Origin of the sequence: Streptomyces sp. NPDC006207 (assembly GCF_040613835.1) — a bacterium.
GTDB lineage: Bacteria > Actinomycetota > Actinomycetes > Streptomycetales > Streptomycetaceae > Actinacidiphila.
In genome coordinates this window covers 1-55,257 of sequence record NZ_JBEXSX010000043.1, presented here as the reverse complement: position 1 = coordinate 55,257, position 55,257 = coordinate 1, and the positions used below count along the sequence as shown (strand labels likewise).

The window sequence follows — 55,257 nt, the reverse complement described above, 5'->3', positions numbered from 1 at the left end:
CCGGCGCGGTTGTACCAGCTCCGGTCGAACAGCACGATCTCCCCGCCGGCCGGCAGATGGTCGACGTAGCGCTGGAAGTACCACTGGGTGCGCTCGCGTTCGGTCGGCGCGGGGAGCGCCGCGATGCGCGCGATGCGGGGGTTGAGGTGTTCCGTCACCCGCTTGATCGTGCTGCCCTTGCCGGCCGCGTCGCGTCCCTCGAAGACGATGACGAGCCTGTGCCCGCCGGCCCGGACCCACTCCTGCAGCTTGACCAACTCGACCTGCAGCCGCAGCAGTTCCCGCTCGTACATGCCGCGCGGCAGGCGGTCCTGGCGCTTGTTGTCACCCATGCCCCGGTGCCCTCGCTTCCGTAGGACGCCCACGGTACGGGTCCCCGGGCGGGCCCCGGGGGAGGCTCAGCCGAGCGGGCCGGTGCCGCCCGGGGCGCCGACGGCGTGACCGGGGGCGGTCGCCGGGAACGGGAGCCAGGGGCCGCGGGCGTGACCGCGGCCGTGGGCGTGCGGGTGCGGAACCGTGGCGAAGGGGGGCAGCAGTTCGGCGTCGTCCGCGCGCTGCGGGGCGGTCCGGGGGGTGGCCGCCGTCGGGGGCTCGGCCGCTTCGGCGGCCGGGGAGGCGGGTGCGTACGGGGTGTCCGTCGTGGGTGCCGCGGTCGGGGACGGGGTGGACGCCGGCGGCGTGGGGTCCGGCGTCTGCGTCGGGGGCGGCGTGGTCGGCGGCGGGGTGGTCGGCGGCGGGGTGGGCGTCGCCGGCGGGGTGGCGGTGTGGCTGGGCTTGGGGGTCGGCGTGCTCGCGGGGGGCTTCGGCTGGGCCGGCCCGGTGTGGGCGGGCTTCGGCGTGGTCTTCACCGGCTTGGGCTTCTTGGCCTTGGTCTTCACCTTCGCCTTGGCCGGGGCCGCCCCCTTCGACGGAGTCGCGCCGGTGCCCTTCGTCTCCTTCGCCTCCGGTGCCGCGTCACGCCGGCCGCTGTCGGCGTCGACCAGGCCGTGCTCCGGCTGCTCGGACGCGCTCGGCAGGATCGAGGTGACGTGGACCTTGGACGAGCCGGACGCGCGGTCCGCCCCGGTGCCGTCCGAGCCCGACTGCTGGAGCGCCCACGCGGTGCCGCCGAAGGCCGCGGCGGAGGCGACAGCCGCGGCGGACAGCTTGAGCCGCAGGGAACGCCCGCGGCGGTGCTTGGCCTGGTTGCGCATGTGAGACGAGGACCCTTTCAGCTAGCCCCCGCCCGGAATGCCGGCTGCCGCGCTGCGCGGCCGGGGCCGGATACGTCAGGACTCTGCGGGAGCATTCCCGCGGGCGCAAGGGCCTGACCTGCACAGTCGCCGGAAGCGGAGTATGTGATTCCGAAAAGCCGCAGGTCAAAGCCATGATGAACAGCGCAAATCGGTGCATGTGACATCGCCCACGTCGCTCACGGGACGGAAGTCCCGCAGTGGTGCACAGGGGTCTTTACGCTTTCCATTGGACATTGTGGACGGATCCCCCGGTGCAGCGCGGCGGGCCGTCGACGCGAAGATCCACCGGCTTGCATACTCGGGAGCGCGGTTCGGCAACCGAAGCCACCAAAACCACCTTGCGGAGGCATGGACGTGGAGTACACGAAACTCGGCGGCACGGGTCTGGACGTCTCCCGGATCTGCCTGGGCTGCATGAGCTACGGCACCCCCGAGCGCGGCAACCACCCGTGGACGCTGGACGAGGACGCCGCCCGCCCCCTGATACGCGGCGCCGTCGAGGCCGGCATCACCTTCTTCGACACCGCCAACGTCTACTCCGACGGCACCAGCGAGGAGATCGTCGGCCGGGCCCTCGCCGAGTACGCGTCCCGCGAGGAGATCGTGCTGGCCACCAAGGTGAACGGCCGCATGCGCCCCGGCGCGAACGGGGCGGGTCTGTCGCGCAAGGCCGTGCTCACCGAGATCGACGCGAGCCTGCGCCGCCTCGGCACGGACTACGTGGACCTCTACATCATCCACCGCTGGGACCCGCACACCCCGATCGAGGAGACCATGGAGGCCCTGCACGACGTGGTGAAGTCGGGCAAGGCGCGGTACATCGGTGCGTCCTCCATGTACGCCTGGCAGTTCTCCAAGGCCCAGTACACGGCGGAGCGCCACGGCTGGACGAAGTTCGTCAGCATGCAGAACCACTACAACCTCCTCCACCGCGAGGAGGAGCGTGAGATGCTGCCGCTCTGCGCGGACCAGGGCGTCGGCGTGACCCCCTGGAGCCCGCTCGCCCGGGGGCGGCTGACCCGCGACTGGGACACCGTCAGCGCCCGGCAGGAGACCGACGAGTTCGGCGGCACCCTCTACCTTGACGAGGACCGGGTGATCGTCGAGGCCGTCGCGGCCATCGCCGCACGGCGCGGACTGTCGCGGGCCCAGATCGCCCTGGCGTGGCTGCTGGGTAAGCCCGGGATCACGGCGCCGATCGTGGGCGTGGGCAAGGAGGCGCACCTGCGGGACGCCGTCGCCGCCCTGGACGTGCGCCTCACCCAGGAGGAGCTGAAGGAGTTGGAGAGCCCCTACCGGCCGCACGGCGTCGTGGGCTTCTCCTGAGCCGCCACCGTGCCGGGGCCGGGGCCGCGCCGGCCCCGGCCCCGGCCCCGGCCCCGGCCGCCGTCAAGGCGTGATGTTCTGGTTGAGGTGGAACAGGTTCCCGGGGTCGTACGTCCGCTTGACCTCGACGAGCCGGTCGTAGTTGCCCTTGTAGTTGGCCCGGATCCGCCCCTGGTCGTCCCCGGCCATGAAGTTGACGTACCCGCCCTCCTCCGAGAGCGGCGCCAGGGCGCGGTAGTAGTCGCGCACCCAGGCCACGTTGGCCTCGTTGGCCGCGGGATCCGGCCACATGCCGGCGATCACGGTGGCGAAGGACGCGTCGCGGTAGGCGAAGGCTGTCGCGTCCGCGGGGACGCGGTGGCAGGCGCCGTCGATCGGGTAGATGTGCACGGTCGAGTTCACGGCGGGCAGGCCGGCCGCGTGCTCGAGGTGCGCGGCGATGGCCTCGTCGGTCAGCTCGGTGACGAAGTTGGCCTTCCAGTAGTGCTGGAGGCCGGGCGGCACGAGGCCGTCGAAGGCGGTGTTGAGCGCCGGGTACGGCATCGGGCCGATGTGCTCGGCGACGACCGGCGCCATGTCGTGGAAGGGCCGCAGCGCCCGCTCGCCCTCGTCGAGCGGGCCGGCCCAGCAGCTCACGGTGGCGACGTGGACCCTGCCGTGCCGCTCCGGCGGGATGAAGGGCAGGGGCGGGGCGATCTGGAACGCCGGGAAGCTGCCCAGCTGTTCGGGGGCGTCGGCGATGACCTCGCGGTAGGCGTGCAGCACGCTGCCGGCGTCCTGGAGGTCGTAGAAGACGGGGCCGCCGTAGATGTCCTTGACCGGGCTGAGCCGGAACTGGAACGAGGTGACCACGCCGAAGTTGCCGCCGCCGCCGCGCAGCGCCCAGAAGAGGTCGTCGTACTCCTTCTCGCTGGCGACGAGGAAGCGCCCGTCCGCGGTGACGACGTCCGCCGAGATCAGGTTGTCGCAGCTGAGTCCGAGGCCCCGGCTGAGATAGCCGATGCCGCCGCCGAGGGTGAGGCCGCCGACGCCGGTGGTGGAGATGATGCCGCCGGTGGTGGCCAGCCCGAAGGCGTACGTCGCGGCGTTGACGTCGCCCCAGGTGGCGCCGCCCTCCGCGCGGGCGGCGCGTGATCCGGGGTCGACGCGTACGGAGCGCATCGCGGAGAGGTCCGCCACGACTCCGTCGTCGCAGGTGCCAAAGCCCGGTACGGAGTGGCCGCCGCCGCGCACGGCCAGGTCGAGCCCGTTCTCCCGGGCGTAGTCCACCGCGGCGATGACGTCGCCGGCGTTGGCGCAGCGCACGATGACGGCCGGCCGCCGGTCGATCATGGCGTTGTGAACCTGCCGTGACCCGTCGTAGGCCTCCTCGTCCGCGGTGATCACCGCCCCGCGCACGCGCTCCCGCAGCTGGTCGATTGAGGGCTTGCCCATGGCCGACGCTCCTCGTGCGCTGACGACGCAAGCCCGCCCGGGGGCGGGGCCCGCCTGGGGCCGGCGGTGCGGCTCGGCGCGACGCGCACCTTCCCCCGCGGGCCCGCCCGCCACCGGCACCGGCCTGATTCCACGCTACGCCGACGGGGCGGGGCCTCAACCCGGGGCCGTGGCCGGGCCGTGCGGGGGATGTTGGTCTAGACCTTGACAGGTATAGGCCAATCCGGTTCATTGCTGAGTGCGACACGCAACTCCCCCCACACAAGGAGCAGTTACGGTGATGCGACGTACCCTCGCCGCCCTGACCACCCTCACGGCCGCCGCCGGACTGGCGGTGGCGCTCCCCGCCGGCACGGCCTCCGCCGCGACCTGCGCCACGCCGTGGAGCGCCGGCGCCGTCTACACCGGCGGCATGACCGCCTCCTACAGCGGCCACAACTGGCAGGCCAAGTGGTGGACGCAGGGCGAGACCCCGGGCACCACCGGCGAATGGGGCGTCTGGGCCGACCAGGGCACCTGCGGCGGCGGCACGACCGACCCGGGCAACCCCGGCAACCCCTCCGGGTTCGTGGTCAGCGAGGCCCAGTTCAACCAGATGTTCCCGGGCCGGAACTCCTTCTACAGCTACAGCGGCCTGGTCGCCGCCCTCTCCGCGTACCCCGGCTTCGCCAAGACCGGGAGCGACACCGTGAAGAAGCAGGAGGCCGCCGCCTTCCTCGCCAACATCGCCCACGAGACCGGCGGACTGGTCTACATCGTCGAGCAGAACACCGCCAACTACCCCCACTACTGCGACACGAGCCAGCCCTACGGCTGCCCCGCCGGTCAGTCCGCCTACTACGGCCGCGGCCCGATCCAGCTCAGCTGGAACTTCAACTACAAGGCGGCCGGCGACGCCCTCGGCATCGACCTGCTCCACAACCCCTGGCTCGTCGAGCAGGACGCCGCCGTGGCCTGGAAGACCGGCCTCTGGTACTGGAACACCCAGAGCGGCCCCGGCACCATGACCCCGCACAACGCCATGGTGAACCAGGCAGGCTTCGGCCAGACGATCCGCTCCATCAACGGGTCCCTGGAGTGCGACGGCCGCAACCCGGCGCAGGTGCAGAGCCGCGTCAACAACTACCAGCGCTTCACCCAGATCCTGGGCGTCGCCCCGGGCGGCAACCTCACCTGCTGAACGCCTCGCCTGCGCGCAGCGGAACGTGCACCGTTGAACGGTGCATGACGCCGCCTCCCCCCGAGCGGCGGCCCGGGGGGAGGCCGCCGCTCGGGGTGCGGAACCCGTCGTGGAGCATGCCGATCCCCGTGACATCGCTGCTCAAGGCGGTCGTGGGGGCGGACGGCGGCCTGTCCCGCCGTGCGCGCCAACCTCAGATTTCCGCCTGATTCCCGGACGGCGGCAACCCGTCGTTCACGGGTTCGTCGCCGTGGGACGGCTTGCTGGGGGCGAAGTTATCTAGACAACTTTGCCCACCCGAACGCCGCCGCGGCGGCGCCGGGGCGGAGAGGACCCAACACCGTGCCATCCCTCTCACAGGTCGCCGCATCCGGAAGCAGCGTCGCGCTCGACTCCACGACGCCTCCGCAACGCGGCGACAAACTCACCTTCACCTGGTCGACGGACGCGCCCGACCCCAAGAACTGGATCGGCGTCTACGACGGGGACCGCCAGCCGGGCAGCGGCAGCGGCTCGCTGGTGTGGACGTACGTCACCGGAACCTCGGGGAGGACGACCCTCGACACCTCCGGGCTGAGCGGCGGCCCGTACACCGTCTACCTGCTGGCCAAGGACGGCTACGGCATCCTCGCCAAGACCGAGCCGTTCACCTTCGCCGGCCCGCCCACCGGCGACCTCGTCGAGCTGCGGACCCCCAAGCCCTTCGAGGGCGACAAGGTCTCCTTCCACTGGACGACGGACGCGCCCGACCCCAAGAACTGGATCGGCGTCTACGACGGCGACCGGGTCCCCGGCAACGGCGCCTCCCTCGCCTGGGAGTACACCCCCGCGGCGTCCGGTGACATCAGCATCGACACCTCCGGGCTGAGCGGCGGGCCGTACACGGCCTACCTGCTGGCCAAGGACGGCTACGGCATCCTGGCCCGCACCGCGCCCTTCAGCTTCGTGCCGCGTCCGGTCATCCCGCGTCCGCATGCGGTCGTGGACGCCGTCACCACCGCCGAGCAGACGGCGGGCACTTCCTTCTCCGTCGCGCTCGGCGGCCTGTGGATCCGGCCCGAGGGCAATGCCGAGGGCAGCGCGACCTTCAGGCGCGCCGGCGGCGACCCGTGGCTGACCGTCGCAGCGGACGGCACCGTCAGCGGCAAGGCCCCGGCCCTCGCGCCGCGCACCCCCGGCCGGCTGGTGGTCGCCGTCACCGACAGCGCCGTCGGCGGCGACACCGTCACCGTCCAGGTGCCGGTGCGCGCGAGCAGGGACCGGCTGACGCTGAAGGTCGCCACGCTCAACCTGTGGGACGCGGGCAGCCACATCGACGGCGCGCTGGAGAAGCAGCTGCGGCTGGTGCTGACCCAGGGCCTCGACGCCGTCGCGCTCCAGGAGTGCGGTGACGACGGCGCCCAGCGGCTCGCCGCCGCGCTCGGCTGGCACGTGCACCAGGCCGGCGGCCTCGGCATCGTGAGCCGCCATCCGCTCACCGGCACCGTCGCCCCCACCGCCTCGCTGCCGGCCGCCGCCGCGACGCTGCGGCTGCCCGGCGACCGCACCGTACGGCTGTGGACGGCACAGCTGGACGAGGCCGGCTACGGGCCGTACGCGGTGGTCGCGGGCCGCACGGCCGCGCAGGTCGAGGCGGCGGAGAAGGGCACCGCACGCTACCGGCAGACGCAGGCGCTGGTGGCCGCGATGCGCCGCGACATCGCCTCCCGCGGTCCCGTCGTGCTCGCCGCCGGCCTCGCCTCGCCGTCGCACCGCGACTGGACGAGCCGGACCTCGTCCGCGCACGGGGGAGCCGGCCGGCTCCGCTGGCCGGTCACCGAGGCCCTGGAGGACGCCGGCCTCACCGACGCCTTCCGCGCCGATCACTCCAGCCCCGTGAAGGACCCCGGCACCACCTGGTCACCCGTCAGGCCGCGGCGCGAGGACGGCGGCGCGGAGCCCCAGGACCGCATCGACCAGGTCCAGTACGCGGGCCCGCTCAAGGTCGTCGAGGCGCACACCCTGGTCACCGGCTGGCCCCGGCCCGTCCCGGACACCGCAGGCAACGGCTGGCCCTCCGACCACGCCGCCGCCGTCGTCACCTTCTCCCTGTCCGCCCGCGGCTGACCCCGAACGACCTAAGGAACCTTCCCCATGACCGAGTTCAGCCGCCGCGCATTCATCGGCACCGCCGCGGGAGCCGCCGCAGCCGTCGGGCTCCCCGGCACGGCCGAGGCCGCCGGGCACGGCCCGCGGCACGGCAGCATCGACGACGTCAAGCACGTGGTGATCCTGATGCAGGAGAACCGCAGCTTCGACCACTACTTCGGCACCCTCAGCGGCGTACGGGGCTTCGGCGACCGCCAGGCGGCCGTGCTGTCCAACGGCGACCCGGTGTTCCGCCAGCCCGCCCGCGGACGCGAGGAGGGCCACCTCCTGCCGTTCCGCATGGACACCACCAAGTACAACGCCCAGAACGCCGGCGGCCTCCCGCACGACTGGGACAGCGGCCACTCGGCCGTCAACAACGGCGCCATGGACAAGTGGGTGTCCGCCAAGGGCGAGCGCACCATGGGCTACTTCACCCGCGAGGACATCCCTTACCAGTACGCGCTCGCCGACGCCTTCACCCTCTGCGACGGTTACTTCTGCTCGCTCAACGGCCCCACCGACCCCAACCGCCTCTACCTGTGGACCGGCACCGCAGGCCCCGGCGTCGACGGCACCACCGGCCCGTGGACCGACAACACCCCGGTCACCGACAACCCGGTGGCGGACTGGACGACGTACGCCGAGCGGCTGGAGGACGCGGGCGTCACCTGGCGCGTCTACCACAACCCGGACGGTTCGGACGACCGCAACGGCGACTACGACGACAACGCCCTGTCGTACTTCAAGCAGTTCCACGAGTTCCCCAAGGACGACCCGCGCTACGTCAACGCCATGACGAAGTTCGACCTGACGGCGTTCGACAAGCACTGCAAGGACGGCACGCTGCCCACCGTCTCCTGGCTGGTGGCGCCGTACCTGTTCTGCGAGCACCCCGCGGCCAGCCCCGACTACGGCGCCCACTGGGTCAACACCGCGCTGCAGTCGCTGTTCTCCAACCCCGACGTGTGGAAGCACACCGTCTTCCTGCTCATGTACGACGAGAACGACGGCTACTTCGACCACGTCATCCCGCCGTTCCCCGAGCCGGGCACCAAGGACGAGTTCGCGAACGGCAAGGCCATCGGTCTGGGCAGCCGGGTGCCGCTGTGGGTCGTGTCGCCGTGGTCGCGCGGCGGCTGGGCCAACTCCCAGGTGTTCGACCACACCTCGGTGCTGCGCTTCCTCGAACGCGTCACCGGGGTGAAGGAGCCCAACATCTCGGACTGGCGGCGCACCGTCTGCGGCGACCTCACCAGCTGCTTCGACTTCACCAAACCCGACTACAGCATCCCCGCGCTGCCGGACACCCTCGCGCTGATGGCCAAGGCGGACGCCAACAACGCGCTGCCCGCGGTGAAGGTGCCCGACCGTTCGGCCATGCCGCAGCAGGAGGAGGGGCGGCGGCCGCACCGCCCGCTGCCGTACCGGCCGTGGGCCGACGTGACCGTCGACCGCGACAAGGGCAAGGTCACCTGCAGGCTGACCAACGACGGCACCGTCGGCTACCACTTCACCGTGCTGCCCAACACGGCGCTGCCCTTCACCGGCACGCCGTTCACGGTCCCGCCGCGCTCGTCGCGCACGTACGTGTGGGACGCGGCGGACACCGACGGCCGCTATGACTTCTCCGTGCACGGCGCCGACGGCTTCGTCCGCCGCTTCTCCGGGACGGTCGTCCCCGACGGCCAGGACGACGTCGCCGTGCCGGGGGTCGCGGCCACCCTGCGGCACGACGGGCGCCCGGAGCACGCGGCCGTCGAGTTCTACCTGCGCAACGACGGCGGCACCGAGGTGGCCTTCACGCTCACGCCGAACGACTTCGCCGGCAAGGAGCAGACCGTGTGGGTCAAGGCGGGCGACCGCACCCGGGTGACCTGGCGGACCGACGGCGGCCGTTACGACGTGACCGTCACCGCGGGCACCGGCACCCGCTTCGTCCAGCGGTACGCGGGAACCGTCCACTCCGTGTGAGGCACGCCGGAGGGGACGGGAGGCGGGGGTCGGGGGACGGGGGACGGGCCGGCGCCCGTCCCCTCCGGGTAGGGTCGGGGGAACCGCCCGCAGGGGCGGCCCGCACGGCACGAGCAGCGCAGGAGACCACGGTGCGGCAGGAGCAGGGCACCCCGGACGACGAGCTGCGCTACCGCAAGGTCGCGGCCGGACTCCGCGAGGCGATCATCGCGGGCGATTACGCCGCCGGCACCAAACTGCCCCCCGAGGGCACCCTCGCCGAGCGCTACGGCGTCTCCCGGGGCACGGTCCGGCACGCGCTGGCCGTGCTGCGCTCGGACGGCCTGGTCACCTCGCGCCGCGGCACCCGGCGCACGGTGCTCGGCGGCCCGCGGGCACAGAGCTTCTCGGAGCTGCTGAGCTTCACCAACTGGGCCCGCTCCATCGGGGAGACCCCGGGCGGCCGCGTGGACAGCGTGGTGCGGCGGCCCGCAGAGCTCTCCGAGGCCGATCAGCTCGGCCTGGAGGACGGCGCCGAGGTCTACCTGGTGCTGCGGGTGCGGACCCTGTCCGGGGAGCCGGTGATGGTCGAACGCTCCCTCTACCCGGCCCGGATCGGCGCGCTGGTGGCCGAACTGCCGCCCGACACGGTCTCGCACACCGAGGCCCTCGTCGCGCACGGCGTCCTGTTCACCGACGCCGACCACACCATCGACCTGGCCTGGGCCGACGCCGACGACACCCGCCTCCTGGACTGCCCGCCCGGGCAGGTCCTGCTGCGCGAGCGGCGCCGCACCACCGATCCGGAGGGCGCGCCGGTGGAGTGGTCCGAGGACCGCTACCTGCCCGGCACCATCGCCTTCACGGTGCATAACTCCGTGGCGGCCTCCACGCTCGGCCGCCGCCACAGCCCCCGTCCCGGGAAGGACTGAGTGTCCCGGGGCCTGGACCAGGTCACCGCCGCCCTCGCCCACCGCCTCGGCGCCATCGCCGGCGACCTCCGCGGTGACCTCTCCGACGAGCACGAGCGCTGGGTCCTGTACCGGCGGGCCCTGGACGACCCGGCCTGTCTGCCCGACCTGTACGACGCCGTGCCGTCGAACCCGACCCGAGCGTGGCCCTCGGCATCGTCCTGCACGTCCTCGGTCGCCTCCCGCCCTCCGGCCACTCGGCCTGGACCGACCGGCTCGGCACCGAGCGCGGCCGTGCGTACGCGGCCCGGCGCGCCCGCGAACTCGGCGTCCTGCAGAGCGCGTCGGTGACCGCCCTGCTCGGCGACGCATCCGTTCCGGATTCCTGGTCGGACTGGCTCCAACTGCGCCTCGCCGCGTCCTCGGACGAACCCGCGGTGCTGAACCGGCTGGCGGCCGCAGGCCGCACGCAGCGCATCCGCCGGCTGGCGACCGAGCGGGAGCGCTCGATCCGCCCGGTCTGATGCCCGGTGCCGAGCGCCTGGAGCAGGAGCATTCGCGTGCGGCAGCTGTTGCGGGGGCGAGATCGGGCTCGCTCTCGCCGTACCGGACGGCAAAGGTGAGCCCGATCCCGGGGAACCACCCGCAGACGCGGGTCACGGGGGGCGCGCCCACCACAGGCAGTGGGCGCGGCAACCGGCCATCTGCACCCGCGGACGGCAACGAGGCCCATGCCACCGGAGAGGCGGGCCGCTCCGGCGCCCGAACCCCGGCCATCCACCAGCCGCGCAGCGCCGGCCGGCCCCAGGCCGCCACCTTCCCCTCCGCAGCCCGCATCTGTGCCCCCGAAGGGCGTGAGACGGCGGGACGGCCGGACGACCGCCTCCGGCACCCCGGGGATTGCCGTCTACCCGCGCATCAGCGCGGCCAGCAGCGGGAGGAAGTGCGCGAAGGTCGGGGTGAGGGCGTCGGGGTCCTTCGCCTCCTCGTCCCAGCGGCGGACGGCGACCGCGTCGGCCGCGCCCGGCAGCCCGGCGAACTCGGCCGCCTGGCGGGGGGTCATCACACCGCCCTGGACCTCCAGGGTGTAGTTCGACGCCTCCGACAGCCGGTCGTGGTACCCCGGTTCGACCGCGCACAGGTAGCGCTTGGCGGCCACGTGCAGCCGCACCGGTTCGGTGACCTCGGGCCCGAACCAGCGGCCCAGCAGGTCGGCGCCGGTGTGGCTGTGCCGGTTGTCGTGGCCGGTCATCAGGTCCCGGCCGGTGACGACCCCGCCCTCCACGTGCCCGATGTCGTGCAGCAGCGCGGCGGCCACCAGGTGCGGCGGGGCACCGGCGGCCTCGGCCAGGGCTCCCGCCTGCAGCATGTGCTGGGCCATGGTGACGGGTTCGCCCAGGTACTCCGCGGACACCGCGCCCGCGAACAGTTCGGCGAGCGGCTCCAGGGTGTCCGCGCGGCGCAGCACGGCCAGGGTGCTCGCCAGCCCGTCCAGGTCGGCGTAGCAGCCCTGGAGGTGGCGCGCCCCGTCCTGGGCGAAGGCGGTGCGGGCGTGCAGCAGCCGGGTGTTGTCGAAGACCAGGCAGTCGCCGGGCGCGAGCCGCAGGTCCAGCTGCAGTTCGGGGCGGAGCAGCAGCTCGGCGAAGGTGCGGTAGGCCGTGTAGAACGCCTCCAGCTCGTCCGCGGCCATCCGCAGCGTGCCGATCGAGCGGTTGTTGAACCGCACCTCCCGCACGCGGCCCAGCGGGTCGGTGCCGATCAGCGGGCGGTCGGCCCGCAGTTCGGTCCCCGCGTCACGGAAGACGAACGGCACGGGCGTGCGGGTGAGCACGTCGTACGCCTCCGGGTCCTCGCGGCGCAGCAGCGCGGCCGCCGCGAAGCCGTCGACGAGACCGGAGTCGCCGCCGTCCGCGTCGTTGACCAGGCAGTGCAGCAACTGGAGCGTCGGAACGGGATCCCGGTACGGGTTGTCGGTGTGCGGCGTGATGGCGGCCGAGGTGAAGGCGAGGTTGTTCGGGTCCGGCTCGACGCGCACGTCGAAGAGCTTCCCGTAGTTGGTCTCGCGGACGAACCCGAAGGTCTCGGCCACCTCCAGCACCTGGCCCTCGCGCCCGGGCAGACCGCGCAGCAGCATGAAGCCGAGCCGCAGCACGGACTCCAGCATCCGGGCCCGCACACCCGGCTCGCCCACGTACTCCTCCCAGTCCGCCTCGGGCAGCCGCCCGGCGACCTCGCGCGCGGTCCACAGTTCCTTCCCGGCCTCGGTGCGCAGGTCACCGTGCCCGGTCCGGCCGGGCCGGGCGGCCTCCAGCCACGTCAGCGGGTACGACGAGCGGTGCCCGTCGGGCTCCCAGACCACGTCGACGGCGGGCGGGCCGTCCCCGGCGGCGTCGGCCGCCCGGCCCACCCGCAGCCCGGCGGGCAGGGAACCGATCTGGAACAGCTTCTGCCCGGACCGCGGGTCGCGGCACTCGGCGCAGGGGCAGTTGTCGCGGAGCCACATCGCCGGCAGGTCGCCGACGGGAAAACTGGACAGGGCGGACACGGTCACTCCTCGGGGCAAAGTTGTATAGCCAACTTCTCCGACCGTCACAGGCGGAGACGTCCCGGAGGTGACCGCGGCATGGCGCCGCGGCGAACGCCCGCCCCCTAAGGCCCCGCCCGGCCCAGCAGCTCCCCGACGAGTTCGCCGACCTGCGCGGTCTCGATGAGGAAGCCGTCGTGCCCGTACGGGGAGACCACGACCCGGACGGGCACCGCGCCGGGGATGCCGGCCGCCAGCTCCTCCTGCTGCGCGAGCGGGTAGAGGCGGTCGGAGGAGACCCCGGCGACCACGGTCCGCGCGGTCACCCGGCGCAGGGCGGCCCTCACCCCGCCGCGTCCGCGGCCGACGTCGTGCCCGTTCATGGCCTGGGTCAGGGCGACGTAGCTCCCCGCGTCGAAGCGCCGGACCAGCTTGGCCGCGTGATGGTCCAGGTAGGACTCCACCTGGTAGCGGCCGCCGCGCCACGGGTCCTCCGCCTCCTGCGGCGCGCGCCCGAAACGGGCGCCGAGCTCGGCTTCGCTGCGGTACGTCACATGGGCCAGCCGCCGGGCCAGGCCGAGCCCCGCGTGCGGGCCGTGCCCCGGCGCGGCGTCGTGGTAGTCGCCGTCCCGCCAGTGCGGATCGTCCCGGATGGCGTGCAGCTGCACGTTGGCCCAGGCGATCTGCTCCGCGCTCGCCGCGGCGGTGCAGGCGAGCAGCAGCAGCGCCTCCGTGCGTTCCGGCCGCGACACGGCCCATTCCAGGGCGCGCATCCCGCCCATGGACCCGCCCGCCACCAGCGCCCAGCGGCCGATGCCCAGCGCGTCCGCCACTTCGGCCTCGGCAGCGACCTGGTCGCGCTGCGTCAGCTGCGGGAACGCACCGCCCCAGCGCCGTCCGCCGGGCCGGCACGAGGACGGCCCCGTACTGCCCTGGCAGCCTCCCAGGACGTTCGGCGCCACCACGAACCACCGGTCGGTGTCGAGTGCGCGGCCCGGTCCGATCATCCCGTCCCACCAGCCCGGCGTGGGGTGACCCGGCCCGGCGGGCCCTGCGGCGTGGCTGTCGCCGGTGAGGGCGTGCAGGACCAGCACCGCGTTGGAGCGGTCCGGGGAGAGCCTGCCCCACGTCTCGTACGCGATCCGCACCCCCGGGAGCTCGCCGCCCGATTCCAGCGGCAGCGGCTTCTCCAGCGCGTGCCACCGGCGGCGGCCCGGCGGGTCCCCCTCCCGCCAGGCCCCGGAGGCCGGCGGGAGGGGGAGCGCGGCGGCAGGCGTGGTGTTCAGGACGCGCCCTTCGCGGCGCGGAACCCGGCCTCCAGGTCCGCCTTGAGGTCGGCGAGGTTCTCCAGGCCGGCCGAGAGGCGCACCAGTCCGGGCGAGGTGCCGGTGGCCACGAGCTGCTCCTCGTCCAACTGGCTGTGCGTGGTCGAGGCCGGGTGGATGATCAGGCTGCGGACGTCGCCGATGTTGGCCAGGTGGCTGAAGAGTTCGACCGCGTCCACGAACCGCTTGCCCGCCTCGACGCCGTCGCGCAGCTCGAAGGCGAGCACCGCGCCCGCTCCGCGCGGCAGGTAGCGCCGTGCCGCGGCGTGCCAGCGGTTGGACGGCAGCCCGGGGTAGTGCACGGCGGCCACCTCGTCACGCTGTTCCAGCCATTCGGCGAGGGCCTGGGCGTTGGCCGAGTGGCGCTCGATGCGCAGGCTGAGCGTCTCCACGCCCTGGAGGAGCAGGAAGGCGGAGTGCGGGGCGATGGCCGGGCCGATGTCCCGGAGCAACTGGACGCGCAGCTTGACCGCGTACGCCCCCGGGCCCAGGGCCGGCCAGTAGCGCAGCCCGTGGTAACTCGGGTCCGGGGCGCTGAAGTCCGGGAAGCGCTCGGCGTGGGCGCCGAAGTCGAAGCTGCCGCCGTCGACCACGACCCCGCCGATGGTGGTGCCGTGGCCTCCGAGGAACTTCGTCGCGGAGTGGACGACGACGTCCGCGCCGTGCTCGATCGGCCGCAGCAGGTAGGGCGTCGGCACCGTGTTGTCCACGATGAGCGGCACCCCCGCCTCGTGCGCGACGTCCGCGACCGCCCGCACGTCCAGGACGTTGCCGCGCGGATTGCCGAGCGTCTCCGCGAACAGCGCCTTGGTGCCGGGGCGGATCGCGGCGCGCCAGGCGTCGAGGTCGTCCGGGTCGTCGACGAAGGACACCTCGATGCCGAACCGGGGCAGGGTGTGGCGGAACAGGTTGTACGTGCCGCCGTACAGCGAGGTGCTGGACACGATGTGGTCCCCGGCGGACGCGACGTTCAGGACGGCCAGCGTCTCCGCGGCCTGCCCGGAGGCCAGCGCGACCGCGGCGACACCGCCTTCCAGGGCGGCGACCCGCTGCTCCAGGACGTCCTGCGTGGGGTTGTGGATCCGGGTGTAGATGTTGCCGGGCTCGGCGAGGGAGAACAGGTCGGCCGCGTGCTGCGTGTCGCGGAAGACGAACGACGTCGTCTGGTAGATCGGCACCGCCCGGGCTCCGGTCGTCGGGTCCGGCGCGGCGCCGGCGTGGATCTGCTTGGTCTCGAACGACCAGGCGGAGGTGCCGGGCCCGGTGCCGGGGCACTCCTCCGGGGTGTGGCCGGCGGTGACGGAGTCGATGGGCTGGCTCATGGTTCTCCCTCGGTGCGCATGTGGGTGCGGGTGCGGGGGCGGGCTCGGGCACGCCCAAGAGCAGCCGGGGACGGCAGGCGAACGCGCCCCGGGCAGGGGAAGGCAAGGAAGCGGAAGGGATGATCGGCGGCCGGTGACGGCGGCAGGAGGCCGGAAGCGCGGCGTCAGCGCTCGGCGCGACAGCCCATGCTGGTGACACGCACGTAGTCCACGTGGCGGCGGGTCACGAGCAGGGTCATGACGCAAGGTAACCACACGGAGGCGGAACGCACCAGCGGAACACCCGAGGTGACTTACCGTCAGCACGCCGTGCGGCGGGGCCCCGCCCGGCACCATGGCGATGGACTTCGGGGACGGGGCTGACGCCGAGTCGGACCGGCCCTACGATGAGCGCGTGAACTCGACCAGCCCGGCCATCACGGCCGCACGCACCGTCGGCACGCCGCGCGTTCCCGCGTCGCGCCGCTGTTGTCGCTGAGCGCTCAGGGTCGCCACCCCGCTCCGGTTCACCCCCCTTGTCACCGCGCCGCCGTGCGCGGTCCTCCGCACGTCCTCGGTCGTTCCCCGCCACTGGAAGCAGGACCGTCATGACCCGTGCCCCGCGCTCCACCGTTCCCGTCGACGAGGCCTCCTACGACCGCCTGCGGCTGCGCCAATGGCTCGCCGGACGGGCCCGGGGCGACGGGATGTCACGCCGTGAGGTGCTCACCCTGCTCGCCGCGGGCACCGCCGCCCTCGCCCTGCCCGGACCGGTGAGGGCCGCGGCCGCGACCTCCCCGGGAATCGTCAAGCCTCTGCCGGACGAGTGGTTCACCCTCCGCGGGACCAATGCCGAGACGAAGTGGGAGGCGCTGCGCGGGACCGGCTACCTGACCCCCGCCGAACGCTTCTTCGTGCGCAACCACACATCCACCCCCGTCGTCGACGCCGCGACCTGGCGGCTGAAGGTCTGGGGGAGCGGGCTGCGGGGCGGCCCGGGCCCGGACGACGCCGTGGAGTACGGCCTGGACGACCTGCGTGCGCTGCCGCCGGTGGAGCGCACCGCCTTCGTCGAGTGCGCGGGCAACGGCCGGAGCTTCTACACCTCCCAGCAGGGACAGACGGTCTCCGGCACCGCGTGGACCCTGGGTGCCGTCGGTGTCGCCCGGTGGCGCGGCGCGCGCCTGTCGGACGTGCTGCGGCGGGCGGGCGTCACCCGGCACGCGGTGGACGTCATGCCGCGCGGTCTCGACGGCGAGTACGTCACGGGCGGCGTCAGCCTGGGCCGCGTCCGCAGGCCCCTGCCCGTGGCGAAGGCGCTGGACGACGTGATCCTGGCCTACGCCATGAACGGTGCTCCGCTGCCGCACGACCACGGCCGTCCCGTGCGGGTGCTCGTGCCCTCGTGGGTGGGGATCTCCTCGGTCAAGTGGGTGGGTGACATCGAGGTCTCGGCCGAGCCGCTGTACTCGCCGTGGAACACCGACTTCTACCGGCTGTTCGGCCCCGGGTTCCCCGAGGCCGGCAGCGCGCCGCTCACTCGGCAGACCCTCAAGAGCGCCTTCGAACTCGAATCGGGGGCCGCATTCTCCGCGGGGGTCCGCAGCATCCTGCACGGCCGCTCGTGGTCCGGGGCCGGGGGAGTGCGGCAGGTGGAGGTCAGCACCGACGGCGGTGCCACCTGGCGGCGGGCCGCACTGCGCGACGTCCCGCGCCGGGACGGGTGGGTGCGCTGGACCGTCCCGTGGCGGCCGCGCACCCCGGGCCCGGCCGTGCTGCTGGCGCGCGCCACCGACACCGCGGGACGGACCCAGCCGGACGAGGCGGTGTTCAACACCCAGGGCTACTTCTTCGACGCCGTGGTGCGGCATCCGGTGGTCGTCGCCTGACGCGACGTCCTGGGTGGGGACAGGCCGCGCCGCTCCCTGTACGATGCGGACCATCGAGGTTACCGGCCGGTAGGTATGCCGGTCGCGGAGCCAAGGCGGAAGCCCGCCCGGCTCCGCGTTCCCGCAGCCGCCCCGGCCGTCCGCCCCTTCGCCCCAAGGAGCAATCATGCCCACGCTCGACCGCCAGGACGACGTCTTCATCCTCGACCTCGGGGACACCGAGAACCGCTTCCACCCCGACTGGCTCGCGGCCGTCGACGCCCTGCTCGACGAGGTGGAGAAGGCCGAGGGGCCGCGGGCCCTGGTCACCGCGGCCACCGGCAAGTTCTGGTCCAACGGGCTCGACCTGGAGTGGCTGTTCGCCCACGCGGACCAGGCCGGCGCGTACGTCACGGGCGTGCAGGCCCTGCTCGCCCGTTTCCTGACCCTGCCGGTGGCCACCGTCGCCGCCCTGCAGGGCCACACCTTCGCCGCGGGCGCGATGCTCTCGCTGGCCCACGACTTCCGTGTGATGCGCGCCGACCGCGGCTACTGGTGCCTGCCCGAGGCGGACATCAACATCCCCTTCACCCCCGGCATGTCGGCCCTCATCCAGGCCCGCCTGCACCCGCAGACGGCCCACGAGGCGATGACCACCGCGCGCCGCTACGGCGGCCTCGACGCGCTGGCCGAGCGCATCGTGGACCGTACGGCGGGCGAGGACGAGGTCCGCGAGGCCGCCGTGGCCCTCGCCCGCCCTCTGGCCGGCAAGGCGGGCGCCACGCTCGGCACGATCAAGACCCGCATGTACGGCCCCGCGCTGGAGGCCCTCCGCCAGGAGGACGTCCCCCTCGGCTGAACCCGTACGCCGACGGGGCCCGGGGTCAGCGGGGGTCGTTGAGCCAGTCGCCCGGGAGGTCGTCGCGCACCCGGTCGAGCGCCTCCTCGGTGCGGGCCCGCGCCCACAGGCAGGTGCGGTCGTCCTCGCGGAGTATGACGTCGGGTCCGGCGTACCAGCGCGCACCCAGGTCCTCACCGGGCGGGTACGCGGGGAACGGCAGCGGGGTGAACCGCCCGTCCAGGGTGTCGAAGTGGGCCTCGTCGAGGTCGTCGCGGAAGTCGCAGAGCTCGAACGGCTCGTGCAGCGACTCCGACAGGACGATCTCGACGCAGGCCCACGAGAAGCGGTCCAGCCACGCCGACCACCGCTCGGCCTCCTTGTCCGCGAGGTCCGGCTTCATGACGACCGGCGGATCGGGCTTGTGCAGGTCGGCGAGGAGGATGCCCCACGACGCGGCGCCCTGGTTCTCGTACCGGAAGACCAGCGCCTCCTCGCGGGAGTCCACGTGGAGCTGCTCGGGCGCGAGCAGCGTGTCGTGGTTGCTGGTGAGGTCCGGGCGCCGCCCGAAGAGCCGGTAGGCGTCACGGAGCACGGCGGGCAGGGCGAAGCCCAGGCGCTCCTCGGCGGCGGTCAGTTCGGGCGCACCGTACCCGTCGCCCTCCTGCAGGGGCGCGAGCCAGTGCCCGGCGAAGCCGCGCACGAACCGCAGGGCCCTGGCCGGGTCCGTCATGCCCGCGGCCAGCTCCCGCCGCACGTCGAAGTCGTCTGTCATGCCGGGCACGCTATCGCGCCGCCGGACCACGCCCGCCCGCCGCGGACCGCGCGCGGCCGGTCAGCCTGCGTGGGGGAAGGAGTGGTGCTCGTGCACGACCACCCACCGGCCGTCCTGCTTGCGCAGCCCGAGCGTGAGGCGGAGCCGGATCCCGGGGTCCTGGGCGAAGTCCTCCGGGGTTCCGCAACGGAGCAGGGCGTACGCGAACGCCACGTCGTCGCCGGCGGTGACCTCCAGGGAGACGATCTCGAACGAGGCGCCGCGGGCCTGCCAGTCGAAGAACGGCGGCCACACCTGCCGGTACGCGGGCAGGCCGCGGACCCCGTCGTGGGGGGGCGGCACGTCGAACATCACGATGTCCTCGCCGTGGTCGGCGACCACGGCGTCCAGGTCGCCCCGGTGCACCGCCTCCGCCCAGCGCTCGATGAGCGCCCGGATCCGCGCCTCGTCGTCCCGCATGGTGCCGTCCTCCCGTGCCGCCGCCGCGGCGATCACCGTCCGTCGCCGTCCTGTCGGCCAAGGGTGATGGGGCGGAGGGGGCGGGTGGGCGGGAATCCGCGAGTTGGTGCGGCCGCGTGCCCGCCCGATTAGCGTGCGGATATGGCACTACGCTTCCCCGCTCCGGTCACCATCGACGGCCGGTACGCGCGGCTGGTCCCGCTCTCGCCGCTGCACGTCCCGGCGCTGTTCACCGCGGCGCGCGCCGACGAGGGGATGTGGCGCTGGCTGTCGACGACGCCCCCCGGTTCGCCCGGCGAGATGGCCTCGCTGGTGGAGCAGCGGCTGGCGCAGGCCGCGGCGGGGGAGTCCGTGGTGTTCGCGGTCGTCCCGCACGCCACGGAGCGCCCGTCGGGCTGGGCCGCGTACGTCGACGTCTCGGTCGTCGACGAGCGCGTGGACATCGGCTGGAGCTGGCTGGACCCGGCCCTGTGGGGCGGCCCGGTCCACCTGGAGACCCACTTCATGCTGGTGTACTACGCCTTCGAGGACCTGGGCTTCGGCCGCGTCCAGTGGCGCCTGGACGACCTCGACCTGCCGACCCAGGACGCGGTCTCCCGCATCGGCGGTATCCGCGAGGGCGTGCTGCGCCGGCACTGCCGCCGGGTCGACGGGTCGTGGCGCGACACCGTGTACTACTCCCTGGTCGCCACCGAGTGGCCGGCCGTGCGGGAGCGGTGGATGTCGGGCTGGATCCTCGAATGACGACGGGCCTCAGTGCCCCTTGCGCGTGCGGCGCCAGGAGAACGGCCCCGGGAGGTCGACGGATTCGGTGCGCTCACCGCGGGTGTTGACGGTGTGGTGGACGCCCTTGCTGCCCGTGGTGATGGACAGCGAGCGCTTGTTGATGTTCAGGCGGACGCCGGGCAGGATCCGGAACGACTTGCGGAAGCGAAGAGGCACGTGGTGCTCCTTTCCGAGGGTTCGGTCTGGAGTACGTGTGCCCTGCTGACGACCTTTCATCGGGGTCCGTTCCCGCGGGTGTCGCGGATGCCCGGTGTCAGGTCGCGCCGCCGCCCTCCGGCAGGCGTGCGGCGATGCCGTCGATGAGGAAGGCCAGGCTGAGCTCGAACTGCCCGTCCGCGTCCGGCCCGGAAGGGGCCTCCATCCACCGCGCGAGCAGCGGGTGCCGCCCGCCCGCCGCGGCCAGTTCGCGGGCGGCGGTGACGGCCGCGGCGAGCTGCTGCGGGGTGTGGATGCCGTGGCGGCGGCGCATGGCGAGCTCCTCGGCCTCCTGCTGCGCGCTGCCGAGGACGTGCCGGTCGAGGAGCGCCGCGTAGGTCATGGCCTCGCCGAGGGTGGCGCCCTGGTGCACGAGCACCTGGAGGACGAATTCGGTGCGGCGCATCATGTGCGGCCCCAGCGGCGGGCGCGTGGGGGCGAGCTGGGCGAACCACAGATGCCGCTTGACCGCGTCCCAGCTCCCGGCGGCCACCGCGTGCAGATCGGCCCGCCAGTCGGCGCCCGGCACCGGGGGCAGCGGGATCTCCGCCGTGACGGCGTCGAGCATGAGGTCGACCAGCCCGTCCTTGCTCATCACGTGACGGTAGAGGGCCATCGGCGTGTACGGGCCGAGCCGCTTGGCCACCGCGGCCATCGTGAGCGCCTGCGGGCCGCCCTCGTCGGCGACGGCGATCGCGGCGCGCACGATGTCGTCCCGCTCCAGCGGGCTCTGGCGGCGGCGCGGCGCGGGCTGCGTCCAGATCAAGGGGGCCGGGGCGCCTTCCGGGGTCTCCTGCGTCTCCTTCACGGGGGAAGTTTATAACGTCAGCTAAAGTATATGACGTATACGCAAGAGCGAGGGAGCAGTCATGAGCCAGCCCACCGCACCGGCCGGGATCCGCCTCGGCGTCGTCAGGGGCATCAGCTACGGGATGTTCGGAGCGCCGGACAGCTTCGTGCCGGAGACGCGGGAGCTCGGCGCGAGGCTGGTGCGCGTCTTCCTCTACTGGGGGCAGGTCGAGCCGGAACCCGGACGGTACGACTGGTCCGTCGTCGACGCCGTCCTCGGGCAGCGCGACCCGGCGGCCGAGCTCTGGGTCACCGTCTGTTCCAGCTCCCCGTGGGCGACCCGGCAGCCCACCGGCTTCCTCCCGTCCTCGCCCGCGCTCGACCCCGCCGGGTACGAGCGCTTCGTCGGCGACCTGGTCACCAGGTGCCGGGGCCGCGTGGACCACTGGCAGTGCGGCAACGAGCCCAGCAACACCGGACTCCTGTGGGCCGGCAGCGCGGCGGAGTACGTCGCACAGCTCACCGCCTTCCACCGCGCCGTACGCGCCGCGGACCCGGCAGCGTCGGTCGTCCTCGGCGGCTGCGGCCACGACGTGCTGTCCGGCCCCGCGGACGGCGAGGCCCGGCGGTTCTTCGACCACGTCGTCGAGCACGGCCGCGACGCCTTCGACCTCTTCGACGTCCACCTCTACGGGGACCCGCACGCGATCCCGGACCAGATCGCCCAGGTGCGCGCGATGATGCGGCGGCACGGATACGAACGCCCGGTGGTGGCGGGGGAGTACAACGGCCCCACCCTCTTCGAGTTCCCCCGGGCCCAGGCGGAACTCGAGCGGGCGATGACGGCCGCCTTCACGGGGGCGGCGGAGCCTGGCGAGGCGCCGGACCGCGCGACCATGCGCCTGCTCTACGAACGCTCCCCCGAACTCCCGCCGGAACTGCGTATGTTCATGGAGGACTGCCCTCCGGAGCTCGCCGCGCGCCGCGACCGCATCAACCGCCGCCAGATCGTCACCCGCACCGTCCTGGCCCTCGCCTGCGGTGTCACCCGCACGGCCTGCTGGAACCTGGCCCCGGAGATCCCCGGCTACCGCGACCGCCTCAACCTCATGGGCTTCCTCTTCGGCAGGCTCGCCCTGCTGGACTACGAGGGCACCGCCCTGACCCGGCGCCGCCCCGCCGCCGACGCCTTCGCCCTCCTGGCCGCGTACCTCGACGGCGTCACGGCCGTCCGCCGCCTCGCCACGGAGGACCGGTCCGGCCTGTACGCCTTCGAGGTGTCCCGGGAGGGCCGCGGCGCGCTCCAGGTCCTCTGGCGCTCCGGCGATCCCTACACCGGCGAGGACGCCCCGGGGACCCTCGTCGACCTCCCCTGGCCCCACGCCGCCGCCCACGCGGTCGACGCCTTCGGTGCCGCCGTCCCGCTGCACCGCGCCGACGGCACCGTCGGCGTCCCGCTCTCGGTCACCCCGGTCTTCCTCTCGACGGAGTCCCGGGAGGCGTGACCGGGCGGCCCCGGCGGCTCAGGCCCCGGCCGCGTAGGCCCAGAAGGCGCGCATTGTCGCCGGGGCGGCCGGGCCGGTCAGTTCGACCTGCGTGAGCAGCACCGTCACGGTGTCCGTGGACGGCGTGATGTGCGCCGCCGTGCCGGTGCCGCCGATCCAGCCGTAGCGTCCCGGTACGTTCCACGGGGCGACGGCCGCGACGTCCACCGAACCGCCGAAGCCCCAGCCCTGCCCCTCCAGGAAGACCGCGCTCGCGTCGCGTTCGGCGGGCGGCAGGTGGTCGGTGGTCATCAGCCGTACGGACTGCGCCGACAGCAGCCGGCGGCCGCCCGCGGTGCCTTCGGCGAGGAGCATCCGGCCGAAGGCGTACCAGTCGCCGGCGGTCGACACCAGGCCGCTCGCGCCGGACGGGAACGCCGGAGGGGTGCTCCACTGCCCGTCCGGGGCGTCCACCAACTCCAGCCCTCCCTGCGGATCCGGGCGGTAGAAGGCGGTGAAGCGGCCGAGGCCGGCACGCGGCACGGCGAAACCGGTGTCGGTCATGCCGAGCGGCTCGAAGATCCGCTCGGACAGGAACTCGTCCAGCGGGCGGCCCGACACCCGGGCGACCAGGACGCCCTGGATGTCGGAGCAGGTGTTGTAGAGCCAGGCCTCGCCCGGCTGGTGCAGCAGGGGGATCCCGGCCAGCGTCGCCATCCAGGCGTCCGGTGCCATGACCTGCTGCGGCCGCGGCGGGCCCTGCTTGAGCTCGCCGAACAGCGGGGCGAGCGCGGGCAGGGAGAAGTCCGCGGGGAAGCCGTAGCCCGCGCGCGAGGCCAGCAGGTCGAGGACGGTGATGGGCGCCGCGGCCGGCACCACGTCGTCGAGCGGACCGGCCGGGGTGCGGATGACCATCGGTTCGGCCAGTTCGGGCAGCCATGCCGCGACGGGGTCCGACAGGGCGATCCGTCCGTCGTCGACGAGCATCATGACCGCCGCCGCGACGACCGGTTTGGTGATCGAGGCGATGCGGAAGAGCGAGTCCCTGGTCATGGGGGTGGGGTCCCCGACGGCGAGGGTCCCCGCGGCCGCCACCTCGACCCGGTCGCCGCGCGCCACCAGGCCCACGGCCCCCGGCACCGATCCGTCGTCCACGAACGCCTGCAGGATGTCGTGCAACCGCTGCTCCATCGCTCCACCTTCCCTCGTACGCCGTCACGGAGAGGACTCCCGCCACGGCGCGGACTCATCGGTCCGCCGCCGTGCGGCCCGTTCGGCGGTGTGTTGCAGGGGCGGCACCCGGGCGTCCGCGTAGCGTACGGAAAGCCGGCCCGTATCGGGGTGTACACGGAGGAAAGGCACCGGATCCATGCAGCAGGAGCGCGGTGGCCGCTGTGACGTGATCGTGGTCGGGGCGGGCGCCGCCGGGCTGGCGTGCGCGGCGGACCTCGCCGTGGCGGGCCTGACGGTGCGGGTCCTTGAGGCCTCGGACGGAGTCGGCGGCCGGATGCGCACCGACCGGCACCGCGGCTTCCTCCTCGACCGCGGCTTCCAGGTCTTCAACACCTCCTACCCCCAGGTGAAGCGGCGCCTGGAGCTGGAGCCGCTGCGGCTGCGGCCGTTCACCCCCGGCGTCCTGGTGCACACCTCCGGCGGGCGACTGCGCTTCGCCGACCCGACCCGCCCGCCGTACGCGACCGCCGACCTGCTGCCGGGACGGCTCGCGTCGGGACGGGACCTGGCGGCGCTGGCGGTCCTGAGCGCCCGTGACATGGCGCTGCCCGCGGGAAGGCTGCGCGCGGGCGCGGACACCACGACGCTCACCGCGCTGGCCGCGGCGGGCATCTCGGCCGAGCTGGTGGAGACCCTGTTCCGGCCGTTCCTGTCGGGGGTCTTCCTGGAGGACGAACTGGAGACCTCCAGCCGCTTCTTCCACTTCGTGTGGCGCAGCATGCTGCGGGGCACCCTCGCCCTGCCCGCCGAGGGGATCGGTGCCGTGCCCGTCCAGCTCGCCGGGCGACTTCCCGGGGACACCGTCCGCACCGAGGCCCCGGTGCGCGAACTGACCGGCGACGGGGTGCTGCTGGAGGACGGCACGGACGTCACCGCGCCCGTCGTGGTGGTGGCCACCGGACCGGGGGCGGCCGCACGGCTGCTGCCCGGTCTCACCGTCCCGCCGACGCGGACCGTGACGACGTACTACCACGCCGCCGACCGGTCGCCGCTCGCCGAACCGACGCTGATGGTGGACGAACGCCGTCGCTTCCTCAACACCGTGGTCCTCACCGAAGTGCAGCCCGGACTGTCCCCGGACGGCCGCGCCCTGGTGGCGACCTCCGTGCTCGGCGCGCCGGGCCCCGCCGACGAGCCCGCCCTGACCGCGGCGCTGTCGGACGCGTACGGCACGGACGCCTCCGCCTGGGAGCCGCTGCACCGCTGCACCGTGCGCGAGGCGCTGCCCGCGATGCCGGCACCGCACCCGATGACCCGCACCACCCGCTTCGCGCCGGGGCGCCACGTGTGCGGCGACCACCGGGCTACCGGGTCGCTCCAGGGCGCGCTGGCCTCGGGCACGCGGGCCGCCCGCGAGGTGCTGTCGGACCGGCGCCGCGCGGCGACACGGCTGCGCTGAGGCGCCGGGACGGCCGGGGCGCGGGGCGCTCAGTCGATCGCGGCGTCCACGAGCGCGACGGCGATGGCGCGGGCGTGGGCGCCCGGCCCGGTGGCGTTCAGCGCGGTACTGCGGGCGACGGCGCCGTCGTAGAGCAGGGCGAGCCGTTCGCCGAGCGCCTCGGGGTCGTGGGCCCCCGCCACCCGTGCCAGGGCCGTCAGCCTGCGGGCGAACTCCCTCTTGTAGGCGGCCACCAGCAGGTGCACCGGGTGGTCGGGGTCGGGCACCTCGACGGCGGCGTTCAGGAAGGGGCAGCCGCGCAGCGGTCCGTCCGTCCGCCCCGGCGGCCAGTCGAAGATCGCCAGGAGTTGCTCCCGCGGGTCCGGGCAGGGCTCGCCGGGGATCACCTCGGCGGGGAGCAGGCCGTCCTCGAGTTCGCGCAGATAGGCCTGGACGAGGTCGTCCTTGCTCGCGAAGTGCGTGTACAGGGTGCGCTTCGACACGTTGGCGACGGTGGTCAGCTGGTCCATCCCGGTCGCGTTGACCCCCTGGGCGGTGAACAGCTCCGTCGCCGCCTTGAGGATCCGCTCCCGGGCGCCTCGGCCACTGCGCCGGCGTACGGGGGAGGGTGCGTCGCTCATGCCGTTAAGGATACCGATCGTTTTACTTCACCGGAAACGGCTGTTACGGTGGAGCGCGTAAGGAGACCGATCGGTTTACTTAGGGGCTCGGCGGACCCTCGCGCCGCTTCGTCCCGCGGACGCGGGCCGTGTCCCCGCGCACGCCTCCGCTTCCTGCCGCAGTGCCGCGGCGCCCCCTGTTGTCCCCGTCGACCGGGCCGCCCGGCCCGCGTACGGCGCGACCGTGCCTCTTCCCCGGAGACAGACCCATGACCCGTACCCCCTCGGACCCCGCCGGCGGCACCGCCGTCGTGCGGGCGCCCGCCCCCGGTGGCCCGGCGGCCGCGCGCCGCGCCCCGTGACGCGCCAACGGAGTTGACACCGCCCGCGACCACTCCCCAGTGACCACCCGCCACTGACCCCCCAGTGACGACCCCCGCGGAACACCGCACATCACCCCCCACGACAGCACCACCCCGTCAAGGAGAACTGATGCGTTACACGACCTTCGGACACCGGACCGGACTGCGCGTCTCGGAGTACGCCCTCGGCACCGGCAACTTCGGCACCCGCTGGGGCGCCGGCGCCGACCCGGACGAGTCCCGCCGGATGTTCGACAGGTTCGCCGAGGCCGGCGGCACCTTCCTCGACACCGCCGACAACTACCAGTTCGGCGAGTCGGAGGAACTGCTCGGCCGCTTCATCGCCGCCGACCGCGACCACTTCGTCGTCGCCAGCAAGTTCAGCGTCGCCTCGACACCGCAGGTGGACATCTCCAGGACCGGCAACAGCCGCAAGAACATGATCCACTCGGTGGACGCGAGCCTGAAGCGCCTCGGCACCGACTACATCGACCTGTACTGGGTCCACTTCCCGGACGACCTGACGCCGATCGAGGAGATCCTGCGCGGCCTGGACGACCTGGTGAGCTCCGGCAAGATCCTGCACGCCGCGCTGTCGAACTTCCCCGCCTGGCGCGTCTCCCGCGCCGTCACCCTCGCCGAGCTGAAGAACTGGGCCCCCGTCGCCGGCATCCAGGTCGAGTACAGCCTCGTGGAGCGCACCGCGGACCGCGAGGTGCTGCCGATGGCCGAGAGCCTCGGGCTGGGCGCCGCCCTGTGGTCCCCGCTCGGCGGCGGCCTGCTCACCGGCAAGTACCGCGGCGGCGACGAGGGCCGGCTCAGCGACCTGAAGACGCTGATCCACACCGAGTCGTCCGCCCAGAAGACCGCGGTCGTCGACACCGTCCTGGACATCGCCAAGGAGACCGCGGCCACTCCGGCGCAGGTGTCCGTGGCCTGGCTGCGCGAGCGGGGCGCCCGCGCCGCGACGTCCTTCGTGCCGATCATCGGCCCGCGCAACACCGCCCAGCTCGAGGACTACCTCGGCGCACTCGACGTGCAGCTCACCCCGGAGCAGTACACGCGGCTGAACGAGGTCAGCGCCGTACCGCTCGGCGCCCCCCACGAGGCCACCGCCGGCGTGCTGGAGCGGGTCCGCGGCGGCGACTCCTCCCTGGTGGTCGAGCCGCCCCGGCCGGTCGCCTGACCCCCAGTGACGGCGCGGCCCCGGTCACGACCGACCGGGGCCGCGCCCGCCCGGGGCTCCGGTGGACCGGATTCCCCCGGTCCGCGATGCTGGGGTTCCGCACCACGACTGCGGGGCGGCGAGGAGAGGAAGGACGGCGCGGCATGCCCATCATCTCGCGGGGATTCCACGGCCGGCGCCCCACATCGGGCAACGAACTCCCGCCGGGACAGTACGAGACCTTCGACTTCCCCGTCATGTCCGCAGGACCCACCCCGCGGATCACCCGGGACGACTGGGAGTTCACCGTCACCACCGAGGACGGCACCCGCCACCGGTGGGACTGGGCGGAACTCATGGCACTGCCGGCCGAGACGCCGACCGTCGACCTGCACTGCGTGACCAAGTGGTCGAAGTTCGGCACCCACTGGCGGGGCGTCTCCCTGGACGTGCTGCTCGCCGACGTCGAGACCGCCGCCGAGTACGCGCTGGTTCACTCCTACGGCGGCTACACCACCAACCTGCCCCTGGAGGACCTCCTCGACGGGCAGGCGTGGATCGCCCACGAGTACGACGGTGACGAGCTCGCCCCGGAGCACGGCGGCCCCGCCCGGCTGCTGGTCCCGCACCTGTACCTGTGGAAGTCGGCGAAGTGGGTCCGCGGCATCCGGCTGCTCCTGGACGACGAGCCGGGCTTCTGGGAGAGCGTCGGCTACCACGACTACGGAGACCCATGGCGCGAACAGCGGTACCAAGGCGACTAGGCGACCGTCTGCGCTGGCAGGCCGCCGAACTGGTGGAGCGGCGCGCCGAGTCCGAGGCGGCGTGGACCCTCGTGTTCGACGTGCCCGGCTGGCCCGGCCACCTGCCCGGACAGCACCTCGACGTCCGGCTCACCGCGGAGGACGGCTACAGCACCCAGCGCAGCTACTCCCTGGCGTCCGCGCCCGACGGCGACCGGATCGAACTGACCGTCCAGCGCGTCGAGGACGGCGAGGTCTCGCCCTACCTGACCGACGACCTCGCCGTCGGCGACGCCGTCGAGATCCGCGGCCCCGTCGGCGGCTGGTTCGTCTGGCGCCCCGAGCAGACCGAACCGGTCCTGCTGGTCGCGGGCGGCTCCGGGCTCGTCCCGCTCATGGCGATGGTCCGCGCCCGCGCCGCGGCGGGCAGCCGCGCGCCGTTCCGGCTGCTGTACTCCGTGCGCACGCCCGGGGACCGGTTCTACGCGGCCGAACTGGACCGGGGCGAGCCCGGTCTCGACACGACGTACGTCCACACCCGCTCGGCGCCGGACGGCGGGACCCGCCCCGCGGGCCGGCTCCAGGCGCGCGACCTGGCCGAATGGGGCTGGCCCGCGGACTTCGAGCCCACCTGCTACGTGTGCGGCCCCACCGGCTTCGTCGAGACGGCCGCGGGCCTGCTGGTGGCCCTGGGCCACTCCCCGGACCGGATCCGCACCGAGCGTTTCGGTCCCAGCGGGGGATGACCTCGCGCCACCGCACCGGAAGGAGACCACCCCGCCCATGACCGAGCGCTACGCCGCCCGCGTGATCGAGGTGCCCGACGAGGGCATCCGCCTCCACCCGACGGAGGGCTCGGCACCGCCCGAGCAGCCGACCGAGGTCAACCTGCTCGGCATGGCCGTCGCCATGGCCCTCGGTGCGGCCGGCTACGAGCACCACCCCACCCTGCGCGACCCCCGGTTGCAGACCCTGGACGCGCTGCTCGCGGGCGAGGCCGTGATGCCCTGGCGTCCCCCCGCCGCCGAGACCGGGACCGCTGCGTACGTCGAGTGCGAGCGGTCCGGCTCCGGTGTCTTCACGTGCGCGGTCCGGTACCGGCCCGCCGACGGGGCCTGAGCGCTGCCCGTGCCCCTGGGGGTGGTACCGCGGTTCCCAGGTTCACCGGGGCCTCCCCGACCTGCGATGGAGGGCGCCGCGCCCGCTGTTCCAACGGATCGACGGGTGGTGGTCCGGAGACGGACGCCACGGAGACCGCGGATGAGGAGAGCAGTGCCGATGCTTGCCACCGTCACCGCCCCCGAGGACCGATGGTTCGTGGGATTGCGGTTCAGCACGGCCCGGGGTGCCGTGCGCAGCCACTACTACGTGGTCGGCGAGGCCGCCGACGCGGAGGACGCCGTGCGGACCGCCATGCTGCGCGCCGCGGACGCGTACGAGTGCGCGGCGCGGGGGAACGCCGTGATCGACGGCGTCGAGGTGCGCCGTCTGCGCTGGAACCCCCTGGGCTGGGCCTACCTCACCGCCTCGGACCGGGACGCCGGCGCAGCCCTGTACCTCGGGCACGGCGCCACGGCGGACTCCTGACCCTCGGCCGGGCGGGGGACGGAGGCGGGACGGCGTGGAGCACCTGATCACCCGGGACGACTCCGGGCGCATCCCTCTCGACCGACCCGAGCCGCTGCGCAGAGTGGGCCTGGGACACCTGTTCCTGGGCCACCACGAGGAGTCCGTCGCCCTCCTGGAGTGCTCACTGGCGCTCGCCGGCGGGCGGTTCGCCGTCGCCGTGCCCTCCGTGCGGGCCCTGCGCCGGGCCGAGGCACACGCCCCCGGGGCCGCCCCCGAGGAGGTGTGCGACGAGATCGTCTACAAGGTGCTGCGCGGTGCGACCCCGCAGGACGGCGCCGCCCTGCTGCTGGCCAGGACCCGGACCATCGCCCCCGACCCTGTCTCCAGCTGGACCTTCCCCGCCGAGGCGCCCTCCGTCCGCGAGGCCCGCCGCGCCGCGCACGGCCGGCTGGCGCAGTGGGGGCTGGAGAACCACGCCCCGGTCACCGACCTGGCCGTCAGTGAACTCGCCACCAACGTCATCCGGCACGCGAAGGGCCCCATCCGGCTGCGGCTCATCCTCGACCGGGGGCTCACCGTCGAGGTGCACGACGACGCCGACACCGCGCCGTACCTGCGCCACGCCCGCCTGCAGGACGAGGGCGGACGCGGTCTGTTCATCGTCGCCTCCCTCACGCGGCACTGGGACACGCGGTACGAGGAGTCGGGCACGACGATCTGGGCCGAGCAGGAGCTGCCGAACCCCTGAGGCGGGCCCCCACTGGGGCCCGTTCGCCCGCGCCGCCCGTTGGGATGATCGCACCGCGCGGCACGTCCGATGTGCTGGGCGGGTGCGGTGCGAGCGTCTAACGTCACTGTGTGTCGCGACAGGTGACACCCCGCGACCGGCGGATACCGTCCGCCTCGGCGTCCACCGGGCCCCTGGGAGCACTGCGCACCATGAGCGAGCGATCCACCGTCCAATCGGTGACCTACGACCTGCTGCGGTCACTGCGGCTGACGACGGTCTTCGGCAACCCGGGATCCACCGAGGAGACGTTCCTCCAGGACTTCCCGGACGACTTCACCTACGTCCTGGCCCTCCAGGAGGCCTCCGTCATCGCCATGGCGGACGCCTACGCCCAGACCACCCGCCGCCCGGCGCTGGTGAACGTGCACTCGTCGGCCGGGCTCGGCAACAGCGTCGGCAACCTGGTCGCCGCGTACCACGGGTACACCCCGCTGATCGTCACCGCGGGCCAGCAGCACCGCGAACTGGTCATCGGCGAGCCCTACCTGGGCAACCGCGAGGCGACGACCCTGCCCAAGCCGTGGGTGAAGTGGTCGTACGAGCCGGCGCGCGCGCAGGACGTGCCCGAGGCCTTCATGCGCGCCTACGCCGCGGCCCTGCAGCCGCCCGCGGGGCCGGTGTTCCTGTCCATCCCGCTCGACGACTGGAACCGGCCGCTGGCCGGCCCCGCCGTCCTGCGCGACGTCAGCACGGCGTACGCGCCGGACCCGGAGCGCCTGCGGCGCTTCGCCGCGCGCATCACCGCGAGCCGGCGTCCCGCCCTGGTCTTCGGGCCCGAGGTGGACCGCGCCGGCGGATGGCAGGCCGCCGTGGCGCTGGCCGAGCGGCTGAAGGCGGCGGTCTACAGCCCGCCGCTCGCGGACCGCGCGTCGTTCCCCGAGGACCACCCCCTCTACCGGGGCCCGCTCGGCATGTCGGTGCGGGCCATCGGCGAACGGCTCACCGGCCACGACCTGGTGGTCGTCATCGGGGCCGAGGTCTTCCGGTACTACCCGTACGTGCCCGGCGAGATCCTGCCGCCGGGGACCGAACTGCTGCACATCACGAGCGACCCGGCGGTCGCTGCGGCCGCCCGCGTCGGCGACAGCCTCCTGGGCGACGCCCGGATGGCGATCGAACTCCTCACCGAGGAGGTCGCCGACGGCGGCGACCGCGAGCGGCCCGAGCCCATGCCGCGCCCACGGCAGCTGCCGCAGACCCCGAGCAGCCCGCCGACGCCCGCCGAGGTCTACGCCGCCCTCGGCGAGGTCCGCCCGGAGCACGCCGTCTTCGTCAACGAGTCCACCTCGACCATGGCCGAGCACGCCGAGTGGCTGCCCACCGTGGAGCCCGGGTCCTTCTTCGCCACCGCGAGCGGCGGCATCGGCTGGGCCCTGCCGGCCGCCGTCGGCATCGCCCTCGGCGACCGGGACCGCGGGGTCAGACGTCCGGTCGTGGGCCTGATCGGGGACGGTTCCTTCCAGTACTCGGTGCAGGGGCTGTGGACCGCGGTGCAGCAGGGGCTGCCCGTCGTGTACGTCGCGATGCGCAACGGGGAGTACTCGATCCTGAAGTCCTTCGCCGACCTGGAGCGGACCCCGGGCGTGCCCGGACTCGACCTCCCGGGACTGGACATCGTGTCCGTGGCGCGGGGCTTCGGCTGCCGTGCCGTCGAGGTGGCGAGCACGGCGGAGCTGGAGAAGGAGTTCACGGCCGCCCTGGAGTCCGGAGTCACCTCCGTCATCGTGGTGACCACCCGGCCCCAGAAGATCACCCTCTGAGGCGCGAGGAACGGAACGCCGTCATGGATCTGGGATGCCGGGACCACGTCCACCTGCTGACCGGCGGCAGCCGGGGACTCGGCCGGGCCGTGGCGGAGGTGCTGACCGCCGAGGGCGCCAGGGTGGTCACCGGACGCAGCGCCGCCTCCGTCGCGGACGCGGCCCGGGACCTGGGCGGTGACGCCCGCGTCATCGGCGTGGTCGCGGACAACGCCGACCCGGGCTCCGCCGACGAGTTCGTGGGCGCGGCGCTGCGGCACGTCGGCCGGCTGGACGGCGCCCTAGCCAGCGCCGGCGGGCCGCCCGCCGGCGCCGTGATGGACGTCGCGGACCAGGTGTGGCGGGATGCCTTCGAGTCCACGTTCCTGGGCGCGGTGCGCATCGCCCGGGCCGCCGCGAACGCGTTCACCGGCGAAGGCTCCCTCGCCTTCGTCCTGTCCTCGTCGGTCCGCGAACCGATCCCCGGGCTGGCCGTCTCCAACGGGCCCGGGCTGGCCATGGTGGCCAAGACGCTCGCCGACGAACTCGGCGGATCCGGCACCAGGGTGAACGGCCTGCTGCCGGCGCACATCGACACCGATCGGGCCAGGGGACCGGCCGTCCCGACCGGCGTGATGCTGCCCGTCGACGGCGGTGACCTGCGGGCGCTCTGACGGCGCGGCGAACCGCGCGATCAGCCAAAGGCACCCGGAGCGGCCGGGTGTGCGGGACGGAAGGGGAACGGTGCTCGGCCAGGCTATCGGGGCCGTGCTGCCCGCGGCCCTCGCGGTGGCACTCAGCCCGTTCCCCGTGATCGGCGTCGTCATGATCCTGGGAGGAGGCGAAGGCCGGCGCAACGGCCCGCTCTTCGCGGCCGGATGGATCGCCGGACTCGTCGCCGTGGCCGCCGTCGTCGCCATGGCGTTCGGCGGCGCCCACGACCCCCACAGCCCCTCCTCGGCGGTCGCCGACTGGGGACGGGTGTGCGCCGGCAGCGCGCTCCTCGTCCTCGGCGCGCGCAAGTGGTGGCGGCGCCCGAGGAACGGTGACGAGGCGCAGGCGCCGGGCTGGACGAGGTCGCTGGACGAGGCGAGCGCCGCACGCGCGCTGCTGCTCGGCCTCCTGCTGTCGGCGGCGAACCCGAAGAACCTCGTCCTGACGGCCTCGGCCGCCGCGTCGATCGCGGAGACCGGCGCGCAGGGCACGGACCTCGCCCTCGCCGTGGTCGCCTTCGTCCTCGTCGGTTCCTGCGTCGTGCTCGGCGCGGTGCTCCTGCACCTGGCCGGCGGGGAGCGCGCGTCCCGCGTCCTGGACGGCCTGCGGCGGTTCATGGTCGCCAACAGCACGGCGATCCTGGTGGTCGTGCTGCTGCTCCTGGGCGCGAGCGTCCTCGGCGACGGCCTCGCCGGTCTCGACCGCTGACCCTCCTGGCCCGTCGGGACGGTCGGTAGGGCGACGCGCGTTCGATCGGGGCCTCCAGCCGCAGTTCACGGCCGCTCCAGCGGGCACGCACTCATGAGCCGGGCGGCGCCCGCCGTGCCCGGAGGTGTAACCTTCAAACACGCAATGAAGGGTTACCCGGGAATGGGGGCGCCGAGCATGACGGCCGACACCACGGACGACGACTTCCTGCTGGAGCTGCTCAACACGACGCCGGTCGTCGACGGGACCCAGGCGGACGAGCTGGCCGGCCCGGACGCCGGCCGCCGCTGGCTGCGCGCCCACGGCGGAGCCGGCACGGCGCAGGAGCTGCGCCACCTCCTGGCGGCGCGCGAGGTGCTGCAGCGCGTCGCGCGCGGGGACGGTGAGCCCGGCGACCTCCAGAAGCTGCTCACCGGGGTCGTCCGGGTGCCGCGGGTGACCGCGCACGGCATCGACTGGGAGCTGGAGGCCCCGGCGGACCGCAGGCCGGCCGTGCGGGCCGTCACGGTCTGGGGCGCGCTCCAGGAGGGCAGGCCCGGACGCCTGCGGCCCTGCGCCAACGAGGAGTGCCGGCTGTTCCTGCTCGACCGCAGCAAGGCCAACACCGCCCGCTGGTGCTCCATGGCCGCCTGCGGCAACCGGATGAAGGCCCGGCGCCACCACCGTCGCGCCCGCGCCACCGCCGCCGACTGAACGTACGACGGCGGCCCGGAGCCGCTGAGGCCCCGGGCCGTGTCGGGCCGCCGCGCCGCCCGAGCCCGTCACCAGGGCGGCGCGACGGGGTCGGTCAGCCCTTCGTGCGGGCCGGCAGCCGCCAGTTCGGCCGCGGGAAGTGGCAGGTGTAGCCCTCCGGGTAGCGCTCCAGGTAGTCCTGGTGCTCGGGTTCGGCCTCCCAGAAGGGCCCGACGGGCTCGACCTCGGTGACGACCTTGCCGGGCCACAGGCCCGAGGCCTCGACGTCGGCGATGGTGTCCTCCGCGACACGCTTCTGCTCGTCGTCCACGTAGTAGATCGCCGAGCGGTAGCTCATGCCGATGTCGTTGCCCTGGCGGTTCTTCGTGGTCGGGTCGTGGACCTGGAAGAAGAACTCCAGCAGTGCCCGGTAGTCCGTCCTCTCGGGGTCGAAGAGGATCTCGATCGCCTCGGCGTGCGTGCCGTGGTTGCGGTAGGTCGCGTTGGGCACGTCGCCGCCCGAGTAGCCGACGCGGGTCGCGACGACGCCGGGCTGCTTGCGGATCAGGTCCTGCATGCCCCAGAAGCACCCGCCCGCGAGCACGGCCCTCTGTGTCTGTCCTGCCATGTCAATCCTCCGAATCGGTCCTGTCACCATTGTCGAACAACCCGAGGTAGGCCCCGTAACCTTCCCGCTCCAGGTCATCGGCGTGGATGAAGCGCAGTGAGGCGGAATTGATGCAGTACCGCAGGCCGCCCGCCTGCCGGGGGCCGTCGGGGAAGACGTGCCCCAGGTGGCTGTCGCCCGTCGCCGAGCGGACCTCGGTGGCCAGCCGGCCGTAAGCGGGGTCGGGCCGCTCCACGACGGTGGTGCGGTCCAGCGGCCGGGTGAAGCTCGGCCACCCGCTGCCGCTGTCGTACTTGTCGACCGAGGCGAACAGCGGCTCCCCCGAGACCACGTCCACGTAGATCCCGGGCTCCTTGTTGTCCAGGTAGGCGCCCGTGAAGGCGCGCTCGGTGCCGTTCTCCTGCGTCACGCGGTACTGCTCCGGTGACAGTCGCGAGACGGCCTCCGGGTTCCTGCGGTAGCCGGTCACGGTCCCTCCTTGCTCGCGGCTCTCTTTTCCGTACGCCCATTGGTGACGGGGAACGCGCGGGTCTTACCTGCCGGGAACGACCGGTTTTCCGCGGGGCCCCGGGGGCGCCGCCGTGGAGGTGGGGGCGGGCGGCCGCGCCTAGGATCACTGCATGGGTTCCGCAGAACACGACGGCCGGGCCGGTGACGGGGCCCGGGGAGGCCGGTCCCTCGACGCGGAGTCCGCGCAGTGGGTGCGGGCGCTCTCGGCGGACGGTGAGGCGTACGAGGAGGCGACCGGCCGGCTGCACGCGCTGCTGTTGCGGATCGCCTACGCCGAGCTGAACCGGCGTGGGTCGCGGCACGGCATCACCGGGCCGGAGCTGGACGACATCGCCCACCAGGCCGCGGCCGACGCGCTGCTGTCGATCACCCGGAAGATCGGCGATTTCCGCGGTGACAGCCGCTTCACGACCTGGGCGTACAAGTTCGTCATGAACGAGGTGTCCAGCAAGCTCGGCCGTCACTTCTGGCGGACGGCCGGCGTGCAGCTCGACCCCGAGGCGTGGGAGCGGCTCCCCGACCGGCTCGGCATCGACCCCGTCCGGCAGAGCGAGGCCCGTGAACTCGTGGACGCCCTGCGTGAGGCCGTCGACGAGGAGCTCACCGAGCGCCAGCGCACGGTGTTCACCGCGCTCGCGGTCAACGGCGTGGACGCCGACACGCTCGCCGCGGAACTCGGGACGAACCGCAACGCGCTCTACAAGACGATGTTCGACGCGCGGCGTAAGCTCCGTGCCCGGCTCGCAGCCAATGGACATCTGCCCCTGACGACAGCGAGGCGCTCATGAACGACTGGCAGGGCCTTGACGACCTCCTGCGGACCGACCCCCTGGACCCCGGCTGCGACGCGGCGCTGGACCTGATGGACGTCTACCTGGAGCTGTTCCTGGCGGACGCGGCACCGGAGCGGCAGTACCCCGGTGTCGCGGTGCACCTGCGCGGCTGCCCGGCCTGCGAGGAGGACTTCCGCGGACTGCTGGCCGCGGTGACGGGCGGCTGATCCCGGTCAGGCGGTGAGCGGCGGGTTGAGCCGGTAGGGCAGGACGGCGTCCGCCCGGACCGGGACCCGCCCGGTGGCGACGTGCCGCGGGGTGAAGCGGACCCGGCGGCCGGTGCCCCCGTCGTCGCCGGCGGCACCGGGCGCGGTCCAGTCGACGACCGCGGTGCCGGACAGCTGCAACGTCGTCCCGGCGGCGAAGTCGACGAAGAGCAGGGCCGCGGCGGGGTCGCCGGCCAGGTTGCCGAGGCTGTTGAACATGTTGTTGCCGGGGTAGTCCGGCCACCACAGGCTGCCGTCGGGCGCCGTCCGGACGAATCCGGGCGGGCCGCCCCGGTGGGAGACGTCGGCGCCGTGTTCGGGGTGGGCGGTGCCCAGGAAGAAAGTGTCGGCGCGACCCACCAGGGCCGCCTGCGCCGCGTCGAGCCGGTTGGCCGGCCGCGCCCCGGTCGTGGGCGTGTCCTCGCCGTCGGGGGCGTCCGCCGGCGCCGGGCCGAGCAGGCGCTGCTGGATGTACTGGGGGCAGTTCCCGTACGCCTGGTCGACGGCGAGCTCAAAGCCGGCGTCGTCGGCCGCGGCGAGGGTGCCGTTGAGACGCAGCCGGCGGCGGATCGCGAAGTCGATCACGATCAGGGCCGCGGCCCCGCCGACGGGGAGCACGGCGAGGGGGTCGCCCGTACGCGGACGGGCGGCGACCCGTATGAGGTCGCCCCGGGTGGAGAGGAAGCCCGGGGTCCCCGTCAGCGGGGAGACCCACAGGCGTCCGTCCTCGTCGTGCGCGCCGAGCACGGCCAGGTCCCGCTCGGCGAGGAAGTGGGCCACGCCGCCGCCGAGGTGCGGCGGGTCGAGCATGCCCCGCAGGCGCGCGGCCTCGTGTGCGACGCCGGCACGTCGCTGGACGGCGAGTTCGCCCTCGTGGAAGCCGGTGTGGCGGGTCATGGCCCTCGCAATCGTCGTACGGCGGTGGGGTGGGGGATGCGGGAACTCAGCGGGGCAGCCCGGCCTTGTCGAGGAAGCCCAGGATCAGCTCCGCGACGGGCTCGACGTGCGTCTCCAGGAGGAAGTGGCCGCCGTCGAGGAGGTGCACCTCCGCCCGCTGCGCGTCCTTGGCGAAGGCCCGGGCGCCGTCGGGCCCGAAGATGGGGTCGTTCTCGCCCCAGACCGCGAGCACGGGCACGGGGTGGGTGCGCAGGTACTCGTGCAGGCGCGGGTAGAGCGGGAGGTTCGACGCGTAGTCACGGAAGAGCGTGAGCTGCACGAGGTCGTTCCCGGGCCGGGAGACCAGCTGGAAGTCGTGGTGCCAGGTGTCGGGACTGACGGTGGTCCCGTCCGCCACTCCCGTGACGTACTGCCACTTGATGCCCTCGAGGCTCAGTGCCACACGGACGCCCGCCTCGGTCTCGGGGGTCTGCTCGCGCTGGTAGGCGTGGACGTCCTTCCAGAACTCCTCGATGAACCCCGCCTCGTAGCCGTTGCCGTTCTGGGTGACGATCGCGGTGACGGCCCCGGGGTCGCCCAGCGCGAGGCGCCAGCCGATCGGCGCTCCGTAGTCCTGGACGTAGAGCGCGTAGCGCGTGACGCCCAGCCGGTCGAGCAGGCCCTTGGTGAGTCCGGCGAGGGCGTCGAAGGAGTACGCGAACGCGTCGGCGGCGGGGGCGTCGGAGAATCCGAAGCCGAGGTGGTCGGGCGCGATGACGCGGTAGCGGCCGGCGAGCCGCGGGATCAGCTCGCGGAACATGAACGAGCTGGTCGGGAAGCCGTGGAGGAGCACGAGGACGGGGGCGTCGGCCGGGCCCGCCTCCCGGTAGAAGAGCCGGTGCCCCTGGACCTCGGCGTAGCGGTGGTGCACGGTGACCATGTCTAACCCCTTAGATTCACTTCGATGGTTACATCGAAACAGGATCGAGGTAACCTGTCAAGCGAGTGATGAGGGTTAGGTGGGAGCGGGGCGGGAAGTGACGGCGGCCTCCTGGTGTTGTGCAGGGGCACAGGGGACTTCGGGCCTCCGCCGGACGTACGGCCGGCGGAGCCCGCGACAGGGACGGAAGACGCAGATGACTGGTACGGCCACGGCGCAGCGCGCGAAGGGCAACGAGGAAACCCGGATCGTCACCCCCCGGCTCGTCCTGAGGCCATGGCGCGGCGACGACGCCGAAGCGGCGCTGGCCGTCTACGGGGCGGACGACGTGACGCGCTGGCTCGCTCCGGCGATGACCCGGCAGCCCGACGTCGCGTCCATGCGGGAACTGCTGCGCTCCTGGGAGGAGGGCGGCGCCGCCCTCGAACGGCCGGCCGGGCGCTGGGCGATCGAACTGCGCGAGAGCGGAGAACTCGTCGGCGGAGCCGCCGTCCTGCCGCTCCCGCCCTACGGCGTCGACCTCGAGATCGGCTGGCAGCTCGCCCACCCCTACTGGGGCAGGGGCCTGGCTACCGAGGCCGGGCGCGCCCTGGCCGGGTACGCCTTCGCGTCGGGCGTCGACGAACTCTTCGCCGTGGTCCGCCCGCGGAACGACCGCGGCGCCGCCACGGCCCGCAGCGTCGGCATGGAATGGGTCGGGGAGACCGAGAAGTACTACGACCTGCGGCTGCAGGTGTACCGGCTGCGCAAGGGGGAGTTCGAGGCCTCCGCCGCGCCGGGGCCCGTGGCCTGACGCGGGGCGACCGCCTCGGGGCGCAAAAAGACGGGTGCCGGACCGTACGGAGCACGGTCCGGCACCCTTGTGTCATGCACGGCGCGTCACCGCACCGCCGTCAGCGACCGGGGGTCAGTGACGGGCCGCGGCGCGACGCTTGCGGTTCGCGAAGAGCAGACCGCCGCCGGCGAGCAGCGCGACGGCCGCACCGCCCGCGATCAGCGGGGTGGAGCTGGAGGCGCCGGTCTCGGCGAGGTCGCCGGCCGGGGACTCGTCGGTGGACGGGGTGGAGGGCGCAGCGGAGGGGGCCGTGCTGGCCGACTCGCTGGGCGTCTCGCTGGGCTTGGGAGACTCGGTGGTCTTCGTCTCCGTCGGCGTGGGCGTGGGCGTGCTCTGGTCCTGGCACGCCGGAACGGTCAAGTCGTCCTCCTTCGAGAACTGCTTGCCGTCCCCGGCCACCACGCTGAGGTGCAGGTGCACGTCGGCGGTGTGGGCCGGCACTTCGTGGGTCCAGTCGAAGGACGAACCGAACTCCGTGGTCTTCAGAAGTTCCTTGCCGTCCGCGGTGACCGTCACGGTGTTCGTGACGCGCCCGTTGTACGCCTTCAGGTGGAGTTCCACCGTGTGGCAGTCCGCCCTCCAGTTGGGCGTGTGGGCGGACGCCGGGGTGGCGCACAGGCCGAGACCGATGACACCGGTCGCGGCGGCTGCTATCAGGGTGCCGGGGCGGTACCAGGCACGGCGGGGGGATGCGGTCACAAGTTCTCCAGGCTGTGGTGAATTCCGATGCCAATGGCAGCCGCAATGTACTCCCCCCTCCCCACATCGCTCACTGCCGCCCCACAGTTAACGCGCGAACACGGGTGAAAGGGCCGGATTCGCCTGATGTGCGCGGCCGTTGTCGGACCTCTGCGGCAGACTGCCGCCATGTCCGCGAACGAAGACGCCGCCACCGCCCTGCCCGAACCCGCCGCCCTGTTGCCGGCGACCGACTGGGCAGCCCTCGCCCACGCCTACGGACCCGCGGACGGCACCCCGGACGACCTGCTCGGGCTCCTGCACGACGACCCGGAGGTGCAGGCGGAGTCGCTCGGCCGGCTGGAGATGTCCGTCCTGCACCAGGGTTCGTTATACTCCGCCACCGCGCCCGCCGCGCTGTTCGTCGCGGGCATCCTGGGCGACCCCCGCACGCTCGCCGTTCACGAGAGCTACTTCTCCTGGGACGACCGGGTCCGGCCGCTGCGTGCCGCGCTCCTGGAATGGCTGGGCGAACTCGCCGACTCCGCGGCGGACGAGGAGGACGAGGAGGACGAGGAGGCAGAGGAGGACGGCGAGGAGGACTGGGCCGAGGAGATCGCGGCGATCGAGGCGTGCCGTGCCGTCCGGCCGCAACTGTTCGGCGCGGTCGTGCCCTGGCTGGACGACGCGGACGCCACCGTCAGGGAGGCGGCCCTCGGCGCGGTGACGCATCTGCTGCGGGCGCCCGAACTCGCCGACCGCGTACCGGCCGCGGCCGAACGCCTGGAGCGGATCGCCCGGGCCGACGGAGACCGCCGCGAGCGGGCGGGCGCCCTCCTGTCGCTGCGAGCCTGGGGGCATGACACCGGCGGCTTCCTGGCGGATCCCGACCCGGCGGTGCGCGCCTGCGCCGCGCTGGGCACCTCCGGCTCCGAGGCCGTGCCGGCGCTGCTCGACGCGCTCGCGGACCCCACGGCCGCCGACGAGTGGTTCGACGAGCCGCTGCCCCAGTTCGACGGCTGGTTCCGCTTCACCCTGCTGCGCGGACTGCTCGACCGCGCCCGGCACTTCGACGAGGTCCTCCCGGCCGCCCTCGCGCTGGTGCCGAAGTACCACCAGCACACCGTCGACAGTGAGTGGGGCCCGCTCCTCGCGTGCGCCTTCCCGACCCCGTACGCCCCCGGCCGGCCGCTGACGGAGGCCCAACGTGCCTTCCTGGAGGCCCTGGTCGGCCAGGACGCCTGCTGGGGCACCATGGCCAACCGCGTCTCCTGGCTGCGGGCCGCGGGACTCCCCACGGAACGCGAGCCGCTGCGGGACCTCCTCGTCGCCGCGCTGCCCGCCACGAGCTGAGAGCGCGCCCCGGTCCGCCGGGCGGCGGTTCCGCGCCGCCCGCGGCCGCCGCCGGAAGTCATGCGGCACATCGCTGCGGGGCCTCGCCCTGGTCAGCCGCCGTCGCGGAGGTAGCTCGCGCGTCCCTCGTCGTCGAGCTCGAACGGCCCCTCGGGGACGACGCAGAATTCGTTCCCCTCGGGGTCGGCCATGACCAGGAACCCGCCCTCGGTGTACTCCTCGAGCATCCGCCCGCCCAGCGCCTCGATCCGCGCCCGCTCCGCCCCCGGATCTGGCGAGGCCACGTCGAAGTGGACCCGGTTCTTCCCGGACTTGGGCTCCTCGGTCCGCTGGAAGCCCAGGCCCGGCCCCTCGCCCCGCGCGAGCCACACGTACGGGCCGATCCGCGCCACGACCGCCCGCCCCAGCAACTCGCCCCAGAACGCGGCCAGCCGCTCCGGATCCGCACAGTCGACGACGACGTCCTTGACGCTCAGGTGGGTTCCGCTCATGGCCCGATGCTCCCAGACCGCGCTGTCCGACCCGGGCCGGCCCAGGAACAGGGGCGCACCGACGGACCCAGTGACGCCCGGTTCGAGGAGGAGCCCCTGCCGCCGCCGCGCTGACGTTCGCCCGGCCGGGTGCCGCTTCAGCCGCCGTCGCGGGGCAGTGCCGCCACGAACTCCGCCAGGTCCGCCGCCTGTGGCGGGGCCTCGCGGGGGAGGAAGCGCCGGTAATGGTCGGCGACGAGGCGGCGCAGTGCCGTCTCGGCGGGTGCGGCGCCGGTGAGTTTGAGGGTGACCCGATGGGGTTCGCCCGCCATGCCCAGAGGGCGTGCCTGCGCGTCGAATCCGCAGGTGTACTCGTCCGGCATCTCCCAGTAGGCCTCCGCGTGGGCGACGTCCCTGAGGACGTACATGTGGAAGTCGTCGTCGAAGAGGATCACGGGGCCGGTCGGTGCGGTCACCCGGGCAGTATGGCGGAGGCCGTCGGCCTCCGCCGTGCCGTGCGACGGGGGAGGGGTCACTCCGCCGCGGCAGGTTGCCAGGGGACTCCCGGGACGACGAGGGGGCTGCCCGTGACCGGGTCGGGGACGATGACCGACGTGAGGCCGAAGACCTCGTGGACGAGGTCCGCCGTGACGATGTCGCGGGGCGGCCCCTGGGCGACGATCCGGCCGGCCTTCATGGCGATGAGGTGGTCGGCGTAGCGGGCGGCCTGGTTGAGGTCGTGGAGCACGGCGACGACCGTGCGTCCGCGCCCGTGGTTGAGGCGGCGGACCAGGTCCAGCACCTCCACCTGGTGGGCGATGTCGAGGTACGTGGTCGGCTCGTCCAGCAGGAGCAGGTCGGTCTCCTGGGCGAGGGCCATGGCGATCCACACCCGCTGGCGCTGCCCGCCCGACAGCTCGTCGACCGGCCGGTCCGCGAGGTCGGCGGTGCCGGTGTGCTCCAGCGCCTCCGCTACGGCGCGTTCGTCGGCCTCGGACCACTGCTGCCACCACTTCTGGTGCGGCTGGCGTCCGCGCGCCACGAGGTCGGCGACGGTGATGCCGTCCGGCGGCGTGGGGCTCTGCGGCAGGACGCCGATCGCCCGGGCGATCTGCCGGCCGGGGATGCGGGCGAGTTCGGTGCCGTCCAGCAGGACCGTGCCGGAGCGCGGCTTGAGCAGCCGGCCCAGCGCGCGCAGCAGCGTGGACTTGCCGCAGGCGTTGGGGCCGACGATGACGGTGACCCGCCCGTCCGGGACCTCCAGGTCCAGGCCGTCGACGACGGTGCGGTCCTCGTACGCCAGGGTCAGCTCCCGGGCGGTGAGTCGGCTGGTACGGCTCATGAGGTGGTGCCTCCGGAACGGCTGCGGGTGCGGGCGATCAGCCACATCAGGTAGGGGGCGCCCACCGCTGCGGTGAGGACGCCGACGGGGAGTTCGACGGGGGAGAACAGGCGCCGGGCCAGCAGGTCGGCGACGACGACCACGAGCGCGCCGGTCAGCGCCGAGGACAGCAGCGGGATCTGCGCCGTACGGGTCAGCCGCCGGGCGATCTGCGGGGCGAGGAGGGCGACGAAGTCGACCGGTCCCGTGGCCCCCGTCGCCACCGAGGCCAGGACGATGCCGAGCGCGGTCAGGCCGAGCCGTACCCGGTCCAGCCGGATGCCGAGGGCCAAGGCGGTGTCGTCGTCGAAGGAGGTGCCGCGCTGGGCCCTGGCCGCCCAGAGCGCCGCGGGGATCGCCAGGAGCAGCACCGTCGCCAGGGGAGCGGCCTGGTCGTAGCCGCGGCTGTTGAGCGAGCCCGTCAGCCAGACCTTGGCCTGCTGCGCGACGAGGAAGTCGCCCTTGGTGAGGAAGAGTTGCGTGAGCGAGCCCAGGGCGACCGAGACGCCGATCCCGACGAGGACGAAGCGCGACGCGTGGAGCCCGCGGCGCCAGGCGAAGACGTAGACGAGCAGCGCGGCCGCCAGCCCGCCCGCGATCGACACGTACGGGAGCGCGGTGTGCGAGGCGAGGCCGAAGCTCATCGCGGCGACCGTCGCGGCGCCCGCGCCGTGGGTCACGCCGATGACGTCGGGGCTGGCCAGCGGGTTGCGCGCGACGGCCTGGACCAGCGCCCCGGCGACGCCGAAGGCGACCCCGGCGAGCAGGCCCACGACCAGGCGGGGCAGTCGCAGCGTGCCGACGACGAGCTGGTCGGGGCTGGGACGGCCGAGGAGGACGTTGACGACCTCCGCCGGGGAGACGAAGGACTCGCCGACGCAGAGGTAGAGCACGACGGCCGCGAGCAGCAGCACGGCGAGCACGACGGCGACGAGGACCGCCCGGCGGTGGACCAGGAAACTGCCCCGCCCGGGACGGAACAGGGCGTGCCCGGCCGGGCGTACGGAGAGCCGGGCGGGCGTGGGCGTGGGCGTCGGCGAGGTCGTGGGCGCGGTCGCGCGGCTCATGCGGCCACCACCGTCCGGCGCCGCACCAGCGCGATGAGGAACGGCACGCCGAGCAGGGCGGTCATGACGGCCACCGGTACCTCCGAGGGCGGGAAGACGATACGGCCGAGCACGTCGGAGGCGAGGATCATCACCGGACCGAGGAGGGCGGCCACCGGCAGCACCCAGCGGTGCGCCGCACCGACCAGGGCCCGGGCGATGTGCGGAACGGCCAGGCCGGTGAAGGCGATCGGCCCCACGGCGGCCACGGCCGCGCCGGTCAGCACGGTCGCCCCCACCGCGCCCAGGACGCGCAGCAGCGCCACGTTGTGGCCGAGGCCCTTGGCGGCGTCGTCGCCGAGCGCGAGCGCGTCCAGGCCCCGGGCCATCGTCGCGACCAGCAGCAGTCCGGCCGCCACGAACGGCCAGATCTGGCCGATGACGTCGCTGCCGCGGCCGCTGATCGAGCCGACCTGCCAGAACCGGAACTCGTCCAGGGCGTGGGCGTCGGTGGTGACGATCCCGGAGACCACGGAGGCGAGGAAGGCGTTCATCGCGGCGCCCGCCAGCGCGAGCTTCACGGGGGAGGCGCCGCGGTAACCGCCCGCGGCGACGGCGTACACGGCGACGGCCGCGACCGCCGCGCCCACGAAGGCGAACCAGACGTACCCGGTGAGGGTGTGCACGCCGAGGAACGCGATCGCGCACACCACCCCGACGGACGCGCCCTGGCTGACGCCCAGGATGCCGGGTTCGGCGATCGGGTTGCGGGTGACGCCCTGCATCACGGTCCCGGCGACGGCGAGGGCGGCGCCGGCGAGCACTCCTATGACGGTGCGCGGCACGCGCAACGCCCGCACCACTTGGGCGTCGTCACTGGTGCCGCCGTGCAGCAGGGCCTGGATGACCTCGCCGGGGGCGATCTGTCGGCTGCCGACGGCCAGGCTCAGCAGGACGGCGATCAGCAGCATCACCGCGCACCCCACCAGCCAGGCGATACGGCGACGGGTCGGTCGCGCCATGCGCCGCGCTCACTCTCTCTTTCAGGGTTCCGCGTTGCGGATTGCGGGTCGTACGGGCGCGCGCCGGGCGCCGGCGGGCACGACGGCCCGCTGGCGCCCGGCGTACGGCTCTCGGTGGCCTCGCGGGCTCACGCCGTGAGGCGCTGCTCCAGGTCGTCGAGGACCGCGTTGGCCGCGGTGACGCCGAGCCCGAGGTACCAGGTCTCGTCCGGGACGTCGAAGGCGTGGCCGTCCTTGACCGCGTTCAGGTTCTTCCACAGCGGGTTGCCCTGGGCCTTGGACTTCTCGGTGGCCTTGGGGTCGCCGTAGACGCCGGTGAAGATGTAGTCGGCGTCGGCCTGGTCGATGTTCTCGGCGCTGATCTCGGCGGCCAGGTCCTCGATGTCCTGGTTCTTCGGCCGCGGGATGCCGACGTCCTTGAGGATGGTGCCGATGAAGGAGTCGTTCGCGTAGAGGCGGATCTTGCCCTCGGGCATGTAGCGCACCATCGACACGGTCGGCTTGTCGGCGCCCAGCTTCGTGCCGAGTGCCTCCGCCTTCTTCGCGTACGCGTCGAGGTTCGCCTTGGCCTGCGCGGTCTTGTCCAGCGCGGCCGCGTTGAGGAGGTAGTTCTCCTTCCACGTGAAGCCGGGGCGGATGGAGAAGACGGTCGGCGCGATCTGCGACAGCTCGTCGTAGGAGTCGGCGGCGCGCAACTGGCTGCCCAGGATCAGGTCCGGCTTGAGCGCGGCGATCGCCTCGAGGTTGAGACTGTTGATGGTGCCGATGTTCGCGGGCTTGCCCGCGGCGCCCTTGAGGTAGGACGGGAGCTCCGGCGAGCCCTCGGTGGGCGCGAGGCCGACCGGCTTGATGCCGAGCGAGACAACGTTATCGAGCTCGCCCACGTCCAGGACGACGACGCGCTTCGGCTGCGCCTTGAGGACGGTGCTGCCCATGGCGTGCGTGAGGGTGCGCGGCCACTCGCCCGGCTTGGCGGTGGTGCCCATGGCCGCGGTCTTCTCCGCGGCGTCCCCGAAGTCCTCGCCGCCCTGCGCGACGGACTTGGAGTCCTTGGACCCGGCGGTCGCGGAGGCGGCTGCGCTGCCCTCCTTCCCGTTGCTGCTGGATCCACCGCAGGCCGCGAGGGAGAGCGCGGCGGCGATGGCGACAGCGACGGCGGCTGTGCCGCGGCGCCGAAGAGACATGTGGAGGCTCCTGTACGTGGTTCACCTTTGAAGCATTAGGCGAGCCTAACCTTATGCGCTGCCTGTGTGCCCCCCGCAAGCGGGGGTCCCCGGGCGCTCCCGCCCGGTCCCGGCGCCGCCTCTTGGTCCGGTCTTGACCGGAGCTCGATAGTTACATCAGATTGATTAATCTATTGTTACTAATCATGGATGCGAAGGCACTCGAAGCGGGTGACCCGACCGAGGTCGGGGCCGCGTTGCGGCTGAGCGTGGGCCGGATCGCGCGGCGGTTGCGCCAGGCGCACGCCGTGGGGGACGTGACGCTGTCGGAGGTGTCGGTGATCGCCCGGCTGGACCGGGACGGCCCGGATTCTCCGGGGTCGCTGGCCGAGTTGGAGCGGGTGCGCCCGCAGGCGATGGCGACGACGCTGGCCGGGCTGGAGGAACGCGGGCTGGTGAGCCGCAGGCCGGACGCGAAGGACAAGCGGCGCGTCGTGATGACGGTGACGGAGGCGGGGCTGAAGGTGCTCGCGGACCGCCGGTCGGAGTCGGTGCAGCGGCTGGCCGCCGTGCTGGGCGGGCAGTTCACCCCGCAGGAGCGGCGGCAGCTCGTCGACGCGCTGCCGCTGCTGGACCGGCTGGCGGAGCAGCTGTGACCAGCGCGGACGTCGCCGGCGGCCGCTATAAGTGGGTGGCGCTGTCGAACACCACGCTCGGCGTGCTGATCGCGACGATCGACGCGTCGATCGTGATCATCTCCCTGCCGGCCATCTTCCGCGGGATCGGCCTCGACCCGCTCGCCCCCGGCAACATCGGCTACCTGCTCTGGATGATCCTCGGCTACCTGCTGGTCTCCGCCGTGCTGGTGGTCGTGCTCGGCCGCCTGGGCGACATGTTCGGCCGGGTCCGGATGTACAACATGGGCTTCGCGATCTTCGCCTGCGCCTCGCTCGCCCTGTCCCTCGACCCGCTCAAGGGCGGGGGCGGAGCCCTGTGGCTGATCGGCTTCCGGATCGTGCAGGCCGTCGGCGGGTCGATGCTGACCGCGAACTCGGCGGCCATCCTCACCGACGCCTTCCCCACCCGGCAACGCGGCATGGCGCTGGGCATCAACCAGATCACCGCGCTCGCGGGCCAGTTCCTCGGGCTGATCGCCGGCGGGCTGCTGGCCACCATCGACTGGCGCGCGGTGTTCTGGGTGAGCGTGCCCATCGGCGTCGTCGGCACCGTCTGGTCGTACCGCAGCCTGCGGGAGACCGGCGCACGGAAGCCGGGGCGCGTCGACTGGATCGGCAACCTCACCTTCACCGCAGGCGCCGGGGGCCTGCTCGCCGCCATCACGTACGGCATCCAGCCCTACGGCGGCCACCCCACGGGCTGGACCAACCCCTGGGTGCTCGGCGGCCTGGCGGCGGGCGTGCTGCTGCTCGTGGCGTTCTGCGTCGCGGAGACCCGGGTCGCGGAACCGATGTTCCAGCTCGGCCTGTTCCGCATCAGGGCGTTCGCCGCCGGCAACCTGGCGGTGCTGCTGACCGCGATCGCCCGCGGCGGCCTGCAGTTCACCCTCATCATCTGGCTGCAGGGCATCTGGCTGCCGCTGCGCGGCTACGACTTCGAGCAGACGCCCCTGTGGGCGGGCCTGTTCATGCTGCCGCTGACCGTCGGCTTCCTCGTGGCGGGGCCGGTGTCCGGGTACCTGTCGGACCGCTTCGGCGCCCGGCTGTTCTCCACCACAGGACTGGTCCTCGTGGCGGCCGCGTTCGTCGGCCTGCTCGCGCTCCCGGTCGACTTCCCCTACCCCGCCTTCGCGGCACTGCTGCTGGTGAGCGGCATCGGGCAGGGCATGTTCTCGGCCCCCAACACCTCGGCCATCATGGGCAGCGTCGCGCCGGATCAGCGCGGCGTCGCCTCCGGCATGCGCTCCACCTTCCAGAACTCCGGTACCGCGCTCTCCATCGGCCTGTGCTTCTCGCTGATGATCGCCGGCCTGGCCGGCTCGCTGCCGCAGACGCTCGCGGACGGACTGCGGGCGAACGGCGTGCCCGCCGGCACCGCCGAGCAGGTCGCCGGACTGCCGCCGGTGAGCACCCTGTTCGCCACCTTCCTCGGCGACAACCCCATCGGCCACCTGCTCGGGCCCAGCGGGGTCCTCGGCACCCTGCCCGAGCACCAGGTGCACGTCCTGACCGGCACGGCCTTCTTCCCCACGCTCGTCTCCGGTCCCTTCCACCACGGACTCGTCACCGTCTTCGGCGCGGCCACCGTCATGGCCCTGATCGCCGCGCTCGCCTCGGCGCTGCGCGGCCGCCGCGACACCCCCGCGGCGAGCCGTCCCGGTGGCGACGCGAACGACCCGAACGACCCGAACGGCACGGACAAAGGACAGCAAGAATGGCGCACAGCGCACTCCTCGTGATGGACGTCCAGCGAGCCATCACCGACCGTTTCACCGGGGACACCGGCTACCTGTCCCGGGTGCGTGACGCGATCGACGCCGCGCGTGCCGCGGACGTCCCCGTCATCCACGTCGTCATCGGCTTCCGCGCCGGACATCCGGAGATCAGCCCCCGCAACAAGACCTTCGGCGCGCTCGCGCAGGCGGGCGGCTTCGCCGCGGGCGACCCGGGCGCCGAGATCCACCCCGACGTCGCGCCCGCCCCCGGCGGCGTCGTCGTCACCAAGAAGCGCGTCAGCGCCTTCGCGGGCAGCGACCTGGACGTCGTCCTGAGGGCGCGTGGCGTCGACAGCCTCGTCCTGACCGGCATCGCGACCTCAGGCGTGGTCCTGTCCACGCTGCGCCAGGCGGCCGACCTCGACTACGGCCTCACCGTCCTGTCCGACGGATGCCTGGACGCCGACCCGGAGGTGCACCGCGTGCTCACGGAGAAGGTGTTCCCGCGGCAGGCCGACGTCGTCACCGTGGAGGAATGGGTCAAGTCCATGGCTCACTGACCCCGGTGGACGGCTCCCCGTGCCCGCCGAGGGCGCGGGCGAGTCGTTCCCCCTGGGCGGCGGTCACGCCGAGGCCCGGCAACGGCTCCGGGTACGGCCGCCCCTCGCCCTCCCCGGTACGGGAACCGCCACCGCTGAGCGGCGAGCCCCACGCCGGGTCGTGCCAGATCCCGTCCCCCGGACCGCCGATGAGGCACCGGGCCGCGAGCGCCGCCGTCTCCTGCGGCGCGCCGACCGCCGTGAGCGCGGCGGCGATCCGCGGCAGGGCCTCCGTGGCGTGCCGCCGGCCGTCGGCGAGCACGGGCAGCAGGAGCAGCAGCCGGGCGGAGGGATCGGACAGGCCCTCGTCCGGGCCGGAACCCGGCACCGCGTCGGCGACGTGCACCAGTTGGCGCCACCGCAGACCGGGGCCGTAGGCGTCGCCGTCGTACGAGAACAGGGTCTCCGCGCGGACCCAGCCGGGGTGGGTGAGCAGGAAGTCCAGCCCGCCGTCGCCGTCGAGGTTCCGGTGGACCAGGACGACGCAGTGGCCGTCCCCGAAGGGCACTCTGAGGACCGGCCAGGCCCGCTCGTCGTCCAGCACCTCGGCCAGGGCGTCGGTGTCGGCCCCGTCGTCACCGAACCACTCCGGCTCGGGACGCTCGCCGTCCGGCCCGGCCTCGCACCACCCCAGGAGGTGGTTCGCCCAGAAGCCGGGCCGGTCCGTCAGCGGCTCACCGGCCGTCAGCGGTCCGTGGTCATACCCCTTGATCAGCATGCCGCACAGGATGCCAGGTGCCGCCCTCAGGCCAGCGGCACGGTACTGCCCGCGGACGCGGCGGCGGACACGCGGCCGCGCAGGTCGAGACGGAGACGCACGAAGTCGGCGCCGCCGGGGCCGGGGCGGCGACCGCCCTCCGGGACCCAGCCGTGGCGGGTGTAGAAGGCGAGGGCGCGGCTGTTGCGCTCCCAGGCGTCCAGCAGCCCCGTCTCCAGGGAGGAGTCCCGCAGGAAGCGGACGAACTCGGCGTGCAACCGCCCCCCGACGCCGCGGCCCCAGCGGTCGGGGCGTACGTGGATCCAGTGCAGCTCACCGCACGCCGGCGCGGCCTCCGCGCCCTCCTTGGGCGGCCCCATGGCCACCACGCCGACCACCTCGGTGTCCTCGACGGCGCACAGCACCGTCGTCGCGCTCGACTGGATGGCGTGCGCCCAGGACGCGCGGCGGCGCGCCCACCCGTCGGGGCTGTCGATCTCGGAACCGGGCAGGCCGCCCGCCTGGTAGTACGCGGCACGCGCCTGCGTGTGCACGTCCACGATGGCCGCCAGGTCGCCGAACCGCGCCGGGCGCATCAGGGCTGGAGAATTCGTCACCTCCTGTCAGACGTCCGCGATGTGGGACGGGTTCCCGGCGCGCCGCATCGCCGTGGCGGTCACCCGGCAGGTGACCGCCACGGCGGCGACGGGGGCTACGGCTGCGCGGTGACCGGCGGCACGTTGTAGCCGTCGACCCGCAGCTCGGGACGCTTCGACGGCAGCGCCCCGGCGGGCCAGGACAGCGTCACCGCGCGGCTCTCACCAGGGAGCAGCCACAGGTAGTTGTCGCTGTACAGGGTGGGCAGCACCCGGTCCCCGTCACGGGAGTCCAGCAGGGAGAGCCGGACCAGGGCGGCGACCGTGGATCCCCGGTTGCTCAGCCGCGCGGTCAGCCCGTGGCGGTCGCCCGAGAGGTCCGTGTCCGTGACGTCGGCCAGGACCCGGGTCCGCGCGGCCTTGTTGAGCGCCTGCATGTGCTCGGGCTTGCGGTAGCGCCAGTAGACGTTCTCGGACAGCACGTCGCCGTGACGGTCCGTCAGTCGCAGCTTCAGCAGGTGGAAGTCCGGCAGGCCGTCCGTCCACGCCACGGTGAACGCCTCCGCCTTCGCGGACGCCGCGACGTCCACCGTGCCGCGACGCTCCGCGGACAGCGGATGACCGGACAGGTCGAGCAGCCGCGCGGACACCGTCGCACCCTCGAGAGCCGCGGGCGTGTGGTTGACCGCCACGACCTTCCCGGTCACGGGATCGGCCTGCACGTGGACGGGCTCGGCGGCCTTGCGGACCCCGTAGTAGGCGCCGTTGACGTCGAAGTCGTAGTCGTACGTCTGCCACACCGTGCTGTACCAGGCGGGGTGCGACATCCACAGCATCAGGCCGCCGGCGTCGTCCCACAGCCGGCCGTTCCAGGCCTCGAACATGGCGCGGAAGTTCTCGTAGTTGACGAACTGCGCCTTGCGGCAGAAGTCGTCGAGGTCCTCCGCGGTGCCGAGCCGGCCCTCGATGGCCGCGCGGTAGTTCTGCGGGGCCTGGTTGCCGCGGGTGCTCCAGTCGTGGTGGTACCAGACGCCGCCGACCGGCCACTCGGGCTCGTCGCCGGCCATGCGCCGCATGGTCTCGGCGGTCGACACGACGGGCATGCCGATCTCGGTGTGGAACCCGAAGCTGCCGCTGCCGTAGGTGGACGCGGAGTAGTACCGCTCGGGCTCGACCCAGCCGTACGGGCCGCCGCCGGAGACGATGCCGCCGGCCGAGTTGTTCTGGTAGAGCAGGGCGGGGGCCTCCGCGCGGACCGCGGAGCGCATCCCGTCGTCCACCGGGCCCGGAGGGTTGCCCTCGTTGGCGCCGCACCACACCACGACGCTGGGGTGGATGCGGTAGCGCCGCACGGTGTCCCGCGCCAGGTCGAGGAAGGCCTGGCGGTTGGGCGGGTCCATCGCCCAGGCGTTGGGGAAGTCGTTCCACACCAGCAGACCGTGCTCGTCGCAACTGGCGTAGAACTCCTCGCGGTTGCTGCTGCCGACCCAGTTGCGGATCATCGTGAAGTTCATGTCGCGGTGCATGCGCACGGCCGCGTCCATGCGCTCCGCGGGCATGCGGCGCAGCAGTTCGTCCCAGCCCCAGTTGCCGCCGCGGGCGAAGACCCGGACGCCGTTGACGCTGATCTTGAGCGACACGGTGGAGTTGTCGACGGACTTCACGTCGGTCCACTCGTCGCCGTCGTCGGAGACCTGGACGGTGTACGTCCTGGCGTAGGCCTGCTCCCAGGTGATGACGACCCGGTCGAACCGCACCGCGGAACCCAGGTCGACCTGGATCCACTGCTCGTCCTCGTACTTCGAGGACCAGCGGGTGCCGGGCTTGCCGTCCACCGCGTTGCCCGGACCGCTGCCGTCGCCCTCGGAGGACGAGGCGGTGGCCTCCTTGCGCAGCGCCAGGTCGGTGCCGGGCGTGCCGCTGTCGACCACCGACAGGCCCCACATCGACGAGCCCCAGCTGGTGGCGCGCGTGTGGCAGAGGATCCGGAGGTAGCGGGCCGTGGTCGCGGCGAACTCCACGTCCTGCAGGCTCGCCGCGCCCGAGGTCTGGAAGGGCAGCGGGACCGCGGCGTTGTCGACGGACGCGGCGTCGGTCCAGTCGTCGCCGTCGTCGGAGACCTGGACGGTGTACGTCTCGGCGTACGCCTGCTCCCAGGTGACGACGACGCGGTCGAAGGACACCGCGGAGCCGAGGTCGACCTGGACCCACTGGTCGTCCTCGAACTTCGACGACCAGCGGGTGCCCGGGTCCCCGTCGGTGACGTTGCCGGGGCGGTTGTTCGGGTCGTCGGTGGAGGAGGAGGTGGCCTCCTTGTGCAGGGCGAGGTCGAGGTCGGGCACGGTGCTGTCGGCCACCGACAGCGCCCACATCGACGAACCCCAGTCGGTGGCCCGGGTGCGGCACAGGATCCGCACGTAGCGGGCGGTCCGCCGGGTGAACGTGACCGTCTGCGCGTAGGCGTCGGAGCCGGACTGGAAGGTGAGCGGGGTGTCGTACTCGTAGCCGAACTGGCGCAGGCCGAAGCGCGTGGTGCGCCGGTCGCTCTCCTGCCCGGCCACGGAGGCGGTGAGGGTGAGCCGGTGCAGTTCCGGCTCACCGTAGCCGTTGGGCCACCACAGCTTCGGGTTCCGCAGGCGCAGCTTCGGGTCCGAGGCCGGGTCGAAGACGACGTCGGTGCTGCCGCCCCCCGGCACGGTGACCGTCCGCTGCACGCGCACGCCGTCGAAGGCGGCGGTGACGGTGACGGACCTGGCCTCCCCGGCGGCGTTGCGGAGCGGTACGACGATGGTCACCTCGGCCGTGCGGGTGTCGGGCAGGTCCGGCAGGACGGTGTCGACACGGGGGTCGCCGAGGACGGCGTCGCCGGTGGAGCGCAGCCGTACGTGGTTCCAGATGCCGGCGGCCCGGTCGCGCACCGCGGGCATCCAGTCCCAGCCGGAGGAGGCCAGGTAGGTCGGCGAGTTGCGGTTCATTATGTTCGCGCCGGCGTCGACGAAGGCGAGGCCGGCCGCGCCCTTGTCGCCGGGGCTGCCCGGGAACGGCATGGGGCTGATCTTCACCGCGAGGGCCTGCGGGCCCTGCGCCGCCAGCAGCCCGGTCACGTCGTAGGCGGCCCGGGCGAAGGGGAAGGTGAGGGTGCCGGCCTGCTTGCCGTTGAGCCAGATGTCCGCCTCGTGGTTGACCCCGTCGAACTCGAGCCAGACGCGGCGCCCGGCCCCGGTGCGCAGGCCCTTGGGCAGGCGGAACTCGCGCCGGTACCACCAGGAGTGGCGGGAGAGGGCCTCGGGGATGTGCAGGTTGGCGAAGCCGGCGACCGGGTCGGGCAGGTGGCCCTCGGCCACGAGCGAGGACAGGACGGTCCCGGGCACGGTGGCCGGCAGCCAGGCGCTGGTGTCCACGGAGGGCGCGGACAGTTCCGCGGCGCTGCCGCCCGCCCAGTCGTCCATGGTCAGGTCCCAGCCGGACTCCAGCGGCACGGTGCCGTCGTCGGCGACCTCCAGGGCCGGGGGCGTGCGGTGGTGGGTGCCCCAGTCGGTCCAGCCGGTGGCCTCGGGGCGGTGTCCGCGCGGGGTGCCGTACACCTGGAAGCCGTTGAGGCCCAGAGGGTTGGCGTTGGAGCGCTTGGTGACCGTCATCCGCACCCAGCGGGCGGTGACGGGCCGGGGCAGGGCGATCTCCACGACCCCGCCCTTGCCGTCGTCGGTGCGGTGCGCGACGGTCCACGACTTCCCGTCGCGCGAGGTCTCGATCACGAAGGCGACCGCGCAACTCGACAGCACCTCCTGGCCGGTGGTGTTGTCGCGGGGGTTGCCACCGGTCCCGGGCGTGAACGGCGGGTCGTCGACCGTCGCCTCGAAGGTGAGGCGCACCGACCCGACCTCGCACAGGGCCTGGAGGTCGACGGCTATCCACTGGGGGTCGCCGGCGGCGGCCCGCCAGCCGGAGCCCCGCACGCCGACCCGGTCGAGGCCGTCGACGGCGAACTCGGCCGGTGTGGGGGCGTAGTCGGTGGAGGACACCGTGACCGGGCGGTACGCGGCGAGTTCGCCCCGGGCACCGGCCGGGTTCGAGGACCGCGTCTGTGCCGTGGCGGCGGCGGGGAAGGCCATGCCGAGCCCGAACCCCGCGAGGAGGGTGGAGCCGGTGGAGAGTACGGCGCGTCGGGAGGGCAGGGAGGACTGGTCCGGCATGAACAACGGCTCCGTTCAGGGATGTTCAATGAGGAGGCGGCCTGGCATCATCGAGGCGATGACAACGTTGCCATCGCGATGACAACGTTGCCGAACATGCACCCGCCGGGAAGGGCCTGTCAAGGTTTTGGGCACGCCGCGTTCCGGGATTCTCCTAAATTAGGAATACATATTGACATGAGTCGGGCTTCGCGTCAGAGTCGTTGGTCCGCCCGCGCCGATGGCCGTTCCGGCGCCGGTCCGGGGCAGGAGGTGTCGCCCGCCCAGTGGCCGTCAAAGATGTCCGTATGGCCGCGAAGAGAAGGATCGTGCTGCTGGGCGGCGGCTTCTCGTGGGCGCCCGGGTCGCCGCCGACCCTGCACCGGGTGGAGCCCGGGAGCGGTGGCGCGGTGCGCGAGACGGGACTGCCCGCAGGCCTGCTGACGTGAGGTCCGGTCAGGAACCGGGTGGGTTGCCGGTCTCCTCGTCGGGGCGGTCGGGGCGGACGGCGATGTGGTCGGGTTCGAGTTCGAGCATGACGCGGTTGCGGATGTCGAGGGCGTGGGTGTAGTCGCGGGGGAGTTGGAGGCGTCCGGAGCGGTCGACGGTGGCGTACTCGCTGGCGTGGACGGTGGTGCGGCCTTCGTCGTCGACGCT

At 73.4% G+C, this 55,257-nt stretch carries 56 protein-coding genes (1 of these 56 only partly in view); 29 read left to right on the top strand and 27 right to left on the bottom strand.

Annotation, left to right across the window (positions count from 1 at the left end):
- Together ppk2 and ABZ312_RS29545 are read right to left on the bottom strand one after the other, a co-directional pair.
- A protein-coding gene (gene ppk2 / locus ABZ312_RS29550) for a polyphosphate kinase 2 (protein WP_500326315.1) crosses the window boundary here: on the bottom strand, positions 1-332 show its start. 481 nt of this gene lie to the left of the window's left edge; 332 of the gene's 813 nt are visible here — the first part of the coding sequence; the start codon lies at positions 330-332; its stop codon lies beyond the left edge, outside the window.
- A gap of 66 nt (positions 333-398) precedes the next feature.
- Positions 399-1,193 carry a hypothetical protein gene (locus tag ABZ312_RS29545; RefSeq protein WP_500326314.1) on the bottom strand — a complete coding sequence of 265 codons (795 nt, stop codon included), beginning with the start codon at positions 1,191-1,193 and terminating at the stop codon, positions 399-401.
- 396 nt (positions 1,194-1,589) lie between these two features.
- On the opposite strand from ABZ312_RS29545, the gene ABZ312_RS29540 reads away from it, so the two are divergent.
- Positions 1,590-2,561, top strand: coding sequence for an aldo/keto reductase (locus tag ABZ312_RS29540; RefSeq protein ID WP_500326528.1), 972 nt, complete (start codon positions 1,590-1,592; stop codon positions 2,559-2,561).
- A gap of 63 nt (positions 2,562-2,624) precedes the next feature.
- Here the strand turns inward: ABZ312_RS29540 and ABZ312_RS29535 are convergent, their stop codons facing one another.
- Positions 2,625-3,995 carry an FAD-binding oxidoreductase gene (locus ABZ312_RS29535; RefSeq protein ID WP_500326312.1) on the bottom strand — a complete coding sequence of 457 codons (1,371 nt, stop codon included), beginning with the start codon at positions 3,993-3,995 and terminating at the stop codon, positions 2,625-2,627.
- A 280-nt stretch (positions 3,996-4,275) separates the two neighbouring features.
- Here ABZ312_RS29535 and ABZ312_RS29530 point away from each other — a divergent pair, with 280 nt between their 5' ends.
- The 5 genes from ABZ312_RS29530 (at position 4,276) to ABZ312_RS29510 (ending at position 10,690) form a co-directional block, all read left to right on the top strand.
- Positions 4,276-5,175, top strand: a complete 900-nt coding sequence (locus ABZ312_RS29530; RefSeq protein ID WP_500326311.1) for a glycoside hydrolase family 19 protein — start codon at positions 4,276-4,278, stop codon at positions 5,173-5,175.
- Positions 5,176-5,517: 342 nt separating this feature from the next.
- The gene (locus ABZ312_RS29525) at positions 5,518-7,281 is read left to right on the top strand and encodes an endonuclease/exonuclease/phosphatase family protein (RefSeq protein WP_500439122.1); all 1,764 of its coding nucleotides are present in this window, start codon (positions 5,518-5,520) and stop codon (positions 7,279-7,281) included.
- A gap of 27 nt (positions 7,282-7,308) precedes the next feature.
- Entirely contained in the window at positions 7,309-9,276 is a 1,968-nt protein-coding gene (locus ABZ312_RS29520; protein WP_500326308.1) for a phosphocholine-specific phospholipase C, read from the top strand.
- A 131-nt stretch (positions 9,277-9,407) separates the two neighbouring features.
- Entirely contained in the window at positions 9,408-10,187 is a 780-nt protein-coding gene (locus ABZ312_RS29515) for a GntR family transcriptional regulator (protein WP_500326306.1), read from the top strand.
- 182 nt (positions 10,188-10,369) lie between these two features.
- Positions 10,370-10,690: a hypothetical protein gene (locus ABZ312_RS29510; protein ID WP_500326305.1), complete on the top strand. Its 321-nt coding sequence runs from the start codon at positions 10,370-10,372 to the stop codon at positions 10,688-10,690.
- 383 nt (positions 10,691-11,073) lie between these two features.
- On the opposite strand, the gene tmpA is transcribed toward ABZ312_RS29510, so the two are convergent.
- The 3 genes from tmpA to ABZ312_RS29495 all read right to left on the bottom strand — a co-directional run bounded on the left by tmpA (position 11,074) and on the right by ABZ312_RS29495 (position 15,337).
- A complete protein-coding gene (tmpA, locus tag ABZ312_RS29505) occupies positions 11,074-12,711 on the bottom strand; it encodes a 2-trimethylaminoethylphosphonate dioxygenase (protein WP_500360422.1) in 1,638 nt (545 codons plus the stop codon).
- 104 nt (positions 12,712-12,815) lie between these two features.
- The gene (metX, locus tag ABZ312_RS29500; protein ID WP_500326526.1) at positions 12,816-13,976 is read right to left on the bottom strand and encodes a homoserine O-acetyltransferase MetX; all 1,161 of its coding nucleotides are present in this window, start codon (positions 13,974-13,976) and stop codon (positions 12,816-12,818) included.
- Positions 13,973-15,337, bottom strand: coding sequence for a bifunctional o-acetylhomoserine/o-acetylserine sulfhydrylase (locus tag ABZ312_RS29495; RefSeq protein WP_500326301.1), 1,365 nt, complete (start codon positions 15,335-15,337; stop codon positions 13,973-13,975). The genes metX and ABZ312_RS29495 overlap by 4 nt, the downstream gene beginning before the upstream one ends.
- Before the next feature lie 587 nt (positions 15,338-15,924).
- Here ABZ312_RS29495 and ABZ312_RS29490 point away from each other — a divergent pair.
- Both ABZ312_RS29490 and ABZ312_RS29485 read left to right on the top strand, forming a co-directional pair.
- Positions 15,925-17,205: a sulfite oxidase gene (locus tag ABZ312_RS29490; protein ID WP_500326299.1), complete on the top strand. Its 1,281-nt coding sequence runs from the start codon at positions 15,925-15,927 to the stop codon at positions 17,203-17,205.
- Between the two features lie 166 nt (positions 17,206-17,371).
- The gene (locus tag ABZ312_RS29485; protein WP_500326297.1) at positions 17,372-18,043 is read left to right on the top strand and encodes an enoyl-CoA hydratase-related protein; all 672 of its coding nucleotides are present in this window, start codon (positions 17,372-17,374) and stop codon (positions 18,041-18,043) included.
- Between the two features lie 25 nt (positions 18,044-18,068).
- Here the strand turns inward: ABZ312_RS29485 and ABZ312_RS29480 are convergent, their stop codons facing one another.
- Together ABZ312_RS29480 and ABZ312_RS29475 are read right to left on the bottom strand one after the other, a co-directional pair.
- Positions 18,069-18,797, bottom strand: a complete 729-nt coding sequence (locus ABZ312_RS29480; protein WP_500439121.1) for an SMI1/KNR4 family protein — start codon at positions 18,795-18,797, stop codon at positions 18,069-18,071.
- 60 nt (positions 18,798-18,857) lie between these two features.
- The gene (locus tag ABZ312_RS29475; protein WP_500439127.1) at positions 18,858-19,256 is read right to left on the bottom strand and encodes a YybH family protein; all 399 of its coding nucleotides are present in this window, start codon (positions 19,254-19,256) and stop codon (positions 18,858-18,860) included.
- 141 nt (positions 19,257-19,397) lie between these two features.
- On the opposite strand from ABZ312_RS29475, the gene ABZ312_RS29470 reads away from it, so the two are divergent.
- Entirely contained in the window at positions 19,398-20,000 is a 603-nt protein-coding gene (locus ABZ312_RS29470) for a GNAT family N-acetyltransferase (protein ID WP_500326293.1), read from the top strand.
- 9 nt (positions 20,001-20,009) lie between these two features.
- Here ABZ312_RS29470 and ABZ312_RS29465 read toward each other — a convergent pair whose 3' ends face one another.
- Both ABZ312_RS29465 and ABZ312_RS29460 read right to left on the bottom strand, forming a co-directional pair.
- Positions 20,010-20,198, bottom strand: a complete 189-nt coding sequence (locus ABZ312_RS29465) for a DUF4236 domain-containing protein (RefSeq protein WP_326570932.1) — start codon at positions 20,196-20,198, stop codon at positions 20,010-20,012.
- Between the two features lie 97 nt (positions 20,199-20,295).
- Positions 20,296-21,045, bottom strand: coding sequence for a TetR/AcrR family transcriptional regulator (locus ABZ312_RS29460; protein ID WP_500326291.1), 750 nt, complete (start codon positions 21,043-21,045; stop codon positions 20,296-20,298).
- Between the two features lie 61 nt (positions 21,046-21,106).
- Here ABZ312_RS29460 and ABZ312_RS29455 point away from each other — a divergent pair, with 61 nt between their 5' ends.
- Complete coding sequence (locus ABZ312_RS29455; RefSeq protein ID WP_500360674.1) at positions 21,107-22,531, top strand: hypothetical protein; 1,425 nt, start codon at positions 21,107-21,109, stop codon at positions 22,529-22,531.
- Positions 22,532-22,549: 18 nt separating this feature from the next.
- On the opposite strand, the gene ABZ312_RS29450 is transcribed toward ABZ312_RS29455, so the two are convergent.
- Positions 22,550-23,701: a serine hydrolase domain-containing protein gene (locus tag ABZ312_RS29450; protein ID WP_500439120.1), complete on the bottom strand. Its 1,152-nt coding sequence runs from the start codon at positions 23,699-23,701 to the stop codon at positions 22,550-22,552.
- 178 nt (positions 23,702-23,879) lie between these two features.
- Between ABZ312_RS29450 and ABZ312_RS29445 the strand changes: the two genes are divergently transcribed.
- Entirely contained in the window at positions 23,880-25,142 is a 1,263-nt protein-coding gene (locus tag ABZ312_RS29445) for an FAD-dependent oxidoreductase (RefSeq protein ID WP_500326285.1), read from the top strand.
- Between the two features lie 29 nt (positions 25,143-25,171).
- Here ABZ312_RS29445 and ABZ312_RS29440 read toward each other — a convergent pair whose 3' ends face one another.
- Complete coding sequence (locus ABZ312_RS29440) at positions 25,172-25,762, bottom strand: TetR/AcrR family transcriptional regulator (RefSeq protein WP_500326283.1); 591 nt, start codon at positions 25,760-25,762, stop codon at positions 25,172-25,174.
- 471 nt (positions 25,763-26,233) lie between these two features.
- Between ABZ312_RS29440 and ABZ312_RS29435 the strand changes: the two genes are divergently transcribed.
- The 10 genes from ABZ312_RS29435 (at position 26,234) to ABZ312_RS29390 (ending at position 34,224) form a co-directional block, all read left to right on the top strand.
- Positions 26,234-27,289, top strand: a complete 1,056-nt coding sequence (locus ABZ312_RS29435) for an aldo/keto reductase (protein WP_500439119.1) — start codon at positions 26,234-26,236, stop codon at positions 27,287-27,289.
- A gap of 143 nt (positions 27,290-27,432) precedes the next feature.
- Positions 27,433-28,032, top strand: a complete 600-nt coding sequence (locus ABZ312_RS29430) for a sulfite oxidase-like oxidoreductase (protein WP_499515724.1) — start codon at positions 27,433-27,435, stop codon at positions 28,030-28,032.
- Positions 28,002-28,757 carry a ferredoxin reductase gene (locus tag ABZ312_RS29425; protein WP_500326279.1) on the top strand — a complete coding sequence of 252 codons (756 nt, stop codon included), beginning with the start codon at positions 28,002-28,004 and terminating at the stop codon, positions 28,755-28,757. Before ABZ312_RS29430 ends, ABZ312_RS29425 begins: the two co-directional genes overlap by 31 nt.
- A gap of 37 nt (positions 28,758-28,794) precedes the next feature.
- A complete protein-coding gene (locus ABZ312_RS29420; protein ID WP_500326278.1) occupies positions 28,795-29,130 on the top strand; it encodes a hypothetical protein in 336 nt (111 codons plus the stop codon).
- A gap of 159 nt (positions 29,131-29,289) precedes the next feature.
- Entirely contained in the window at positions 29,290-29,598 is a 309-nt protein-coding gene (locus ABZ312_RS29415) for a hypothetical protein (RefSeq protein WP_499515727.1), read from the top strand.
- A gap of 34 nt (positions 29,599-29,632) precedes the next feature.
- Positions 29,633-30,328, top strand: coding sequence for an ATP-binding protein (locus tag ABZ312_RS29410; RefSeq protein ID WP_500439118.1), 696 nt, complete (start codon positions 29,633-29,635; stop codon positions 30,326-30,328).
- A 191-nt stretch (positions 30,329-30,519) separates the two neighbouring features.
- Complete coding sequence (mdlC, locus tag ABZ312_RS29405) at positions 30,520-32,130, top strand: benzoylformate decarboxylase (RefSeq protein WP_500326272.1); 1,611 nt, start codon at positions 30,520-30,522, stop codon at positions 32,128-32,130.
- 23 nt (positions 32,131-32,153) lie between these two features.
- A complete protein-coding gene (locus ABZ312_RS29400; RefSeq protein WP_500439117.1) occupies positions 32,154-32,783 on the top strand; it encodes an SDR family NAD(P)-dependent oxidoreductase in 630 nt (209 codons plus the stop codon).
- Positions 32,784-32,853: 70 nt separating this feature from the next.
- Positions 32,854-33,531: a GAP family protein gene (locus tag ABZ312_RS29395; RefSeq protein WP_500359353.1), complete on the top strand. Its 678-nt coding sequence runs from the start codon at positions 32,854-32,856 to the stop codon at positions 33,529-33,531.
- A gap of 177 nt (positions 33,532-33,708) precedes the next feature.
- Positions 33,709-34,224, top strand: coding sequence for a CGNR zinc finger domain-containing protein (locus ABZ312_RS29390; RefSeq protein ID WP_500326266.1), 516 nt, complete (start codon positions 33,709-33,711; stop codon positions 34,222-34,224).
- A gap of 94 nt (positions 34,225-34,318) precedes the next feature.
- Here the strand turns inward: ABZ312_RS29390 and msrA are convergent, their stop codons facing one another.
- Together msrA and msrB are read right to left on the bottom strand one after the other, a co-directional pair.
- Positions 34,319-34,831, bottom strand: a complete 513-nt coding sequence (gene msrA / locus ABZ312_RS29385; protein WP_500326264.1) for a peptide-methionine (S)-S-oxide reductase MsrA — start codon at positions 34,829-34,831, stop codon at positions 34,319-34,321.
- A gap of 1 nt (position 34,832) precedes the next feature.
- Positions 34,833-35,300: a peptide-methionine (R)-S-oxide reductase gene (gene msrB / locus ABZ312_RS29380; protein WP_499515733.1), complete on the bottom strand. Its 468-nt coding sequence runs from the start codon at positions 35,298-35,300 to the stop codon at positions 34,833-34,835.
- A 151-nt stretch (positions 35,301-35,451) separates the two neighbouring features.
- On the opposite strand from msrB, the gene ABZ312_RS29375 reads away from it, so the two are divergent.
- Positions 35,452-36,129 (top strand): RNA polymerase sigma factor, encoded by a 678-nt coding sequence (locus tag ABZ312_RS29375; protein WP_500326262.1) that lies wholly within the window; start codon positions 35,452-35,454, stop codon positions 36,127-36,129.
- Positions 36,126-36,341, top strand: a complete 216-nt coding sequence (locus tag ABZ312_RS29370; protein WP_500326260.1) for a hypothetical protein — start codon at positions 36,126-36,128, stop codon at positions 36,339-36,341. The genes ABZ312_RS29375 and ABZ312_RS29370 overlap by 4 nt, the downstream gene beginning before the upstream one ends.
- Before the next feature lie 6 nt (positions 36,342-36,347).
- Here the strand turns inward: ABZ312_RS29370 and ABZ312_RS29365 are convergent, their stop codons facing one another.
- The gene (locus tag ABZ312_RS29365) at positions 36,348-37,277 is read right to left on the bottom strand and encodes a pyridoxamine 5'-phosphate oxidase family protein (RefSeq protein ID WP_500326259.1); all 930 of its coding nucleotides are present in this window, start codon (positions 37,275-37,277) and stop codon (positions 36,348-36,350) included.
- 46 nt (positions 37,278-37,323) lie between these two features.
- Positions 37,324-38,196 (bottom strand): alpha/beta fold hydrolase, encoded by an 873-nt coding sequence (locus ABZ312_RS29360; RefSeq protein ID WP_500326257.1) that lies wholly within the window; start codon positions 38,194-38,196, stop codon positions 37,324-37,326.
- Between the two features lie 196 nt (positions 38,197-38,392).
- On the opposite strand from ABZ312_RS29360, the gene ABZ312_RS29355 reads away from it, so the two are divergent.
- Entirely contained in the window at positions 38,393-38,989 is a 597-nt protein-coding gene (locus ABZ312_RS29355) for a GNAT family N-acetyltransferase (protein ID WP_500326255.1), read from the top strand.
- A gap of 114 nt (positions 38,990-39,103) precedes the next feature.
- Here the strand turns inward: ABZ312_RS29355 and ABZ312_RS29350 are convergent, their stop codons facing one another.
- A complete protein-coding gene (locus ABZ312_RS29350; RefSeq protein WP_500326253.1) occupies positions 39,104-39,730 on the bottom strand; it encodes an LAETG motif-containing sortase-dependent surface protein in 627 nt (208 codons plus the stop codon).
- 168 nt (positions 39,731-39,898) lie between these two features.
- On the opposite strand from ABZ312_RS29350, the gene ABZ312_RS29345 reads away from it, so the two are divergent.
- The gene (locus ABZ312_RS29345) at positions 39,899-41,062 is read left to right on the top strand and encodes a HEAT repeat domain-containing protein (protein ID WP_500359348.1); all 1,164 of its coding nucleotides are present in this window, start codon (positions 39,899-39,901) and stop codon (positions 41,060-41,062) included.
- A 92-nt stretch (positions 41,063-41,154) separates the two neighbouring features.
- On the opposite strand, the gene ABZ312_RS29340 is transcribed toward ABZ312_RS29345, so the two are convergent.
- From ABZ312_RS29340 to ABZ312_RS29315, 6 genes are all read right to left on the bottom strand, one after another.
- Positions 41,155-41,553 carry a VOC family protein gene (locus ABZ312_RS29340; RefSeq protein WP_500359347.1) on the bottom strand — a complete coding sequence of 133 codons (399 nt, stop codon included), beginning with the start codon at positions 41,551-41,553 and terminating at the stop codon, positions 41,155-41,157.
- A gap of 137 nt (positions 41,554-41,690) precedes the next feature.
- Entirely contained in the window at positions 41,691-42,008 is a 318-nt protein-coding gene (locus tag ABZ312_RS29335; protein ID WP_500326248.1) for a hypothetical protein, read from the bottom strand.
- Positions 42,009-42,064: 56 nt separating this feature from the next.
- Positions 42,065-42,874, bottom strand: a complete 810-nt coding sequence (locus ABZ312_RS29330) for an ABC transporter ATP-binding protein (RefSeq protein WP_500326247.1) — start codon at positions 42,872-42,874, stop codon at positions 42,065-42,067.
- Entirely contained in the window at positions 42,871-43,980 is a 1,110-nt protein-coding gene (locus tag ABZ312_RS29325; RefSeq protein WP_500359346.1) for a FecCD family ABC transporter permease, read from the bottom strand. Before ABZ312_RS29325 ends, ABZ312_RS29330 begins: the two co-directional genes overlap by 4 nt.
- Entirely contained in the window at positions 43,977-44,981 is a 1,005-nt protein-coding gene (locus tag ABZ312_RS29320; RefSeq protein ID WP_500326243.1) for a FecCD family ABC transporter permease, read from the bottom strand. The genes ABZ312_RS29325 and ABZ312_RS29320 overlap by 4 nt, the downstream gene beginning before the upstream one ends.
- 128 nt (positions 44,982-45,109) lie before the next feature.
- On the bottom strand, positions 45,110-46,165 hold the full coding sequence (locus ABZ312_RS29315) for an iron-siderophore ABC transporter substrate-binding protein (RefSeq protein ID WP_500359345.1): 1,056 nt from the start codon (positions 46,163-46,165) through the stop codon (positions 45,110-45,112).
- Positions 46,166-46,350: 185 nt separating this feature from the next.
- On the opposite strand from ABZ312_RS29315, the gene ABZ312_RS29310 reads away from it, so the two are divergent.
- From ABZ312_RS29310 to ABZ312_RS29300, 3 genes are read left to right on the top strand one after another with little or no spacing between them, the layout of a single operon-like run.
- Positions 46,351-46,800 (top strand): MarR family winged helix-turn-helix transcriptional regulator, encoded by a 450-nt coding sequence (locus tag ABZ312_RS29310; RefSeq protein ID WP_500326240.1) that lies wholly within the window; start codon positions 46,351-46,353, stop codon positions 46,798-46,800.
- Complete coding sequence (locus ABZ312_RS29305; RefSeq protein ID WP_500439116.1) at positions 46,797-48,560, top strand: MFS transporter; 1,764 nt, start codon at positions 46,797-46,799, stop codon at positions 48,558-48,560. Before ABZ312_RS29310 ends, ABZ312_RS29305 begins: the two co-directional genes overlap by 4 nt.
- On the top strand, positions 48,536-49,096 hold the full coding sequence (locus ABZ312_RS29300) for a cysteine hydrolase family protein (protein ID WP_500326236.1): 561 nt from the start codon (positions 48,536-48,538) through the stop codon (positions 49,094-49,096). The genes ABZ312_RS29305 and ABZ312_RS29300 overlap by 25 nt, the downstream gene beginning before the upstream one ends.
- On the opposite strand, the gene ABZ312_RS29295 is transcribed toward ABZ312_RS29300, so the two are convergent.
- The 3 genes from ABZ312_RS29295 to ABZ312_RS29285 form a co-directional block, all read right to left on the bottom strand.
- Positions 49,077-49,853 (bottom strand): hypothetical protein, encoded by a 777-nt coding sequence (locus tag ABZ312_RS29295; RefSeq protein WP_500439115.1) that lies wholly within the window; start codon positions 49,851-49,853, stop codon positions 49,077-49,079. The two genes, ABZ312_RS29300 and ABZ312_RS29295, sit on opposite strands and share 20 nt — an antisense overlap.
- Positions 49,854-49,879: 26 nt before the next feature.
- Positions 49,880-50,449, bottom strand: coding sequence for a GNAT family N-acetyltransferase (locus ABZ312_RS29290; protein ID WP_500439114.1), 570 nt, complete (start codon positions 50,447-50,449; stop codon positions 49,880-49,882).
- 95 nt (positions 50,450-50,544) lie between these two features.
- Complete coding sequence (locus tag ABZ312_RS29285; RefSeq protein ID WP_500439113.1) at positions 50,545-54,621, bottom strand: discoidin domain-containing protein; 4,077 nt, start codon at positions 54,619-54,621, stop codon at positions 50,545-50,547.
- Positions 54,622-54,908: 287 nt separating this feature from the next.
- Here ABZ312_RS29285 and ABZ312_RS29280 point away from each other — a divergent pair, with 287 nt between their 5' ends.
- Complete coding sequence (locus tag ABZ312_RS29280; protein WP_500439112.1) at positions 54,909-55,049, top strand: hypothetical protein; 141 nt, start codon at positions 54,909-54,911, stop codon at positions 55,047-55,049.
- A 7-nt stretch (positions 55,050-55,056) separates the two neighbouring features.
- On the opposite strand, the gene ABZ312_RS29275 is transcribed toward ABZ312_RS29280, so the two are convergent.
- Positions 55,057-55,257, bottom strand: a 201-nt coding sequence (locus ABZ312_RS29275) for an AbrB/MazE/SpoVT family DNA-binding domain-containing protein (RefSeq protein WP_500439111.1), incomplete at its 5' end; no start/stop codon positions are given.

Bases quoted from the DNA above. Each gene is read 5' to 3' on its own strand.
- ABZ312_RS29365 (WP_500326259.1), bottom strand. From the start codon at position 37,277: ATGACCCGCCACACCGGCTTCCACGAGGGCGAACTCGCCGTCCAGCGA.
- ABZ312_RS29280 (WP_500439112.1), top strand. From the start codon at position 54,909: ATGGCCGCGAAGAGAAGGATCGTGCTGCTGGGCGGCGGCTTCTCGTGG.
- ABZ312_RS29535 (WP_500326312.1), bottom strand. From the start codon at position 3,995: ATGGGCAAGCCCTCAATCGACCAGCTGCGGGAGCGCGTGCGCGGGGCG.
- ABZ312_RS29520 (WP_500326308.1), top strand. From the start codon at position 7,309: ATGACCGAGTTCAGCCGCCGCGCATTCATCGGCACCGCCGCGGGAGCC.
- ABZ312_RS29475 (WP_500439127.1), bottom strand. From the start codon at position 19,256: ATGCGGGACGACGAGGCGCGGATCCGGGCGCTCATCGAGCGCTGGGCG.
- ABZ312_RS29430 (WP_499515724.1), top strand. From the start codon at position 27,433: ATGCCCATCATCTCGCGGGGATTCCACGGCCGGCGCCCCACATCGGGC.
- ABZ312_RS29295 (WP_500439115.1), bottom strand. From the start codon at position 49,853: ATGCTGATCAAGGGGTATGACCACGGACCGCTGACGGCCGGTGAGCCG.
- msrA (WP_500326264.1), bottom strand. From the start codon at position 34,831: ATGGCAGGACAGACACAGAGGGCCGTGCTCGCGGGCGGGTGCTTCTGG.
- ABZ312_RS29415 (WP_499515727.1), top strand. From the start codon at position 29,290: ATGCTTGCCACCGTCACCGCCCCCGAGGACCGATGGTTCGTGGGATTG.
- ABZ312_RS29320 (WP_500326243.1), bottom strand. From the start codon at position 44,981: ATGGCGCGACCGACCCGTCGCCGTATCGCCTGGCTGGTGGGGTGCGCG.
- ABZ312_RS29480 (WP_500439121.1), bottom strand. From the start codon at position 18,797: ATGACAGACGACTTCGACGTGCGGCGGGAGCTGGCCGCGGGCATGACG.
- ABZ312_RS29285 (WP_500439113.1), bottom strand. From the start codon at position 54,621: ATGCCGGACCAGTCCTCCCTGCCCTCCCGACGCGCCGTACTCTCCACC.
- ABZ312_RS29330 (WP_500326247.1), bottom strand. From the start codon at position 42,874: ATGAGCCGTACCAGCCGACTCACCGCCCGGGAGCTGACCCTGGCGTAC.
- ABZ312_RS29485 (WP_500326297.1), top strand. From the start codon at position 17,372: ATGCCCACGCTCGACCGCCAGGACGACGTCTTCATCCTCGACCTCGGG.
- ABZ312_RS29400 (WP_500439117.1), top strand. From the start codon at position 32,154: ATGGATCTGGGATGCCGGGACCACGTCCACCTGCTGACCGGCGGCAGC.
- ABZ312_RS29310 (WP_500326240.1), top strand. From the start codon at position 46,351: ATGGATGCGAAGGCACTCGAAGCGGGTGACCCGACCGAGGTCGGGGCC.
- ABZ312_RS29325 (WP_500359346.1), bottom strand. From the start codon at position 43,980: ATGAGCCGCGCGACCGCGCCCACGACCTCGCCGACGCCCACGCCCACG.
- ABZ312_RS29315 (WP_500359345.1), bottom strand. From the start codon at position 46,165: ATGTCTCTTCGGCGCCGCGGCACAGCCGCCGTCGCTGTCGCCATCGCC.
- ABZ312_RS29470 (WP_500326293.1), top strand. From the start codon at position 19,398: ATGGCACTACGCTTCCCCGCTCCGGTCACCATCGACGGCCGGTACGCG.
- ABZ312_RS29340 (WP_500359347.1), bottom strand. From the start codon at position 41,553: ATGAGCGGAACCCACCTGAGCGTCAAGGACGTCGTCGTCGACTGTGCG.
- ABZ312_RS29455 (WP_500360674.1), top strand. From the start codon at position 21,107: ATGAGCCAGCCCACCGCACCGGCCGGGATCCGCCTCGGCGTCGTCAGG.
- ABZ312_RS29445 (WP_500326285.1), top strand. From the start codon at position 23,880: ATGCAGCAGGAGCGCGGTGGCCGCTGTGACGTGATCGTGGTCGGGGCG.
- mdlC (WP_500326272.1), top strand. From the start codon at position 30,520: ATGAGCGAGCGATCCACCGTCCAATCGGTGACCTACGACCTGCTGCGG.
- ABZ312_RS29545 (WP_500326314.1), bottom strand. From the start codon at position 1,193: ATGCGCAACCAGGCCAAGCACCGCCGCGGGCGTTCCCTGCGGCTCAAG.
- ABZ312_RS29420 (WP_500326278.1), top strand. From the start codon at position 28,795: ATGACCGAGCGCTACGCCGCCCGCGTGATCGAGGTGCCCGACGAGGGC.
- ABZ312_RS29490 (WP_500326299.1), top strand. From the start codon at position 15,925: ATGACCCGTGCCCCGCGCTCCACCGTTCCCGTCGACGAGGCCTCCTAC.
- ABZ312_RS29345 (WP_500359348.1), top strand. From the start codon at position 39,899: ATGTCCGCGAACGAAGACGCCGCCACCGCCCTGCCCGAACCCGCCGCC.
- ABZ312_RS29435 (WP_500439119.1), top strand. From the start codon at position 26,234: ATGCGTTACACGACCTTCGGACACCGGACCGGACTGCGCGTCTCGGAG.
- ABZ312_RS29375 (WP_500326262.1), top strand. From the start codon at position 35,452: ATGGGTTCCGCAGAACACGACGGCCGGGCCGGTGACGGGGCCCGGGGA.
- ABZ312_RS29425 (WP_500326279.1), top strand. From the start codon at position 28,002: ATGGCGCGAACAGCGGTACCAAGGCGACTAGGCGACCGTCTGCGCTGG.
- ABZ312_RS29450 (WP_500439120.1), bottom strand. From the start codon at position 23,701: ATGGAGCAGCGGTTGCACGACATCCTGCAGGCGTTCGTGGACGACGGA.
- ABZ312_RS29495 (WP_500326301.1), bottom strand. From the start codon at position 15,337: ATGAGCCAGCCCATCGACTCCGTCACCGCCGGCCACACCCCGGAGGAG.
- ABZ312_RS29300 (WP_500326236.1), top strand. From the start codon at position 48,536: ATGGCGCACAGCGCACTCCTCGTGATGGACGTCCAGCGAGCCATCACC.
- ABZ312_RS29390 (WP_500326266.1), top strand. From the start codon at position 33,709: ATGACGGCCGACACCACGGACGACGACTTCCTGCTGGAGCTGCTCAAC.
- ABZ312_RS29355 (WP_500326255.1), top strand. From the start codon at position 38,393: ATGACTGGTACGGCCACGGCGCAGCGCGCGAAGGGCAACGAGGAAACC.
- ABZ312_RS29530 (WP_500326311.1), top strand. From the start codon at position 4,276: ATGCGACGTACCCTCGCCGCCCTGACCACCCTCACGGCCGCCGCCGGA.
- ABZ312_RS29440 (WP_500326283.1), bottom strand. From the start codon at position 25,762: ATGAGCGACGCACCCTCCCCCGTACGCCGGCGCAGTGGCCGAGGCGCC.
- ABZ312_RS29370 (WP_500326260.1), top strand. From the start codon at position 36,126: ATGAACGACTGGCAGGGCCTTGACGACCTCCTGCGGACCGACCCCCTG.
- ABZ312_RS29360 (WP_500326257.1), bottom strand. From the start codon at position 38,196: ATGGTCACCGTGCACCACCGCTACGCCGAGGTCCAGGGGCACCGGCTC.